This window comes from Marinobacter sp. 1-3A, assembly GCF_016597775.1.
Lineage (GTDB): Bacteria > Pseudomonadota > Gammaproteobacteria > Pseudomonadales > Oleiphilaceae > Marinobacter > Marinobacter xiaoshiensis.
Map to the genome: position 1 here is coordinate 1 of NZ_VCGZ01000015.1, position 44295 is coordinate 44295.

At 52.7% G+C, this 44295-nt stretch carries 40 protein-coding genes; 32 read left to right on the forward strand and 8 right to left on the reverse strand.

Annotated elements, in window-relative coordinates; genetic code table 11:
• Positions 1-428 (forward strand): IS30 family transposase (locus tag FE848_RS17445; protein WP_200205136.1); only part of this gene is annotated, 428 nt, incomplete at its 5' end.
• 240 nt (positions 429-668) lie between these two features.
• Here the strand turns inward: FE848_RS17445 and FE848_RS17450 are convergent.
• From FE848_RS17450 to FE848_RS17475, 6 genes are all read right to left on the reverse strand, one after another.
• Positions 669-869 carry a hypothetical protein gene (locus tag FE848_RS17450; protein WP_200205137.1) on the reverse strand — a complete coding sequence of 67 codons (201 nt, stop codon included), beginning with the start codon at positions 867-869 and terminating at the stop codon, positions 669-671.
• A gap of 20 nt (positions 870-889) precedes the next feature.
• Entirely contained in the window at positions 890-2542 is a 1653-nt protein-coding gene (locus tag FE848_RS17455; RefSeq protein ID WP_200205138.1) for an electron transfer flavoprotein-ubiquinone oxidoreductase, read from the reverse strand.
• A gap of 76 nt (positions 2543-2618) precedes the next feature.
• Positions 2619-3563, reverse strand: coding sequence for an electron transfer flavoprotein subunit alpha/FixB family protein (locus FE848_RS17460; RefSeq protein WP_200205139.1), 945 nt, complete (start codon positions 3561-3563; stop codon positions 2619-2621).
• A complete protein-coding gene (locus tag FE848_RS17465) occupies positions 3564-4313 on the reverse strand; it encodes an electron transfer flavoprotein subunit beta/FixA family protein (protein WP_200205140.1) in 750 nt (249 codons plus the stop codon).
• A 139-nt stretch (positions 4314-4452) separates the two neighbouring features.
• Positions 4453-5559, reverse strand: coding sequence for a DcaP family trimeric outer membrane transporter (locus FE848_RS17470; protein ID WP_200205141.1), 1107 nt, complete (start codon positions 5557-5559; stop codon positions 4453-4455).
• Between the two features lie 215 nt (positions 5560-5774).
• Positions 5775-6767, reverse strand: coding sequence for a LysR family transcriptional regulator (locus tag FE848_RS17475; RefSeq protein ID WP_200205142.1), 993 nt, complete (start codon positions 6765-6767; stop codon positions 5775-5777).
• A gap of 261 nt (positions 6768-7028) precedes the next feature.
• Here FE848_RS17475 and FE848_RS17480 point away from each other — a divergent pair, with 261 nt between their 5' ends.
• From FE848_RS17480 to FE848_RS17565, 18 genes are all read left to right on the forward strand, one after another.
• Positions 7029-8168, forward strand: coding sequence for an acyl-CoA dehydrogenase family protein (locus FE848_RS17480; RefSeq protein WP_200205143.1), 1140 nt, complete (start codon positions 7029-7031; stop codon positions 8166-8168).
• 62 nt (positions 8169-8230) lie between these two features.
• Entirely contained in the window at positions 8231-9676 is a 1446-nt protein-coding gene (locus tag FE848_RS17485) for a 3-oxoacyl-[acyl-carrier-protein] synthase III C-terminal domain-containing protein (protein WP_200205144.1), read from the forward strand.
• 29 nt (positions 9677-9705) lie between these two features.
• A complete protein-coding gene (locus FE848_RS17490; RefSeq protein ID WP_200205145.1) occupies positions 9706-10905 on the forward strand; it encodes an acetyl-CoA acetyltransferase in 1200 nt (399 codons plus the stop codon).
• A gap of 78 nt (positions 10906-10983) precedes the next feature.
• Positions 10984-12651, forward strand: coding sequence for an acyl-CoA dehydrogenase family protein (locus tag FE848_RS17495; protein WP_200205146.1), 1668 nt, complete (start codon positions 10984-10986; stop codon positions 12649-12651).
• A gap of 90 nt (positions 12652-12741) precedes the next feature.
• A complete protein-coding gene (locus FE848_RS17500) occupies positions 12742-13662 on the forward strand; it encodes an SDR family NAD(P)-dependent oxidoreductase (protein WP_200205147.1) in 921 nt (306 codons plus the stop codon).
• An 82-nt stretch (positions 13663-13744) separates the two neighbouring features.
• Complete coding sequence (locus FE848_RS17505; protein WP_200205148.1) at positions 13745-14602, forward strand: MaoC/PaaZ C-terminal domain-containing protein; 858 nt, start codon at positions 13745-13747, stop codon at positions 14600-14602.
• A gap of 63 nt (positions 14603-14665) precedes the next feature.
• Positions 14666-15886 (forward strand): CoA transferase, encoded by a 1221-nt coding sequence (locus FE848_RS17510; protein WP_200205149.1) that lies wholly within the window; start codon positions 14666-14668, stop codon positions 15884-15886.
• Between the two features lie 47 nt (positions 15887-15933).
• Positions 15934-17043: a CaiB/BaiF CoA transferase family protein gene (locus FE848_RS17515; RefSeq protein WP_200205150.1), complete on the forward strand. Its 1110-nt coding sequence runs from the start codon at positions 15934-15936 to the stop codon at positions 17041-17043.
• Between the two features lie 61 nt (positions 17044-17104).
• Complete coding sequence (locus FE848_RS17520) at positions 17105-17902, forward strand: enoyl-CoA hydratase/isomerase family protein (protein WP_200205151.1); 798 nt, start codon at positions 17105-17107, stop codon at positions 17900-17902.
• A gap of 45 nt (positions 17903-17947) precedes the next feature.
• Positions 17948-19501 carry an acyl-CoA synthetase gene (locus FE848_RS17525; RefSeq protein ID WP_200205152.1) on the forward strand — a complete coding sequence of 518 codons (1554 nt, stop codon included), beginning with the start codon at positions 17948-17950 and terminating at the stop codon, positions 19499-19501.
• A 145-nt stretch (positions 19502-19646) separates the two neighbouring features.
• Positions 19647-20705: a C4-dicarboxylate TRAP transporter substrate-binding protein gene (locus FE848_RS17530; protein ID WP_200205153.1), complete on the forward strand. Its 1059-nt coding sequence runs from the start codon at positions 19647-19649 to the stop codon at positions 20703-20705.
• Positions 20706-20783: 78 nt separating this feature from the next.
• Positions 20784-21218 carry a PaaI family thioesterase gene (locus FE848_RS17535; RefSeq protein WP_200205154.1) on the forward strand — a complete coding sequence of 145 codons (435 nt, stop codon included), beginning with the start codon at positions 20784-20786 and terminating at the stop codon, positions 21216-21218.
• A 165-nt stretch (positions 21219-21383) separates the two neighbouring features.
• Complete coding sequence (locus tag FE848_RS17540) at positions 21384-22460, forward strand: C4-dicarboxylate TRAP transporter substrate-binding protein (RefSeq protein ID WP_200205155.1); 1077 nt, start codon at positions 21384-21386, stop codon at positions 22458-22460.
• A gap of 117 nt (positions 22461-22577) precedes the next feature.
• On the forward strand, positions 22578-23168 hold the full coding sequence (locus FE848_RS17545) for a TRAP transporter small permease (RefSeq protein ID WP_200205156.1): 591 nt from the start codon (positions 22578-22580) through the stop codon (positions 23166-23168).
• Entirely contained in the window at positions 23168-24514 is a 1347-nt protein-coding gene (locus tag FE848_RS17550; protein ID WP_200205157.1) for a TRAP transporter large permease, read from the forward strand. The genes FE848_RS17545 and FE848_RS17550 overlap by 1 nt, the downstream gene beginning before the upstream one ends.
• Positions 24515-24711: 197 nt before the next feature.
• Positions 24712-25872 carry an acyl-CoA dehydrogenase family protein gene (locus FE848_RS17555; RefSeq protein WP_200205158.1) on the forward strand — a complete coding sequence of 387 codons (1161 nt, stop codon included), beginning with the start codon at positions 24712-24714 and terminating at the stop codon, positions 25870-25872.
• Between the two features lie 33 nt (positions 25873-25905).
• Positions 25906-26994, forward strand: a complete 1089-nt coding sequence (locus tag FE848_RS17560) for an acyl-CoA dehydrogenase (RefSeq protein WP_200205159.1) — start codon at positions 25906-25908, stop codon at positions 26992-26994.
• A 17-nt stretch (positions 26995-27011) separates the two neighbouring features.
• A complete protein-coding gene (locus FE848_RS17565) occupies positions 27012-27797 on the forward strand; it encodes an enoyl-CoA hydratase/isomerase family protein (RefSeq protein ID WP_200205160.1) in 786 nt (261 codons plus the stop codon).
• 20 nt (positions 27798-27817) lie between these two features.
• Here the strand turns inward: FE848_RS17565 and FE848_RS17570 are convergent, their stop codons facing one another.
• Complete coding sequence (locus FE848_RS17570) at positions 27818-28723, reverse strand: LysR substrate-binding domain-containing protein (RefSeq protein ID WP_200205161.1); 906 nt, start codon at positions 28721-28723, stop codon at positions 27818-27820.
• 160 nt (positions 28724-28883) lie between these two features.
• Between FE848_RS17570 and FE848_RS17575 the strand changes: the two genes are divergently transcribed.
• The 10 genes from FE848_RS17575 (at position 28884) to FE848_RS17620 (ending at position 41354) form a co-directional block, all read left to right on the forward strand.
• Positions 28884-29714, forward strand: coding sequence for a MaoC family dehydratase N-terminal domain-containing protein (locus FE848_RS17575; RefSeq protein WP_200205162.1), 831 nt, complete (start codon positions 28884-28886; stop codon positions 29712-29714).
• Positions 29715-29717: 3 nt separating this feature from the next.
• Entirely contained in the window at positions 29718-30881 is a 1164-nt protein-coding gene (locus tag FE848_RS17580) for an acyl-CoA dehydrogenase family protein (RefSeq protein ID WP_200205163.1), read from the forward strand.
• A gap of 30 nt (positions 30882-30911) precedes the next feature.
• Positions 30912-32105, forward strand: coding sequence for a CaiB/BaiF CoA transferase family protein (locus FE848_RS17585; RefSeq protein ID WP_200205164.1), 1194 nt, complete (start codon positions 30912-30914; stop codon positions 32103-32105).
• A 31-nt stretch (positions 32106-32136) separates the two neighbouring features.
• Positions 32137-32952, forward strand: coding sequence for an HpcH/HpaI aldolase/citrate lyase family protein (locus FE848_RS17590; protein WP_200205165.1), 816 nt, complete (start codon positions 32137-32139; stop codon positions 32950-32952).
• A gap of 63 nt (positions 32953-33015) precedes the next feature.
• Positions 33016-34128, forward strand: coding sequence for an HlyD family secretion protein (locus FE848_RS17595; RefSeq protein WP_200205166.1), 1113 nt, complete (start codon positions 33016-33018; stop codon positions 34126-34128).
• A complete protein-coding gene (locus tag FE848_RS17600) occupies positions 34115-35674 on the forward strand; it encodes a DHA2 family efflux MFS transporter permease subunit (protein ID WP_200205167.1) in 1560 nt (519 codons plus the stop codon). Before FE848_RS17595 ends, FE848_RS17600 begins: the two co-directional genes overlap by 14 nt.
• Before the next feature lie 131 nt (positions 35675-35805).
• Complete coding sequence (locus FE848_RS17605; RefSeq protein WP_200205168.1) at positions 35806-36930, forward strand: acyl-CoA dehydrogenase family protein; 1125 nt, start codon at positions 35806-35808, stop codon at positions 36928-36930.
• 57 nt (positions 36931-36987) lie between these two features.
• On the forward strand, positions 36988-38664 hold the full coding sequence (locus FE848_RS17610) for a long-chain fatty acid--CoA ligase (protein WP_200205169.1): 1677 nt from the start codon (positions 36988-36990) through the stop codon (positions 38662-38664).
• Positions 38657-39706 carry an MBL fold metallo-hydrolase gene (locus FE848_RS17615; protein WP_200205170.1) on the forward strand — a complete coding sequence of 350 codons (1050 nt, stop codon included), beginning with the start codon at positions 38657-38659 and terminating at the stop codon, positions 39704-39706. The genes FE848_RS17610 and FE848_RS17615 overlap by 8 nt, the downstream gene beginning before the upstream one ends.
• A 64-nt stretch (positions 39707-39770) precedes the next feature.
• A complete protein-coding gene (locus FE848_RS17620) occupies positions 39771-41354 on the forward strand; it encodes a class I adenylate-forming enzyme family protein (RefSeq protein WP_200205171.1) in 1584 nt (527 codons plus the stop codon).
• 81 nt (positions 41355-41435) lie between these two features.
• Here FE848_RS17620 and FE848_RS17625 read toward each other — a convergent pair whose 3' ends face one another.
• Entirely contained in the window at positions 41436-42215 is a 780-nt protein-coding gene (locus tag FE848_RS17625) for an enoyl-CoA hydratase-related protein (RefSeq protein WP_200205172.1), read from the reverse strand.
• A gap of 235 nt (positions 42216-42450) precedes the next feature.
• Between FE848_RS17625 and FE848_RS17630 the strand changes: the two genes are divergently transcribed.
• From FE848_RS17630 to FE848_RS17640, 3 genes are all read left to right on the forward strand, one after another.
• Positions 42451-42660, forward strand: a complete 210-nt coding sequence (locus FE848_RS17630) for a hypothetical protein (RefSeq protein WP_200205173.1) — start codon at positions 42451-42453, stop codon at positions 42658-42660.
• A gap of 14 nt (positions 42661-42674) precedes the next feature.
• On the forward strand, positions 42675-43517 hold the full coding sequence (dctP, locus tag FE848_RS17635; protein ID WP_200205174.1) for a TRAP transporter substrate-binding protein DctP: 843 nt from the start codon (positions 42675-42677) through the stop codon (positions 43515-43517).
• A 345-nt stretch (positions 43518-43862) separates the two neighbouring features.
• Positions 43863-44285 (forward strand): TIGR00366 family protein, encoded by a 423-nt coding sequence (locus FE848_RS17640; RefSeq protein ID WP_200205175.1) that lies wholly within the window; start codon positions 43863-43865, stop codon positions 44283-44285.
• Positions 44286-44295: the final 10 nt, after the last annotated feature.

A 44295-nucleotide genomic window follows, 5' to 3' on the forward strand; every position in this document is an offset into this window, starting at 1 on the left:
CTAAGAACTCGCATATTGCCACGCTGGTGGAGCGCCAGTCGCGATTCACAATGCTCGTACAGGTCAACGGAAAAGATACAGAGAGCGTTGTGTCCGCTCTCTGCAGAGAGGTTAACAAACTGCCTGCAGCTCTGAAAAAGACGTTAACCTGGGATCGAGGCGGCGAATTAGGTGGCCACAAAAAATTTACTGTAGCCACTGACGTTCAGGTCTACTTCTGTGACCCCCAGAGCCCTTGGCAGAGAGGCAGCAACGAGAATACCAACCGTTTGCTGCGCCAGTATTTCCCCAAGGGCACAGACTTATCAGGATGGACACAAGCGCAGCTGGATGAAATAGCCTTGCGATTGAATCAACGCCCACGGAAAACGTTGAGATACTTATCACCAGCTGAGAAACTAAACGAAATAGTTGCACTGACCGGTTGAACTCACCACCGCTCTCTTGATGTCGGACTCCCTGAGCAATTCTCGATAATCGAGCGACTTGAAGAGAGCCATGCGGTGCAGCATCTGTGTCAGGTGTTTGGGTCAGTAAAGAAACTGGTTTTGAGTCGATGACAGAGACGCCGATAGCCTGGGCTGGTTGCAAAAGAGCTTATGTGTTCAGGTGGAATGGGGTGGGTAATCCTGCTGCACCAGAGTACCTATGGCTGATACGTATACTCGTTATCCACAACCACACCCATGCCAGGCGGCGACTTTATTGAGCCGGTCATACTCATCTTCAGGCGTCAGACCCTCTTCGTAGGCTTGACGGAGAATGAGTGGATCGTCCGGAACGATCCACTCACAGGCCTCCTGATCTGCTAGGGTATGGAGCTTTTCAATCCATTGGTCGAAGCTGGCATCACCACTGTTTTCAGGCATATCGGGGCACTCTCTATAGATCACATATTCGGGTAGTTCGGACCACCACCGCCTTCCGGCGTTACCCAGGTGATGTTCTGGGCAGGGTCCTTGATGTCACAGGTCTTGCAGTGAACACAGTTCTGGGCGTTGATCTGGAACTTCTTGCCGCTGCCGTCTTCTGCTTCAACCACTTCGTACACGCCGGCCGGGCAGTAGCGCTGGGCGGGCTCGTCGAACTTGGGCAGGTTGTCCTTCAGCGGAATGTCCGGATCGGTCAGCTTCAGGTGAACCGGCTGGTCTTCCTCGTGGTTGGTGTTGGAGATAAACACCGAGGACAGGCGGTCGAACGTCAGCTTGTTATCCGGCTTCGGATAGGTGACCTTCTTGCACTCGGATGCCGGCTTCATGGTGGCGTAGTCCGGGGTAGTATCGCGGAACGTGATCGGCAGGCTGCCACGCAGAATGTTCTGCTCGAAGAAGGCAATGGCGCCGCCTACGATGTTACCGAACTTGTGCATGGCCGGGCCGAAGTTACGCTCGGCGTACAGCTCTTTGTACAACCAGCTGTCTTCAAAGCGCTTCTGGAAGCTGGTGATCTCTTCGCCAGACTTGCCTTCTTTCAGAGCTTCGAACACCGCTTCGGCGCCCAGCAGGCCAGACTTCATGGCAGTGTGAGAGCCCTTGATTTTGGAACTGTTCAGGGTGCCGGCATCGCAACCCAGCAGCAAGCCGCCCGGGAAGCTCATTTTCGGCAGAGCATTGTAGCCGCCCTTGGCGATGGCGCGGGCGCCGTAAGCAACACGTTTGCCGCCTTCCAGGTACTTCTTCACCTCAGGGTGGTGCTTCAGACGCTGGAATTCCTCAAACGGGCTCAGGTGCGGGTTGCTGTAGGACAGGTCGGTAATCAGGCCAACATAAACTTGGCCGTTTTCCAGGTGATACAAGAAAGAACCGCCGGTAGAGCCAGACTCATTCAGCGGCCAGCCAGTGGTATGAACCACCAGGCCCGGCTCGTGTTTGGCCGGGTCAATGTCCCACAGTTCTTTGATGCCGATGCCGTAGTGCTGAGGGTCTTTGCCTTCATCCAGCTTGAAATCGCTGATCAGGCGCTTGCCCAGATGGCCGCGGCAGCCTTCGGTGAACAGGGTGTACTTGGCGCGCAGCTCCATACCCGGCATGTAGCCGTCTTTCTGGGAGCCGTCACAGGCCACGCCCATGTCGCCGGTGATGATGCCTTTAACCTGGCCATCTTCAATGATGGTCTCAGAGGCGGCAAAGCCCGGGTAAACCTCTACGCCCAGCTGCTCTGCCTGCTCGGCCAGCCAGCGGCACAGGTTGCCAAGGCTGATGATGTAGTTGCCGTGGTTGTGCATGTTCTTGGGCACAAAGGCATTGGGAACCTTGGTAGCTTTTTCCTGGTTCTTGAGCAGGAAAATGTCGTCCCGGGTAACCGGCGTATTCAGGGGAGCGCCTTTTTCTTTCCAGTCCGGGAAGAGTTCATTCAGGGCAGTAGGCTCGAATACGGTACCTGCGAGGATATGCGCCCCGATTTCAGAACCTTTTTCTACTACACAGACAGTCAGTTCTTCGCCAGCTTCCTGCGCCAGTTGCATGACGCGGCAGGCTGCAGACAGGCCAGCAGGGCCGCCGCCGACGATCAGAACATCAAATTCCATCGATTCGCGTTCCACATCAGTCTCCTTATAAAAAAGCCCCCAACAAACGTTGGGGGCGAAAGGGGGAGGGCACACCCCTCCTGAGGGTCACTCAGCTACAAACTTTGGCCAGTTCTTGCTCAAATTCAGGAACTGCTTCAAACAGATCCGCTACCAGGCCGTAATCAGCAACCTGGAAGATCGGCGCTTCTTCGTCTTTGTTGATCGCAACGATCACCTTGGAGTCAGACATACCTGCCAGGTGCTGGATGGCACCGGAGATACCCACCGCAACGTAAAGCTGCGGAGCAACGATCTTACCGGTCTGACCAACCTGCATGTCGTTCGGTACGAAGCCGGCGTCAACTGCGGCACGGGATGCACCAACAGCGGCACCCATCAGATCAGCAACCTGCTCCAGCATCTTGAAGTTGTCGCCGTTCTGCATGCCACGACCACCGGAGATTACGATACCGGCAGAAGCCAGGTCCGGACGGTCAGACTTGGCCAGCTCTTCGCCTACGAAAGAAGACAGGCCGGCGTCTTTTACAACGTCCAGCTGCTCAACAGACGCACAACCGCCTTCCGCGGCAACCGGATCGAAACCGGTCGGGCGTACAGTGACTACCTTGATGGCGTCGCTGGCCTTAACGGTTGCGATGGCGTTACCGGCGTAGATCGGACGAACGAAGGTGTCGTCAGACTCAACACGGATAATGTCGGATACCTGGGCAACGTCCAGCAGCGCAGCAACGCGCGGCATGAAGTCTTTACCGGTGGTTCCGGCGGCCGCCAGGATGTGGCTGTAGCCCTTACCTACTTCAGCAACCAGCTCGCCCAGGTTCTCACCCAGGAAGTGACCGTAAGCGGCGTTGTCGGCAACCAGTACCTTGTTCACGCCTTCTGCCTTGGCAGCGGCTTCAGCGACGGCGCCTACGTTCTCACCGGCAACCAGCACGTCGATGTCGCCACCGATGGCCTTGGCAGCCGCTACAACGTTCAGAGTAGCCTGCTTCAGGCTGCTGTTGTCGTGTTCAGCAATTACCAGGATGCTCATTTAGATCACCTTCGCTTCGTTCTTCAGTTTATCCACCAGCTCAGCTACGTCTGCCACCTTGATACCAGCCTGGCGTGCAGCCGGGGCTTCGACCTTCAGGGTGGTCAGGCGCGGGGCGATTTCAACACCCAGATCGGCGGGGCTCATGGCGTCCAGCGGCTTCTTCTTGGCCTTCATGATGTTCGGCAGAGAAGCGTAACGCGGCTCGTTCAGACGCAGGTCAGTGGTAACAACCGCCGGCAGGTTCAGGGCAACTGTCATCAGACCGCCGTCTACTTCGCGTGTTACGTTAACCTTTTCACCGTCAACAACCACTTCGGAAGCGAAAGTGCCCTGGGCCATGCCAGTCAGAGCGGCCAGCATCTGGCCAGTCTGGTTGTTGTCGGAATCGATGGACTGTTTGCCCAGAATAACCAGCTTGGGCTCTTCTTTCTCGACAACCGCCTTCAGCAGCTTGGCCGCTTCCAGGGACTGTACTTCTTCGTCAGTCTCGATGTGGATACCACGGTCAGCACCCAGCGCCAGTGCAGTACGGATCTGCTCCTGGGAAGCCTTCGGGCCGATGGATACAACCACGATTTCACTGGCAACGCCCTTTTCCTTCAGACGAACCGCTTCTTCAACTGCGATTTCGCAGAACGGGTTCATTGCCATCTTGACGTTGGCGAGATCAACGCCGGTGTTGTCCGGCTTGACACGCACCTTTACGTTGTAGTCGATAACTCGTTTTACAGCGACCAGAACTTTCATCGGATCTCCATAACTGGTGAGAGGAAGCATTTCCTTTCAGGGGTGCCTGCACCAGAAACCCTGAAAGGAAATGCCTCTGCTGGAAAGTTGCCGGGCCCCGAGTCAAACGGGCCCCGGCAATAGGTTTACGATTAGACGATTAGAAGCTGTATTGTGCAGCGAACATGATGCGGTTCGCGTCGTCGTCGGTTCCGTCAACCCGCTTGGTATACCAGTTACTCAGTTCAACGCCCATCATGACGTTTTTAACTGGAGTCCACTGATAGTTAACCAGAATGTTGCGGTTGGTTTCAGATTCCGTGCCAACGGCGATGCCATCGGCTTCCGCATCGTCCCAGTCAACTTTGGTCATGCCGACAACGGCATTGATGCTACGGCCCTGATCCAGGTTGAAGCTCAGACCGAGACTACCGCCATAGCCAGAGATGTTTTCCAGATTGCCGTCGGTGTCGAGATAGGCGTCATCAGCGCCCGAACCATACAGATACTTGTTGGCGCCATCGGTGTAGTTTGCCGTGGCATGGAGATTGATGCCTTCACCCAGTCCCAGTCGAACGCCTGCAAAGCCGGCGTAGGCAATGGCAGAGTCATCGCCGACACCTGAATCGTGGGAGTTTTGCTTGGTAAGACCTGCTACAGAAAAGGCTCCGCCATCAAACTTTGACTCATATCGTGCAGTGAGTACCGGCGAGCTGTCTTTAGCTACCAGGCCGTTGGCAGTGTTGAAGTCGCCCTTCGGGTCCTCAATGGACATGGAGAGGTTGCCAGTTGTGTAACGGACCTGGGCCTGACGATGCTGAAGACCTGCAGTGCCTGCGGCACCACCGAAGTCCAAGGTGGACAAACGACCAACAAAGCTGGTGTAGTTGGACCAGGTTTGGCCGGCCAGTACTCCATTATATTCACCGTAGGCGTGACGCAGGCGGAACGTGCCCCCGTAGAAGTCGCCTTCAACGTTAATCTTGACCCCATCTTTGTTGCTCAGGCGAAGACCAACCCGGCTCTGGTATGCGCCGGCGTCAAAGTGACCTGTTGCGTCAGAACCTTTAATCTTGCTGAAAAAACCGTCTTGCGCGCTGCCGCCAATATTCTCGTCAATGTCATACGCCATGTTAAGGCGAGCGTAGCCGTAGAGGCTGGCATCTACGTCACCAGCGCTGAAGCTGATGGCGGAGGCCTGGGACGCAACCCCCATGGCAATAGCGGCAGTTACGCTTGTTGCAAGCTTTGTTTTATTGAAGCGCATAAAGATTTGTCTCCGGAATTCTTGTTGGAATAGTTGGCTGGCATTGCGATGCATTCGATTTCTCCAGTCCAGCATTTGGTGCCATCGTGAGGCAGTAATAAACCTATCAGTGGTGTGCGATTGCAACAATTATCTATATTAGATATGTGCTATACGGCCCCGGCATACCTTGCAGTAACAGAAATGCATCTTCCTTTCATCCGGAGATGGAAGGGTCAACTATTGCCGTCTATTTCCTTGGCTGTCTGAGAAATCTCCTTTGGATTGAACAGCAGCCTGCCGCTCCAGTGTCCCGCCTCAACTTGTTCGGCTACCTGTTGCATGACAATTTCCGCGAGTTTCGTGGTGGCTACAGATGCGGGCAGGTCTGTAGGCGTGACAATTGAAAGGGTTCGCTTGATTTCCGGGTCAACGATGGGTGTCGCAACAAGCTCTTTTCTCTGAACCATGTCGTGTACTGCCGCCGATGAAAGGATGGTGTAACCAAGGCCTCTCCGGACCATGTCGGTAAGCATGGGCCAGGCGCTGACCTCTAGGGCCAGGTTGATCGCTTTTTTCCGTTCTGCAGCTTCTTTTTCCATTGCCACCCGTAGTCCGTGTTTTTCTTCGGGCATAACCAGGGGGAGGTCGAGCACTTCGCTCAGGGTTATTTCAGATAGCTTCGAAACTCGTGTGTTCGCGGGGGAGATCAAGTAAAGGCGTTCTTCCAGGAGGGGTTTGTATCGCAAGTTTTTATGGTTACTGTGGTTGTAGGTGATCGCGATGTTCAGACGATGCTGCATGACCATCTGCTGCAGAGTGCCACTCATGGCCGATTTGACTGCCAGGTGTACCTGGGGAAAACGCTTTCGGTACTGCTCAATGATGGTGCCGGAAAAGCTGTGGGTAACTGTGGGAAGCAACCCGAGTGTTACTCGCCCAGTTACTTCGCCGGCAATGGCTGTGACGTCTGCTTGTGTTCTCTCCAGGCTTTGAAGAAGTAATCGCGCCCTCTCATATAAAAGTTCACCCGCCGCAGTTAACACAACGCCCCTGCCGTGGCGAACGAATACCTCAACGCTGAGAGCATCTTCCAGCATCCTGATTTGCCGGCTCAGTGCTGGCTGGGCGATAAACAATTTTTCTGACGCTCTGCTGAAGCTTCCGGTATCCGCAACGGTCAGGAAGGTGTTGAGTTGGCGCAAATCAATATTAAGGTTAAAGGACATGGTGCGGGCCTTCTTCAGCTGTGTGGTTCACTAGGTTCTCACTCTATACCAGTGGTGGGAAATTAGGCATAGGTTTAATGGTCGCGGTATGCCAAGAATAGATCAGTAGTATAAAAAGTATATAATTGTTGTAGTTTTTTTTAGCTGATAGGGTTGCTGGCAAGGTTTAAAAAGCCAAGTCAGGCCCCGTTGCTGCCTCTTTCGAAGCGGAAGGAAGCTGTCCGGTGTGCCAGGCCTGTATTCATTAAGAGGATAAAAACTATGCAAAATCGTTCCATCTATAGCAGCGACCATGAGCTGTTTCGCGAAAATGCCCGCCGCTTTTTTCGTGAAGAGCTCGAGCCCAATATTGAGCAGTGGGAGAAAGATGGCATAGTTCCCAAGGCGTTCTGGCGTAAGGCAGGTGAAAACGGCTTTCTTTGCTGTGGCGTTCCCGAAGAATACGGCGGGCCGGGTGCGGACTTCATGTACAACATGGTGCTGTCCGAAGAGACAGGTTACGCCATTGGTGGTGCCAGTGTTGGCTTCTCGGTAAGTGCAGATATCGTTGCTTACTACTTGCTTCATGCCGGAACGGAAGAGCAGAAGCAGAAATGGCTGCCGAAAATGGTTACCGGTGAGGTGATCGCTTCAATTGGTATGACTGAGCCTGGCGCCGGTAGTGACCTGAAAGCAATTCGCACATCGGCGGTTCGCGATGGCGATGAGTATGTAATTAATGGTCAGAAAACTTATATCACGAACGGTCAGAACTCAGACTTCGTGCTCCTTGCCTGTGTAACTGACCCCTCCAAGGGTGCCCGCGGTATCAGCATGATTATCGTTGAGGCCGATCGGGCCGGTTTCGAGCGTGGGCGTAACCTGGACAAAATTGGTCAGAAGGCCGCCGATACATCTGAGATGTTTTTCCAGGATGTGCGTGTTCCGGTATCTAACCTGGTAGGAAATGAAGGTGAAGGCTTCGCGATGATGATGCGTGAGCTTCCGCGCGAGCGAATCACCATCGCTTGTCGCGCCCAGGCAGAAGCTCAGCGTGCGTTTGATGTCACTAATGCATATGTTAAAGAGCGCAAAATGTTTGGCCAGGCGCTGGCCGACTTCCAGAACACTCAGTTCACCCTGGCAGACCTGAAAACGAACCTTGATGTGGGTTGGGCCTACCTGGACCAGTGTATCAAAAAGTGTAATGAGGGGGAGTTGACCCCGGAAGAAGGCGCCATGGCCAAGTTGTGGACCACCGAGAATGAAGGTGTTGTGGTTGATAAATGTCTTCAGTTGTTCGGTGGATATGGCTACATGACAGAGTACCCGATTGCGCGGATGTTCGTAGATGCGCGCGTGCGTCGCATTTACGGTGGCGCCTCCGAAATCATGAAGCTGGTTATTGCCCGCTCCCTCTAATCCTGTCGTCTCCGGCCAGCGTGGCTGGCCGGAAATGCACAACAAGTAAGGAAGGAAAATATATGTCTGGTATAACCGCGTACGGCGCCTATATTCCGAGAACCCGCTTGCAGAAGTCGGCAATTGCTGATGCAAATGACTGGTTTGATGCGGGCCTTCGAGGTCTGGCCAAAGGTGAGCGAAGCGTCTGCAACTGGGATGAAGACACGATCACAATGGCTGCTGAGGCTGGTCAGGACTGTTTCTCGCTGCTGGGCCGTGATTCTGTTGATGCGCTTTATCTGGCGTCAACGACTATGCCATTTCTCGATCGCCAGAACTCCGTGGTTGTGAGTCAGGCTTTGAATCTGGGCGACAAGCTTCGCACGATGGATGTGACCGCGTCCCAGAGGGCTGCGACGTCGGCGCTGATTTCTCTGTTCGAGTCAGGCAGTAGTGAGGGTAACTCTGTGCTGCTGGCCTCAGAACATCGTCGCAGTAAGTGTGGTTCTCGCGGCGAGATGTTGTGGGGAGATGGTGCGGCAGCAGTTGCGGTAGGTGCCGATAATGTAATTGCAGAGTACCTGGGTAGCGAGACCTACGTTACAGATTTCGTGGATCATTATCGCGGCGAAGATTCCACTATCGATTACGAATGGGAAGAGCGCTGGATTCGTGATGAAGGCTTCATGAAGAGCGTGCCGACTGCTGTTTCCAGATTGTTGGATAAGGCCGGGGTTCAGGCCTCGGAAGTGGCGCACTTCATTCTCGCCACAGATCAGGCCCGCACTCCAGCAGCTGTGGGGAAGAAAATTGGTGTGTCGGCTGAGGCTGTTATTGATAACCATATCGCCGACATGGGTGTTGCAGGGGCTGCCCATCCGGTTCTGCTGCTGACCAAGGTGCTAGAGAGTGCTGCGCCTGGTGACCTGATTCTGCTTACCGGGTTCGGGCAGGGCGCTGATGCGATTCTTTTGCGTGCCACAGAGCTTGTGACTTCCCGGCGTCCTGCAACTGGCTTCTCCGGTGCTTTGGCGCGTCGTAGGGAAGACTCGAACTACAACAAGTTTCTGAGCTTCAATAACCTTGTTGATCGGGATGTTGGTAAGCGTGGTGAGCTTGATAAGCAAAGCTATCTTGCTGCTATGTATCGCCAGAAAGATTTGTTGACCGGATTTGTGGGTGGCAAATGCCGTGACTGCGGCACCATCCAGATCCCGAAAGATAACTACTGCGTTAACCCCGAGTGTAATGCCCTGCACAGTCAGGATGATTATCCCATGGCTGCGCTCAAGGGGCATGTTAAAACCTGGACCGCTGACCGCTTAACATTTGACTGGAACCCACCGGCGTATTTCGGGTTGGTGGAGTTTGAAGGTGGCGGGCGCCTGATGATGGACTTCACCGAGGTTCAGCCGGGTGCGATTGAAACGGGCGTAGAGGTGTCCTTGCACTTCCGGATTCGCCAATTTGACCACCAGCGTGGCTTCCGGAAGTACTTCTGGAAAGCAACTCCGGCCCACCAATAATTCAGGCAGCTAACGATAGGGGAATAGCAATGGCTAGTGGAATTAAAGATAAAGTAGTAATCCTCGGAATGGGCTGCAGCAAGTTTGGTGAGCGCTGGGATGCGAGCCCTTCAGACCTGATGTCCGAAGCATTTGAAGAGTGTCTGGCAGACGCGGGTATTGACAAGAACCAGATTCAAATGGGCTGGTTCGGTGCAGGCATTGATGCCTATAACGTAGGCTCCAGTGCGATGCCACTGTCGGTTGCTCTGAGATTGCCGAATATTCCGGTAACCAAGGTCGAAAATATGTGTGCCACTGGCACAGAAGCCTTCCGTGGTGCTGTCTATGCAGTAGCTTCAGGAGCCTGCGATATCGCTCTGGCCCTGGGTGTGGAAAAGCTGAAAGATGTAGGCTATGGCGGCCTTCCCCAGCGTACTCGTGGCGTTGAAAACGATATGTTCTGGCCGAACCTGTCAGCCCCCGGTGCTTTTGCTCAGCTGGCCAGTGGCTACCGTGCCAAGCATGGTATCAGCAAGGAAGACCTCAAGCGTGCAATGGCTCATGTATCAGTAAAGAGCCACGCAAATGGAGCCAAGAATCCCAAGGCGCACTTGCAGCGCGAAATTACTGAAGAGCAGGCGATGAAGGCTCCGTACATTGCTGAGCCCATCGGCTTATTCGATTGCTGCGGTGTAAGTGACGGTGCCGCCTGCGCAATTGTCTGTACGCCTGAGATTGCCCGCGCCCTTGGCAAGGATGACATGATCTCAGTGAAGGCCCTGCAGCTTGCTGCATCTAACGGGGAAGAGGCCAGCTACAGCCAATGGGACGGCTCTTATCTGAAAACCACTCGCGTTGCTGCGCAGCGTGCCTATGATGAGGCCGGTATCAAGAAGCCACGTGAAGAGCTGAGCATGACAGAAGTTCACGACTGCTTCTCGATTACTGAGTTGGTGACCATGGAGGATCTTCAGTTGTCCGACGAAGGTCAGGCTGTTCGGGATATTCTGAACGGTGACTTTGATGCCGATGGTCGTATTCCCTGCCAGATCGATGGTGGCTTGAAGTGCTTTGGGCATCCGATCGGCGCCTCCGGTCTCCGGATGATCTATGAGAACTATCTGCAGTTCCAGGGTCGTGCGGGGGCTCGTCAGCTAAAAGATCCGCGCTTGGCTTTGAACCATAACCTTGGTGGGTTCCCACACCAGAATATTTGCAGTATCTCGATCATTGGTCGGTATGAATAACGGGTAGGAGCTTGCCTCCGGGGCGGCAAATATGCGGCCCCGGTTTTTCGCCACTCCCTTTGACTAGGTGGATTGACTATGAGTTTCAGTGACTGGGCTTCGGCTTTAGATCAAGCAGAAAGTGCCGTTCGGGCTCTGGACCCTTATGTTGGTCAAGGCCTTAGAAACCTTAAAGCGCACTGCACGGTAGACGGTCGCCTTGATGGCGAGCTGCTGGATCGCCACCAACTTAGTTGTTATGAGCTGGCATTCTGCGTGGCTGAGCTCGAGGCTTCCAGAGAAGTCTGTGAGTATGCGCGCTCTGCAGCGCAAACCGATGCCTTTGCCGCGAACAATGCATTGGCGTTTACGGCAGAAGCTGTGCAGTCGGTTATGCAACGCCTTTTGGCGCGATCTAAGGATCTTGGCCTGAATGCCGGGAATCTGTCCGGGCTCTATGCGGGTGCAGAGTTCCAGGCGTTTCTGGCCAGCTTTGGAAGCGCGGAATTTTTGGCTGGTATTGGAGAAACAGTAACGGCTCGCGGATCGTTACACCTTCCGTCATTGTTGTCTGAAGACAAGGAAATGGTTAGGGATATGTTTGCCCGGTTTGGCGCAGACGTCGTGGCCCCCCTTGCGGAGGAGATTCACCGTAAGGATACCGATATCCCGGATGAGATTCTGGCAAAAGCGTCAGAGCTCGGCTGCTTTGGAATCAGTATTCCGGAGAGGTTCGGTGGTTTGCAGCCTGATGACCACGATGACAGCTTGGGTATGATTGTGGTGACCGAGGAGTTATCGAAGGCTTCTTTGGGTGCTGCCGGTTCTTTGATTACTCGTCCGGAAATTGCGGCGAAGGCCCTGTTGCAGGGTGGTACGCCCGCACAGCAAGAGAAGTGGCTTCCGCAGATTGCTTCGGGTGAAAAGCTCTGTGCCATTTCCATTACCGAGCCAAACTACGGTTCAGATGTGGCATCACTTGGTCTGAAGGCGACTCCGGTGGAGGGTGGCTGGCTGCTCAACGGCAGCAAGACCTGGTGCACCTTTGGTGGTAAAGCGAGTGTTCTGATAACTATGGCTCGCAGTGAGCCTGACCAATCGCTAGGTCATAAAGGCCTGAGCCTATTTATCGTTGAAAAGCCTTCCGCTTCCGGGCATGAGTTTCGACACCAGCAGCCGGCTGGTGGCGTCATTTCAGGTAAGGCCATCGCTACTATCGGTTACCGGGGAATGCATTCCTTTGATGTATTTTTCGAGGACTACTTCGTGCCTTCTGACTGCTTGATTGGTGAAGAAGGCGGACGAGGCAAAGGGTTCTACTTCACCATGGCGGGGTTTGCCGGTGGACGTATTCAAACGGCGGCCCGGGCAACGGGCGTTATGCAAGCAGCGTTTGAAAAGGCTCTGAGTTATTCACGGGACCGTAAGGTGTTCGGGAGCCCTGTCGGTGACTATCAACTTACCAAGGTCAAGCTCGGCCGGATGATGGCAACGCTTACCGCCTCACGTCAGTTCAGCTATGCCGTGGCACGAATGATGGATAAGGGTGAAGGTCAGATGGAAGCGAGCCTGGTCAAACTCTTCAGTTGCCGGGCTGCGGAATGGGTAACCCGTGAGGCCATGCAGATTCACGGTGGAATGGGGTATGCGGAAGAAACCGCCGTCAGCCGTTATTTTGTGGACGCGCGGGTTCTGTCAATTTTTGAGGGCGCCGAAGAAACCCTGGCGCTGAAAGTAATTGCCCGAAATCTGGTGAGCCGCGCCTGAAGGGCGCCACTGGGTGCAATCAAGCGGTGATGCCAAGGCATCACGACCATGTTTACTGGTAAGACTACAACAAGTTTTAAGGAGATTATTGTGAGCGACAATAAACTGTTAGATGGAAAAGTCATCATCGTAACGGGTGCGGGCCGCGGTATTGGCCGTGCGACTGCTCTGATGCTGGCAGAGAATGGCGCGAAGGTCGTGGTAAACGATATCGGTGGCAGCGCTGATGGCTCCGGCAACGACGCCACCCCGGCGCAGGAAGTAGTAAATGAAATCAAGGCCGCTGGCGGTGACGCTGTTGCCAACTTTGACAGCGTAGTGTCTTGGGAAGGTGGCCAGAACATTGTTAAGGCCGCCATCGACACTTTCGGACGCCTCGACGGTGTGGTCAATAACGCGGGTAACCTGCGCGACGTGATCTTCCATAAAATGACCGAGGATGACTTTGATTCAGTCATCGCCGTTCATTTGAAGGGGTCATTCAATGTTAGCCGCGCTGCTGCCACCGTTTTCCGTGAGCAGGGTAGTGGTACCTTCGTCAACATGACCTCAACTTCAGGTCTGATTGGCAACTTTGGCCAGGCTAACTACGCTGCTGCGAAGATGGGTATTGTCGGCCTGTCCAAGTCGATGGCGCTGGATATGGCTCGTTACGGCGTCACGTCCAACTGCATCGCTCCGTTCGCCTGGAGCCGTCTGATCGGCAGCATCCCGACTGATACTGAAGAGCAGAAAGCTCGGGTGGCCAAGATTCAGCAAATGACTCCAGACAAGATTGCTACACTGGCTGTCTCTCTCTGTTCAGACAAGGCAAAGAATGTAACCGGCCAGATCTTCGGTGTTCGTAACAACGAGATCTTCCTGTTCAGCCAGCCGCGTCCGTTCCGTTCAGCCCACACGTCTGAAGGCTGGACTCCGGACACCGTTCTGGATCGGGTACTGCCTGCGTTTGAAGCTGATTTTTATCCGCTGAGCCGTTCTGCTGATGTATTCAGCTGGGATCCTTTCTAAAGACATTGCCAATGACTCAAAGGTGCGCCCGGATTAGTCCGGGCGTTCCTTAGCGGTGAAACAAGAACAAAGGAGAGCTCTGGTGGCGATCGACTATAACAAACTGATGAGTCGCAAGTTTGAGCGACTGGAACATACCTTCACGGAAAAAGATACCATTCTGTATGCCTTAGGCGTGGGTATGGGTATTGATCCGCTGGACGAGGAGTGTCTCAAGTTCGTCTATGAAGATGGATTAAAGGCTCTACCGAGCATGGCCAACGTGCTGGCCTATCCAGGATTCTGGGCGAAGGAGCCAGATACCGGGATTGACTGGGTCAAAATCCTCCATGCCGGTCAGGAAATGATTATGCATAAGCCTTTGCCGGCGTCAGGCACGGTTGAGGCTACCACTAAAATCAACGAGATAGTTGATAAGGGTGAGGGCAAAGGTGCTTTGATCCTGTCTGAGCGAACTGTCCGTGACGCCGCGACTGGTGAAGATCTGTGCACTTTGATCAGCACGACGATGGCCCGTGGTGATGGCGGCTTTGGCGGCCCTGCGGTCCCTTCACCCAAGCCGGATCCCATTCCTGAGCGGGCACCAGACATTACCTGCGATCTTCCGACCCTGCCAATGTCGGCGCTCATCTATCGCCTGTCAGGTGACTACAACCCGCTGCATGCGTCTCCCTCTGTCGCGACTGCCGCAGGGTTCAAAGCTCCGATTCTGCACGGCTTGTGCACATTTGGCGTGGCCACCCACGCTATTCTGAAAACTCTTTGTGACTACGATCCAGCGCGTTTCCACAGGATTCGACTCAGATTCTCCTCGCCAGTTTATCCAGGCGAAACTATCCGTACAGAGATCTGGCGTGAGGGAGGTGCTATTGCGTTTCGCTGTCGTGTGGTTGAGCGTGATGTTGTGGTGATCAACAACGGATATGCAGAAGTAAGTTGACGATAGGTCTTGGCCGCCTGGTTGGCGGCTTTTTTTCCCTGCTCTGATATTCAGGAACAACATATGCAGAACATACTTTCGGGCCTTCGCGTGGTGGAAGGCAGTGCGTTCGTTGCTGCGCCTTCAGGTGGCATGACCCTGGCACAACTTGGTGCCGACGTAATTCGCTTCGATCCGATCGGGGGCGGTATTGACTACCGCCGGTGGCCAGTCACCAAAGATCAGAAGAGCCTTTACTGGCATAGTCTGAACAAAGGCAAGCGTTCGATTGCTGTGGATTTCAAGCGGCCGGAAGGGCAAGAGTTACTGACGCGACTGATTGCAGCGCCGGGCGAGCAAGCTGGTATGTTTCTGACCAATTTCCCGGCTAAGGGTTGGTTGTCCTATGAGCGCCTCAAGCAGGAGCGAGAAGACCTTATCTACCTGAACCTGGTTGGCGACCGACACGGCCGTGGTGCATTGGATTACACCGTGAACTGCAAAGTCGGTTTCCCTTCTATGACCGGAGTTGGAAAAAGCGGCGATATTGCGCCATTGAATAACCCGATGCCCGCCTGGGATGTGATCACGGGACAACAGATCGCTCTCGGCCTGCTAGCTGCCGAACGCCATCGTTCTCGCACCGGTCAGGGACAATTGGTGCGCATTGCGTTGGCAGATGTCGCGCTGGCGACATTGGGAAATCTGGGCTATGTGGCCGAGGCCATGATCAACGGTACGGAGCGTGATGCCATCGGAAATAACATCTACGGAACCTATGGCCATGATTTTCAGTGCAAGGATGGCGAGCGATTGATGGTGGTTGGTGTTAGCCCGAACCAATGGCGTGCCCTGGTTCAGGTAACGGGTACCGAAAATGAAATACATGCGCTGCAAGAGCGACTAGGACTGGACTTCAGAAAAGAAGGCGATCGTTATCAGGGGCGGAATGGTATCACCGAAATATTCAAGCCCTGGTTTGCTGCCCGTAACTTTGCCGAGGTGACAGCGGAGCTCGATAAGGCAGGAGCTTGCTGGGGTAAGTATCAGACCGTGAAAGAAACTGTGGAACAAGATATCGATTGTTCAGTGGACAACCCCCTGTTTCAGATGGTTGACCAGCCAGGAATCGGTAAATACTTGATGCCGGATCACCCTTTGAGGTTTACGTCTGTGGAGCAGGAACCGGTCCGCCCCGCGCCTCGACTAGGTGAGCACACGGAAGAAATTCTGGCAGATACGCTGGGCTTATCCGGCTCTGAAATTGCCAGGCTTTTCGACGAAAAGATCGTAGCGAGTTCTTAAAAATAATAAAACGGTCGTCAGGTGGCGGCCTGCGGGAGGCAGTATACATGGGACCATTACACGGATTTCGTATCATCGAGTTGGCAGGTCTTGGCCCAGGTCCTTTCTGCGGCATGGTACTCGCGGATCTTGGCGCCGAGGTCATAAGCATTGAGCGCGCAGGATCCAACCATCCGGCTGCGGCTTTAGATTGCAGTCGTCGCGGGAAGCGGTCTGTCACCCTGAACCTGAAAACACCAGCCGGAGTCGCCGCCCTTCTGGATCTGGTTGAATCGGCAGACGCGTTGTTTGAAGGTTTTCGCCCCGGTGTGGCAGAGAAATTGGGAGTTGGGCCAGAGCCATGCCTGGCGCGCAACCCCCGGCTGGTATATGGGCGTATGACTGGCTGGGGGCAGTTTGGTCCCTTGTCCCACGCTGCTGGCCACGATATCAACTACATTTCATTGACTGGTGCACTACACGCTATCGGCCGGGCTGGAGAAAAGCCGGTGCCACCGTTAAATCTTGTCGGGGATTTTGGTGGCGGCGGGATGTTTCTGGCACTGGGTATCGTAGCAGCGCTCCTGGAAACTCAAAAGTCCGGTAAAGGTCAGGTGATTGATGCGGCCATGACAGATGGTTCAGCAATACTTATGGCAATGTTTCACAGCATGCATGCCATGGGTCTTCACAGTCTGGACCGCGGTACCAATAAGCTCGATGGTGGCGCGCACTTCTACGACACCTATGAAACCCTGGATGGCAAATACATATCCATCGGTTCAATAGAGCCCCAGTTTTATGCCCAATTACTTGAAGTCGCCGGATTGCAGGAAGACTTGTTCCAGGACCAGCTAAACAAAGCCAACTGGCCTGCGCTCAAAAAGGCAATTGCAGAAGTATTTGCTCAGAAAACCCGAGATGAGTGGTGTGATCTCATGGAGGGAACGGACATCTGCTTTGCGCCAGTGCTTGATTTTGAGGAAGCTGCAGGCCACCCGCACAACGTGGCCCGGGAAACTTATATTCGCGTTGGCGATATGATTCAGCCAGCGCCTGCTCCCCGTTTCAGCCGGACTGTCTCGGCGCGACCGTCTCCCGCCAAACCATATGGATCGGATACCGAAGCGGTATTTAGTGAGCTTGGCTATAACGCAGAACAGCTAGGCGCACTTTAATCCATCGTTTATCACAAGTTCAGGTGCTCGGTGCTCCGCCGGCGCCAAGAGGAGAATAATAATGAGTCACCTTCTTTATGAAGTCGAAAACGGTGTTGCTTACCTCACGATGAATCGACCGGAGGTTCGCAATGCATTGTCGCTGGAAATGCGTGAGCAGCTGCTCCGTACCTTTCAGGAACTGGAAACAGATGCCTCTGTGCGCTGTGTGGTGCTCAGAGGCCACGGCGAACACTTCATGGCAGGTGGAGACGTTAAGTCGTTCTTCGATTTCACCAAGCTGACGCCTGCTGAGCGACGAGTTACGTTCATTAATCGTATTCAGGCCAACCTGAATGGTTTGATTTCAACAATGCGGCGTTTGAATAAGCCGATTATTGCCTCTGTAAACGGAGCGGCGGCGGGCGCGGGTGTGAGCCTGGCGTTGAGTTGTGACTTGGTGGTTGCCTCCGATAACGCATTTTTTACCCTTGCTTATTCCCATATTGCCAGTATCCCGGATGGCGGTGCGACCTATTTCCTGCCACGACTGGTCGGAACGAAAAAGGCCATGGAAATTGCCTTGTTAGGCGACCGGTTCGGTGCCCAGGAAGCCAAGGACATTGGCATGATAAACCGGGTTGTGCCGGCGGATGAGCTTGAGGCGCAAACCCGTGCACTTGCTGAAAGGTTAGCGAAGGGGCCAACCAAGGCCTACGGCAATATCAAAAAACTGATTTCCTCCTCACTTGAACACTCTCTCGAATACCAGTTGCAGGCTGAAGCCGAAACATTCGGAGATACGGTGACGGCCGACGATTGGGTTGAAGGTGTTACCGCTTTTAACGAGAAGCGAAAGCCGGTGTTCTCAGGCCGTTGAATTCTGTTTGTTCCCGAGTTGAGTATAGTTTCAGGAGACAGTTAAGTGACTGACCCAATGATAGATAAGAAGACCTTCAAAGGTATTGTCTGTGGCGATCGGCATTTGAGCCACGAAGAGTTTCAGAAAGAGATTCGCAAGGCGGCGGCCGGTTTTAAGGCCTTGGGTGTTAAAGAAGGTGAGTGTATCGGGATATTCATGCGCAATGATATTCCCTTCCTCGTTGCTAACCATGCGGCCAACTTTATTGGTTCTTATGCAGTTCCAATCAACTGGCACCTTGCTGGTGAGGAGCTCAGCTACATTCTGAATGACTGCAACGCAAAGGTTCTGGTCATTCACGCAGACCTCTGGCGCTCAATTCACGACGCGATTCCGGACGGTGTGACCTGCCTTGTGGTCGAAACGCCTGACGATCTGCGGGAGTCATTCCGTCTTTCTCCGGAGGAATGCCAGATTCCGGATGGGCAGGTTAATTGGCACGCGTGGTTGGATTCTCATGAGCCCATTGAAGAGGGGGCTGTGGTAGGTCCATCCTCCATGCTGTATACCTCCGGGACGACAGGACATCCGAAGGGGGTTCGGCGCGCTCCACTGAGAGGTGACGATGCGGCAGCAATGAGAAACTTCCGGTCACGTGTCTACGGCTGTGCCCCTAATGCGCGTTGTATGGTGCCAGGGCCCTTGTACCACAGTGCGCCGAATGGCTATGCCATGCAGGCGTCAGCGATCAGTGATCTTTTGGTTATTGTGCCGAGGTTTGATGCGGAAGATACGCTGAGATTGATCGAAGACTACAAACTGACCGGTGCTATTATGGTTCCGATCATGTTTATCCGCATGCTCAAGTTGTCGGAGGAAGCTCGGCATAAGTATGATCTTTCGTCCCTGAAATTCATTATCCATGCTGCCGCTCCTTGCCCCGCCGACGTGAAGAAGGCAATGATTGAATGGTTCGGGCCAGTGATTAACGAGTTTTATGGTTCGACGGAATCTAATGCCATTACTGCCTTAAATTCCGAACAGGCCCTCGCCAAACCGGGAAGTGTCGGCAAAACCGTTGAGGAAGCAGATATCCGCATTCTGGACGAGAACGGCAACATCCTGCCACCGAACACCATTGGTGAAATCTATTCCCGGTTCCCACTGCTGGACTTCACCTATCATGGGAAGCCCGAAGCACGGGCCGAGATTGACCAGGATGGTTACATCACTTCTGGTGACATGGGCTATATGGACGAAGATGGTTATCTGTTTATAGCAGATCGTGCCAAGGATATGGTGATTTCCGGTGGTGTGAATATCTATCCGGCAGAAATCGAAGCTGTTCTCCATAACTATCCAGGCCTGAAAGATTGTGCGGTTTTCGGGATTCCCGATGAAGAGTTTGGCGAGTCCGTGATGGCAGTGCTTGAGGTTGAGCCTGGAAACAGCGTTGCTATTGGTGATGTTAAAAACTTTCTGCGCGAGCATCTGGCAGGCTTCAAGGTTCCTCGCTTTATCGAAATTGGTAAAGACTTGCCAAGAGAGGATTCCGGCAAAATTTTCAAGCGAAGGCTGCGTGATAAGTATTGGGAAAAGGCCGGCCGAAAGATCTGAGTTTAGTCTGTGTATTTCAAAAAAGGGTCCTGAGGGACCCTTTTTATATGTATGCCTGCACTGTATGGCGTATATCAATAAATTATAGAGGTTGTTGATAGTTCACAGTGTTAGTTTGATAAGTACAACAACAAAGGAGTAAGTCATGATGATAAATAAGCTGCTTACTGGCTTAGCAATTAGCCTTTTCTCTATCTCCCTCAGTGCTGAAACCACGTTACGATACTCCGAAACCGGGCCAAACCGAGGCACCCGGGCTCAGGCTATCGAATACTTCATGAAAAATGCGACTGAACTGAGCGGTGGCGAGCTGAAATTCGATATTCATTGGGGGGGCGCCCTGCTGGACTACAAGGCCGCAGCTAATGGATTGTCAGTTGGTACGGCAGATATTGGTTCCGTGCTCGCGGTCTACGAACCTACCAAACTGAAGGCTTTGGCGATTGGTGATATCCCTCACCAGTCTGCTGACCCCTGGGTGGGCATGCGGGCCATGTACGAGCTCATGAATACGAATGAGGACCTCGAGAGACTTTTACAGAAGGAAAATCTGGTTTATCTGACCAACTTTTCAAGCAGTGGTGTTCAGTTTGAATGTTCCGGATCCAACAAAATTGAATCTATCGACGATATTAAAGGGAAGAAAATCAGAGCAGTAGCTATTTACAGCAAGGTTTTGAACGATCTTGGTGCCGAAATTGCGAGTGTAACCGCAGGTGAAATCTATCAGGCGCTTGATACCGGGCTGGTGGATTGCAGTGCCAGCTATTTGTACACCGTGAGAGCGCTGAAAACCTTTGAGGTGATTGATCATCTGTCCCTTTCCGACTGGGGGCAGGTTTCTGGCTTTGCCATTGTCATGAATGGGGATAGCTGGTCATACCTGAGCGAGCCGGAGCAGGAGGCGCTGAAAGAGGCTGGCTCGAATATGATTGATTACTTTGCTCGCCTTCAGGTCGAAGAGATGAACGGTGTTGTTGATGGTCTCACGACTGGCGAAATTGGCAACCAGGTCCCGGTGACGAGGTGGTCACAGGATGAGCGCCAGAGGCTGATTGATGCTTCTGCCAGCTACACCGAGGATTGGATTCAATTGATGAATAAATCCGGTGTTGACGGTCAGAAAATATGGGATCAGTACATGGAAATCGTTGCCAGGTATGAGAAAGAGAAGGACGAGCTAGGTTATCCGTGGGAGCGTTAAGTTCGGCGGGTATGTGATTAACGTGGTTCCGCTGTCTGCAAAGGGGCAGCGGAACCACTGGAGCGAAGTGTGAGCTGTATGAGTCAGGAAAATATTGCGTTGGAAACGGCCAACATGAGTGGCTTTCGGGAGGTTTTGGGGTTTGCTATCGAGGAGTGGGGGCCGGGTTACGCGGTAATCACCGCGCCGGTGCAGCCCAGACACCTGAATCGAAATGGTCTGGTGCACGGAGGAGTATTTGCCTCTTTACTCGACAGTGCAGCAGGGCTCTGTGGGACATATTGCACGGTCCCGGGTAATGTCCGACGTTGCATAACCATTTCGATGAGCACTCAATTTGTAAATGCCGTTAAGGAAGGATTTTTACGGGTTGAATCCAGGATGGTAAGTCGGGGGCGCAAGATCTTCTTTGCTGACGTAAGCATTACCTGTGAGGGCAAAGTCATAGCTACAGGGCAGTTTTCGCTGAAGTACGTGTCAGGCGGTGAAGACGACGAAGGGGTAAGCCTGTAGGGAATGAGTAGCCCATACAATTACAGCATGGTGACCATAAAATATGGTGAGTTGTTGTTATTGGTTGGTGGTGTTAGTTTTTGTGCAGGTAAGAGCGTTTTCAGTAGATTATTTTCCTGGTTATATAGCCAGTGCCAAAAGGCATAAAAACAAGAGGTAAAGCAGATGGCCTTTAACAAATTTTTGAAGTCGGTCGTTGCCGGTTCGGTGATTTCACTTTCTACCATAGGGGTTGTCGCCGCTGAGACAACGTTCCGATACGGCGAAGCGTCCCCTAACCGCGGAGCCCGGGCGGAAGCGCTGCAGTATTTTGCCGACCAGTTGGAGTCAAGGTCAGGTGGCGACCTTAAACTCGATATCCATTGGGGTGGCGCGCTGCTGAAGTACAGTGCGATTCTTGGTGGGGTCCGCTCGGGTGCTGCTGATATGGGTAGTGTGCTTGCCGCCTACGCGCCGCAAGAGATGAGAGCGCTGAGTGTCGGTGATATACCGGTTCCGCAGTCTGATTCGTGGGTTGGCATGCGGGCAATGTATGAGCTGATGGCTACAAACCCAGAAATGCAGAGGGCGTTTGAAGACAATGGTGTTGTGTATGTGACCAACATGACGACGAGTCCTATGCAGTTTGAGTGCGCCGGAAATACTCGGCTTGAGTCTCTTGCTGACTTTAAAGGGAAGAAAGTTCGTGCGTCAGCCATCTACGCCAAGATTTTGAATGATGCCGGTGCAAATATGGTTAACTTTGTATTTTCAGAAGTTTATCAAGCACTGGACACCGGGCTGGTAGATTGCTCTGGTACTTACCTGTATGCCATGCGAGCCTTTAAGACCCCGGAAGTTGTAAGCAGTGTTGCTGTAATGGATTGGGGGCAGATTGCCGGTTTTGGCATGCTTATGAATAAGTGGAGTTGGGATGACCTTTCCAGTGAACAGCGCAGTTTGTTCCGGCAGATTGGTTCCGAAATGATCGATTACTATGCCCAGAAGTTGGTTGAGGAGCGCCGGGAGGTCTTGGCGGAATTGCCTACGGGTTCTTTGGGTAACAAGGTGGAGGTCATCAGCTGGTCTGAAGAGGCCCGGGCTGAGCTCTTCGCTGAGTCGGATAAATATGTCCAGGAATGGATTCGTGATATGGAAAAAGCTGGTTACAACGGCACCCAGATCTGGGACGACTATCAGGCACTTCTGAAAAAGTATCAAGGCGAGCTGGACGCAAAGGGTTATCCCTGGGCGCGTTCCTGATCCGCACCTGATGGGGCAGGCCGTATGGCCTGGCCCATCACTCCTCTGAGTAAAAACAACCACAATTTTCAAGGCTGAGCTGGTGTTGTGCTGCCAGGTCTTCGCTGGGAGGTGTGTATGGCGAATTTACAGAACCAAAGCTCTCAGGCTATGCCTTCGGCCACCATAAGAATGCTGGTGTGTTCCCGGGGCTTTCTGGCCGGGGTTGAAAAAGTCTTTCTTTACGTTGGTGCGATTTGTGTATTTGCGCTGGCGGTGTTGATTTCGAGTAGTGTATTCCTGCGCACGGTTTTTAACACGGGCATTCCTGATGAAATCGTCATTGTTGGCGAGTTTATGATTGGCGCACTGATTTTACCTCTGGCGTTTGTGGCTGCAGATCGAGGCTTTATTACGGTAGAAATTTTCACACAGGGGTTTGGGGTTAAAGTTCAGCAGGTGCTGAATGTGCTTACTTCAGTTTTCGGAGTTATTGCTGTCGCACCAATTACATATGCGGCATACCTGACGTTTTTTGATGTTGTTGATTCTGGCGCATACTTTTTCGGTTTGCTTGAATTGCCTAAGTGGCCGGGCAGAAGTCTGTTCTTCTTTGGTTATATTTTGTTTTTTATAAGGCTTATTGATCTTTCAATTTTTGATCTTCTGGTTGCGTTCGGAGTCGTGGATGCTCCGGTAGAAGAGTCTGACGAAGAGGGTGCTTACTAATGGAACCTACAGTTATTGGTGCTTGGGGATTTGGTACAGCCTTACTTCTTCTTTTTTTGCGTGTCCCTATAGCATTCGTGCTTGTGGGAGTGGCATCTGTCTGCTCCCTGATCACCTATGCATGGCGCCCGGGCAGTGACTTTATCTTTGAACGCGGTATGCGGCCGGCCCTTGCTTTGATTGAGTCTAACGCGTTCGATTTCATCCACTCATATTCGCTCAGTATGATACCGCTGTTTATTGCGGCAGGGCATATTGCTTATCACACCAGGATAACCACAGATATCTATGAGGCGGTTCGTGTCTGGCTGGCGAAGATGCCTGGTGGGCTAGCGGTGGCATCGTTGTTCGGGTGTGGTGGTTTTTCTGCCATTACTGGTTCAAGCCTGGCTTGTGCATCGTCTATGGGGCGGATCTGTGTGCCGGAGATGCTCCGATATGGGTACAACAAGCAGCTGGCAACATCTACTGTTGCAATGGGGGGCACCCTTGGTTCGCTTATCCCGCCGAGCGTTTTGTTTATTCTGTACGGTATGTTTACTGAGCAGTCGGTTAACAAACTTTTTCTGGCGGGGGTGTTGCCAGGGATTCTGACCATTGGCGGCTTCATTCTCGTTGTCATGGTGTGGGCAACGCTTAAGCCCGGGCATGCGCCGGCGCCAAAGGACATCGTGATCACAAATCGTGACCGTTTGAACGCTGCGGTCAAGGGTTGGCCTGCGTTGATGCTTATGTTCATCATCATTGGTGGCATTTACGGTGGCGTGTTTACAGCGACAGAAGCGGCAGCGGTTTGTTTCATCTTTGCGGTGGGCTTTGGGGTAATCTCAAGGCGGCTGACCTGGGCTGATTTCCTGAGTTCAATGAAGGAAACCACGTACCAGACAGCTTCTTTGTTCTTTATTGCTGTTGGTGCGAAGATTTTTGTTTCGTTTGTATCGTTGACCGGTGTAACCGGCGCTTTCGTAAGCTTTGTAAATGGGCTTGGTCTGGAAACCTGGCAGGTTCTGTTTTGCATTGTGTTGTTGTATATCGTGCTTGGGATGTTCCTGGACTCAATTGGCACTATGCTGCTGACGCTTCCGTTCGTTATTCCTGTGGTTGAGGGGATGGGGATGGATCTGATCTGGTTTGGTGTGGTTGTAGTTAAGCTTCTTGAAATCGGGCTGGTCACTCCGCCGTTGGGGATGAACGTCTTTGTCATAAATAGTGTTGTTGGCAAAGAAATTAAAGTGCATACGATTTTCTCAGGTGTGATGAAGTTCCTGACAGTGGACCTTATTGTTCTTGGTTTGATCGTTGCATTCCCAATCATTTCGTTGCTTATCCCCAACTCCATGGGGTAGATGGGTGAAAGGGCGGAACGGTGATGCTGAGTTTTTATAAGTCTTATCATTCTTTGGTATTTGTAACCCTACAATGATTGCTTGATATTAGTCATGCATTGTTGTTTCTTGAATCCCTTATTTGGGGAAGGGTTTTCTGGGTGCAGAAAGCCCTTTTTTTTTGCCATATTCATTTAAATCAACAGCGAGTATGTGTGATGGCTGGAATCCGATTTAATTTTCCTGCTCCTGAAATTGATCAAAGCATCAATGAACTCAGAAACGAGGTAAGGGCCTTTCTTCACGAAGAGATTCGCGGGGGAGGTTTTGTTCCGGTAGCAGACTGCTGGTGCGCGGGGGTCGATCGGAACTTCAGTCGTAAGCTCGGGCAGAAAGGCTGGATCGGTGTCACCTGGCCAAGGGAGTACGGTGGCCAGGAACTAAGTGCCCTCCACCGGTATGTGATCACCGAGGAATTGTTGGCAGTTGGTGCTCCTGTGCATGCGCACTGGATTGCGGACCGGCAGAGTGGGCCGCTGATCCTCGCGTCAGGTACCGAGGATATGAAACGGAATATTCTGCCGCGTATCGCAGCCGGGGAGTGCTTCGTCGCTTTGGGTTTGAGTGAGCCCGAGGCAGGGTCTGATCTGGCTTCCGTAAAAACCCGTGCTCGAAAGGTTGATGGCGGCTGGGAAATTACCGGTACCAAGCTGTGGTCGTCTGGCGCCCAACATTGTCAGTATATGACCGTTCTGGCGCGTACCTCGGACCCTGTCGAAGGAAGTCGGCATGAAGGGTTAACCCAGTTTCTGGTCCCCCTTGACTCCCGGGGTGTGACCATAAGCGGCATTCGGGATATGAGTGGTGTGGAGCACTTCAACGAAAGCCACTTCGAAAGTGTGTTTGTGGCAGATGATTCAGTGCTTGGCCAGGTGGGTGAGGGGTGGAAACAAATTACCAGCGAACTGGCCCTTGAGCGGTCAGGGCCAGAACGGTTTCTCAGCACATTTATAGCTGTGGAGCGGGTGCTTGAGCAAGCGTCCAGAGATCTGACAGATCGGGAGGCCACTGTGCTTGGAGGAATCGTTGCGCGGGTCAGGGCGTTGCGAGCGATGTCTCTTGGTGTTGCAGCGCTGTTAGAAGAGGGTAAGTCGCCGGACGTTGAAGCGGCGCTGGTAAAGGATTTGGGGACGCGCTTTGAGCAAGACGTTGTCGAAAGGTTGCGTGAGTTCGGGCCAATCCTCTGGAAGCGGGGGAGTGGTGACCTTCTTGATGACGTGATGGCAGACAGTTTGCTGCGCCAGCCATCGTTTACGTTGCGAGGGGGCACTAACGAAGTTCTCAAAGGTATCGTGGCTCGCGGTATCGGACTTCGATAAGCCGCATCTCACCGAAAAGACTAAGGATATGTTATGAACGAGACAGACCTTCTGATTCTTGATGCTGCCGAACGGCTGATGAGTGATTTCTGCACCACTGAGGCTGTCGCCCGACATGAAGCGGGTGTTGTATCTGCTGAGCTCGCTGAAGCAGTCATGGACTCCGGGCTTCCGATGGCGTGGGTGCCAGAGCACTTTGGGGGAGTCGGTGGGTCACTGACGCTTGGCTTTGACTTGATCCGCAAATCTGCGTCTTACGCCCTTCCTTTGCCTCTTGCAGAAACCCTCGTGGCAAATCTTCTGTTGGCAGTCAGTGGGCTTTCGGTCCCGGGTGGTTGGGCTGCCCTGGGCTACGATGGAGGTGCACTTCCTGTGTCTGAGCGCGGTGAGGTGGACGGCACTATAGAGATGGCTTCCGGGGCAAAGGAAGCCTCTGTGATTGTGGTTCCTGTGCTGGAAAAAGGGTATCTGCGAATAGCTTCTTTTGCGCCTTCAACTATTGATCTGGAGCATCGCCGGAACCTTGCCGGAGAGGTGCGGACCAGGGTGATTTTACGGTCGGCGATACCAAGCCAGTTGTCCGGGCGTATCAAGACTATCAGCGAGGATGGTGTTCGACAGTTCTGTGCACTGGTGCGCGCGGCACAGATTGCCGGTGCACTCGATAGAGTGAGCGTCCTGACAGCTGCATATGTAGCGGAGCGAAAGCAGTTCGGGAGAGCTCTTGGGAAGTTCCAGGCTATTCAGCATCGTATAGCAGATATCGCCGGGGAAACAGCTCTGGCAGGCGCCGCAGTACAGCAAGCTACAAGGATGCTTGGGGCTTGTGAGCATCCTCTGCTTGGTGATCACTCCACTGCGATATCTATCGCTACTGCCAAGGTTCTTGCTGGGGAGGCGGCCCGAAAAGTGCCCCAGGATGCGCATCAGGCCCATGGCGCGATGGGATTTAGTTATGAGTACCCATTACAACACTTTACCCGCCGGGTCTGGAATTGGCGGGAGGAGTTTGGGTCTGAGTTTTATTGGTCTGAGCGTATCGGTTTCATGATTAAAGACGAAGTTCAGGCTGGCCCGGAAAGTTCGGTATTTGGGCTGGCATGGGATTTCGCCACCCGATAAGAGATGGAGAGTGTGTTGTGACCGTTTATAAAGATCTGAATGTGCAGTGGTGTACTGAGCACGTGGTGCTGGTTGAGATATGTCGTCCTCCCACTAATTTTTTCGATGTGGAGCTGATAGAGCATCTGGCAGATGTTCTCGAAAACCTGGAGGCGAACGATCTTTGCCGCGCTGTTGTGTTGGCTGCTCAGGGGCGGGTGTTTTGCGCAGGCGCAGATTTTTCTGGTGGTGGATCGGACCTGTTCGATAACAATGCTGAGAGTAACGCATTAACCCTGTATCAGGCAGCGCTGCGACTATATCGTTTCAGAAAGCCTATTGTCGGGGCTATCCAGGGGCCTGCGATTGGTGGTGGGCTTGGCCTGGCACTCGTTCCCGATTTTAGGGTCGTTTGTAATGAAACTCGTTTTGCGGCGAATTTCGTTCAACTTGGGGTTCACCCTGGCTTCGGGATCAGTCTGGTTCTTCCGCGGTTGATTGGCCAGCAAAGCGCAAACCTGATGTTGCTGACCGGGCGCCGAATCAAGGGCGAAGAGGCGCTTCGGTTCGGTTTGGCCGATCTGCTGGTCGATGCGGGAGAGGTTCGTTCCGCTGCTATCGAGCTGGCCACCGAGATCGCCCTTTGCGCACCGCTTGCGGTTGAGTCAACCCGCTCTACCTTACGCCATGGCTTGGCGGACGAGTTGAAATCTCATCTTGAGCATGAGTTTGCAGAGCAGGTTCGTTTGGCTAACACGCGGGATCATTTAGAGGGAATGAAGGCGGTATCCGAACGACGAGCCGGCGTATTTCATCGAAGCTAGGTGTTTCTGGGTTGCCGGGCTTAATTGCCAGACTCCCCGGCAAGGCTCTGGAATTGTTCGATCAGGGCTTTGCCACACTTAGGCAGTGCGTCCAGCTCCCTGACAATCAGGCTGCGTTCCCGTTCGGCCCAGTCATCTGCAAGTTCAACAGTGTGGATATCCATGAAGGCAGCGTAACGATGTGCAATAGAGCGGGGCAGGATACTTATGCCTACACCTCTGCTGACCATGCGGCAGGCGGATTCAAAGCCGTAAACCTGGATGCGCATTTGAAGCTCAAGGCCGGCATCGTGGGCCTGACTTTTCAGAAACTGAAACAGGGTGCTGGTTTCATGTAGGCCGATATGTGGATGGCCGAGGCTCTCCCTGAACGTGATCGTTGTCTGCCTGGCAAGTTCGTGATCATGCGGTGTTACCAGCACCAGTCGGTCGACGCTGAAGGGAATGACCTGGAGCTTTTTTGCATCTTTTAAGGGGCCGGCGATAACGCCAAGGTCTGAGGAGCCGTCAAGCACGCCACGAATAATTTCATGGGTCATGCGCTCTTGTAGGTCAATGGTCACACCAGGGCGTTCAACCAGAAAGCGTGCCAATACATCGGGCATGAAATCGCTAACCGCGGTTGTGTTGGCAAAGATTCGTAAGTGGCCGGACTGGCCCTCGGCATACTGCGAAAACTCATCTCGGATGTAGTCGACCTGCCGCATGATAGCCCGGGCATGGATGAGCAGGTCGTGTCCGGCAGGTGTCAGTTCCACGCCCTGACTGTCACGGTAAAACAGCCGGGTTTCGAGCTGACCTTCAAGGGATTTGATGCGCATGCTCGCAGCAGCGGTTGAGAGGTTGGCCCGGCGAGCACCGCTGGTCAGGCTGCTCGCCTCCGCGACGTGGATGAACAGGTTCAGGTCGGGAATGTTGAAATGCATGGTCATCGAAGCCGGTTAGGTATTGGAGGAGCAGGTAGGTTAGCAAGATGTTCACGAAAACCAAAAGGACCCTTGCGGAAAAACAAATTCTAACACGCAGAGTATAACGGCATTATTAGGAAAATAGAGAATCCAGAATAAAGATTGATAGAGGTTTGATATGGCAAGTTCACCACAAGATTGGATTGGCAAGCGGGAAACACGCAGTGACAGGCTTGATCCAGCGCATGCAGAACGTATTGCCGCAACGCTCGACAGGACCGCGCCGGCAGAGGGAGACTCTCTGGCTCCCTTGTGGCATTGGGCATACTTTCAGATTCCGGTTCCACCTTCCGGAACGGGGCCGGATGGGCATATCGCCCCCGGTGGTTTTTTGCCCAAATCTGCGGGTGACACCCGCATGTGGGCAGGTGGCCGGGTAGAGTTTCACCAGCCCTTTAAAGTCGGGGTGGTGGCTGAGCGTAGTTCAGAAATTCTTGCCGTTCAGGAAAAAGTGGGCAGAGCCGGTAAATTGTTGTTTGTGACGGTAGGCCATGAATACCGACAGGCCGGTGAACTGTGTATTTCTGAAGAGCAGGATATTGTCTACAAGGCTCCGGCGCCCCCCCGCCTGTCTCTGGATAAGCCGATTAAAGATGCAGAGTGGAGCCAGGCTATTACGCCATCACCCCTGCTATTGTTCCGCTATTCCGCGGTCACGTTCAATGGCCATCGTATTCATTACGATCATCCGTATACCACCTCGGTGGAAGGATATCCGGATCTGGTGGTCCACGGTCCGCTGATTGCCACTTTGATGTTGCAGGCATTTCTGGAGGCCAATCCAGGCTTGCGTCCGAAAAAACTGTCCTATCGTGGTTTGCGCCCTCTGACAGTCAATAAAAGTTTTAACGTAGAAGGCCGAATGGATGGCGAAAGTCGCGCACTGCTTTGGGCCGCCAATGAGGATGGCCCTGCGCATGAGGCCGAAATTGAATTTGAGGAGAAATGAGAGATGACTAGCCCTTCTTTGGAAAAATATGAAGATATTCGTGAAGGTGTGCGTGGGTTGTGCGCTGAGTTTGATGCGGCCTATTGGCGCGGTGTTGATGAGCGCAAGGCGTTCCCGGAAGAATTTGTAGAAGCGATGACCAAGGCTGGCTGGCTGGCAGCGATGATTCCTGAGGAATATGGCGGATCCGGCCTTGGCGTTGCAGAGGCCTCGGTCATCCTGGAAGAGGTTAACCGCGCTGGTGGTAACTCCGGAACCGTGCACGGGCAGATGTACAACATGTTTACTCTGTTGCGTCATGGTAGCGAGGAGCAAAAGCAGAAGTACCTGCCACGAATCGCTGCAGGTGAGCTGCGTTTGCAGTCCATGGGTGTAACCGAACCAACGACCGGCACGGATACAACCAAGATCAAGACCACCGCCGTTAAACGGGGCGACAAATATGTCATCAATGGTCAGAAAGTGTGGATCTCCAGAATCCAGCATTCGGACCTGATGATTCTGCTTGCCCGGACAACGCCGCTGGAAGAAGTGACCCGTAAAGCTGAGGGCATGTCGATCTTTATTGTCGATCTGCACGAAGCTATTGGTAACGGCCTGACCGTTCAACCGATTGCCAATATGGTCAATCACGAAACCAACGAGCTGTTTTTTGACGACCTGGAAATTCCGGCGGAGAACCTGATCGGAGAAGAAGGCAAAGGCTTCCGTTATATCCTTGATGGCTTGAACGCAGAACGGGCCCTGATTGCCGCCGAGTGCATTGGCGATGGCCGCTGGTTTATCGAAAAGGCCAGAAACTACGCCAATAACCGGGAAGTGTTTGGTCGTCCTATCGGTAAAAATCAGGGGATTCAGTTCCCGATTGCCAAGGCGCACATAAACGTTGAGGCCGCAGACCTGATGCGCTGGAGAGCGTGTGAAGAATACGACAGCGGCCGCAACGCCGGCGCCAGTGCCAACATGGCTAAATATCTGGCGGCTGAGGCTTCCTGGGAGGCGGCTAACGCGTGCCTGCAGACCCATGGCGGATTTGGTTTTGCGAATGAGTACGACGTTGAACGGAAGTTCCGCGAAACCCGCCTGTATCAGGTTGCGCCTATCTCAACCAACCTGATCCTGTCTTACGTTGCGGAGCACTTGTTGGAGTTGCCTCGTTCATTCTGAGAATCTGCGGTTCGGGATGGTATTGTGGAGATGGAAAGTCGAAGACAGCTTCCTTTGGAGGGGGTGACCGTTGTAGCGCTTGAGCAGGCGGTTGCCGCTCCTTTATGTACCCGCCATCTGGCGGAGCAGGGAGCCAGGGTCATCAAGATCGAGCGGCCGGGCGAAGGCGACTTCGCCCGGGGCTACGACACCCGGGTTAAAGGCTTGTCTTCGCACTTTGTCTGGGCGAATCGGTCAAAGGAAAGCTTGACGCTTAATGTCAAGTCAGAGGCCGGGCAGCGGATCCTTCACCAGCTTCTATCGACAGCGGATGTGTTTGTTCAGAATCTGGCGCCGGGTGCGTGTACGCGTCTGGGGCTATCCTTCTCCACGCTTCATTCCAGATATCCGGGGCTGATTGTTTGTGACATCTCGGGTTATGGGCAGGGTGGCCCTTATCAGGATAAGAAGGCTTATGACCTTCTTATCCAGAGTGAGAGTGGGTTCTTGTCGGTCACCGGAAGCCCTGAAGAAGGCGGGATGGCCAAGGCGGGTTGCTCTGTCGCTGATATATCAGCGGGTATGTACGCATACTCATCAATTATGTCGGCACTTTTGCTGCGGGCTCGGACTGGCGAAGGATCTCACATAGATGTGTCGATGCTCGAATGTCTGGTCGAGTGGATGGGACACCCTCTCTATTACAGTTTTGAAGGGGCGCAGCCACCTCCCAGAGCCGGAGCTTCCCACGCAACAATCTACCCCTACGGCCCGTTTTCTATTGGTGATGGCGGCGTGGTGATGCTGGGTCTGCAGAATAACCGGGAGTGGAGGGTCTTTTGTGAGCAGGTCTTGCAAGATGGCAGTCTGGCGTCTGATCCCCTTTATGTGGATGTGCCTTTAAGGTCGGAACACCGGGTTGAGCTTTCGGCTCGGATAACCGACGCATTCCGCTCAATGTCGACGCAAGATGTGCTCAACCGCCTCGATGATGCCGGTATCGCCAATGCTTTGGTAAACAATATGGCAGATGTGTGGGCTCACCCACAACTTCAGGCCCGCGGCCGCTGGCAGGAAGTGCAAACACCTGCTGGTGTCATTCCATCATTGAAGGCACCTGGAATCTGGTTTGATGAGACCGTTTCCGCCGTTCCTGACTTGGGCGAGCACACGACAGCGATTCTCAGTGAATTGGGCTACAGCGAGAATCAAACGCATAACTTTATTAATCAGGGCGTCGTCTGACGCCCTATCCATTGTTAACAGGAGTCTGGCCATGACCGCCAACGACTTGACCACCATGCTTTTTGTTCCGGCAACGAAGCCTGAACGCATCCCTAAGGCAGTTGCTTCCGGTGCCGCTGCGGTGATCGTGGATCTTGAAGATGCTGTCCCAGCGGGAGCAAAGGAGGAGGCCCGGGCTGCTCTGGACCTTTTCCTGGCCACGAATCCGGAATCTGCGGTTTTCGTACGTGTGAATGCTCGTGGAACCGCGGAGTATTCTGCAGATATTGATCTGTGTCGCAGGCATACAAACGTTGCAGGAATCGTGTTGCCGAAAGCGGAGTCCGCCGCTGATATTGTTTCTGCTGCAGAGGTGGGAAAGCCAGTGATTCCTCTGATCGAAACGGCGTTGGGCATCAGGTCTGTGAATGAGATTGCGGCAGCCAGAGGGGTCGAAAGGCTCAGTTATGGGGGGCTTGACCTGAGCGATGACCTGGGCATTGAAGGGGGAACTGAAGGCGCCCAGGTAATTCTCGACCATTGCCGGTATCAATTGCTGATTGCTTCCCGAGTTGCGGGACTTCCGGCGCCGATTGAGACCGTGTTTCCGGTCTTTGATGACCCTGATGCGGTGACACAGCGTGCTCGCCGGGTTCGCAACATGGGCTTTGGCGGTATGTTGTGTATTCACCCGAAGCAGGTTGGACCTGTGCAGTCAGGATTTGCACCGACCCAGGAACAGGTGGCGTGGGCGGAACGCGTGATAACCGCTGCAGAATCAGCCGAAGGGGCGTTCAAGGTCGATGGTCAGATGGTTGATGCACCTGTAATCGCCATGGCGAGGAGCATCTTGGCGCGCGTCGCTTAAGCCTCGATGCTGCGCTAGCCGTACAACGTTTTAGTCCACAAGAATCACAAAAAGGACGAGACCATGCCCAATCCTGTGATGAGGATGTCGCACATTCAAGGCCGGGTGACAGCGAGGCTTTTGGTCACTCTGGTATCGGTTGTCGTGTTGTTGCTGCTTGTTGCCCAGTGGTTTTTTTACCGGGTTAGTCATGTGCACGTAGTGGATGCCCGAATCAAGAGCGACATGGTTGCCGTAGCATCCAGGTTGCCGGGGTGGCTGGAGCATGTCGCAGTTAATGAGGGCGATGAGGTCGCAAAGTCTCAATCGCTGGTTACCATTGACAGTGGAGAGCTCCGCCTGGAACTGGAAGTCCTGGTGAGTCGGCAGGCCACGTTGCGCGCGGAGCAGAATCGTCTTGACGCAGAATTGGCCTATGTTGCAGCTGTAGACCGGGCCGAACTGCTTCTGGCTGAGGAAGCCGTAGCGAGGGCTCAGATTGAACTTAATCAGGCTAACCTGGAGCTTAAAAAGGCTGCCGCTGACTTGAGGCGTTTGGAGGGAATGACTGCAAACGCAATGGTTTCAGCGCAGCAGCTCGCAGATGCGGTTTATCGGCGAGAGCAAGCAGATGTCAAAGTCAGTTTTGCGGGAAGCGAGCTCCGGTCAACAAAGGCAGCTTTGGAGAAGGCCCGAGCCTCTTTGGCGCGCAAGGATGTGCTTGCCGGACAAAAGGGTGTTGTCACTCAGGAAATTGCTGAGCTTGACGCAGAGGAGCAAAGGCTTCGCCTGAGACTTCAGGACCACAGTGTGCGCAGCCCGCTGTCTGGTCGGGTCACCAAGGTTTTTGTCGAACAGGGTGAGTTTGTGCAGGTGGGGCAGACGCTGATGCTAGCCTATTCGCCGGACTCTCTTTGGGTGGAGGCCAATGTCAAGGAGACGGTTATCCGGAAGGTTTCCTCGGGCCAGGCTGCGGTGATCACCGTAGATGCAATGCCGGAACATACGTTTCAGGGTGAGGTGATCAGGGTCGGCTATGCAACCACCAGCGAGTTTGCGCTGATTCCCAGCCCGAATCCCAGTGGTAATTTCACTAAAACCACCCAGCGTATACCTGTTCGCATTCGCTTTGATGCGCCTGACCAGCGGCTACGCCCGGGCATGATGGTCGAGGTTGGAATACGTGTCCGGGATTGATCAGCTGTTTGATCGCTACGGACCTGCCTACAAGTGGCTAAGCACTTTGACGGTCATGCTTGGTACGTTGTCGATGACGCTTGCAGCAACCATTGTCAATGTAGCCATTCCGGACGTCATGGGCAATTTTGGAATTGCCCAAACCAAGGCTCAGTGGCTTTCGACCGGATTTCTGGCGGCCATGGCGTCTTTTATGCTGTTGAGTTCGTGGGTGCTTGAATCCTTTGGGATGAAGGCTGCCTATATTGGTGCGATGGTCATTTTCATGCTTGCTGCGGCGATTGGCGGCATGAGCGTGCACGAAGATATGGTCATTGTTTCCCGGGTGGTGCAGGGGGCAATGGCGGGTATTATTCAGCCCTTGGCTATGACTGTTATTTTTCGCGTATTTCCGTCTGATCAACGGGGATTAGGTATGGGGGTTTATGGTCTGGGCGTCATTCTCGGACCCGCTGTCGGCCCTGCCTTGGGAGGCTTTCTTGTTGATCTGATGAGTTGGCGGGCAGTTTTTTTTCTGCCGCTACCAGCGTGTCTCGTTGGAATAGTTCTGGCGCTCTTTTTTGCGCCTGACCGTGAGTCAGACTCCGTACGTAGCCCCTTTGATTGGGCCGGCTTTCTCCTTTTGTGCACTGCTCTTTCTGCGTTGTTGTGGACACTGTCGAACGGCCAGCGTCTGGGCTGGAATTCGTTTTCAATTGCGGGGGGCGGCGCGCTCGCAATTGCGGCTGCGGTGATCTTTGTTGTTTGGGAGTGGCGAAGTGACAAAGCACTTCTGGCAGTGAGGATCTTTGCCAACCCCGGGTTTGCGGCAGGATCTTTGGTGGCCTTTTGTTACGGTGCCGGGCTGTTTGGTTCAACTTATCTGGTGCCTTTGTTTGTACAGGAAATTCAGGGTTTCACCGCGACAGCCTCAGGCCTTCTGCTGATGCCCGCGGGACTTGCGATGGGGTTCATTTTTCCCATTGCCGGCAAAATGAGTGATCTCTATCAGGCCCGTATCCTGATTGCTTTAGGTGTGATGCTCTTTGCATGGTCCTGCTGGGAACTGGCCAAGGTGGATGTGAGCACCTTGCCCTGGGTACTCGGCGGCTGGGTGTTGGTGGGGCGCTTGGGACTAGGGCTGGGAATGCCGTCTTTGAGTACCGGGTCGTTAAAGGTGCTTCCGGATCATTTACTGAGCCAGGGGGCCGGAGCAAACAACTTTGCCCGGCAGTTAGGGGGGGCTGTTGGGGTGAACGTACTGGCTGTCGTTCTGGAGTGGCGAAGTTCTTTTCACGCAGCAGCGATTGCCAGCACCCAGACATCAGGAAATGTTGTAACCAGTCAATGGCTCACGGCCATTGAAAACGGGTATCAGGCGGTTGGCCTCAGCCCGGAGCTGGTTGGGATGTTTGCTCGGTATCAGTTGGGGGAGTTGGTCTGGTTTCAGGGATATGAGAGTGGTTTCAGGGATAGCTTTCTGGTTCTGGCATTGATTTTTGGATTTGCACTGTTGCCGGCCTGGCTGATGAAAGGTGCAAGCAGTAGCCGTTACCAGAATTGCTAATGAAAACATTCATTATTGCCATTGGGGAAAGTCTGTTTGGCTTTTACTCTGGAGTTGAGTTCTTGAGCCAAGTGGCCTGAATAACAAATAAAGAGGACAAAATTTTGGACCAACAGTACAGATCTCCGTGGATGACTGAAGAGCTGGAAATTTTCCGTGATTCGGTACGCAAATTCCTGGAAAAGGAATTCGTGCCTAATCAGGACCGCTGGGGAAAACAGGGTTTTGTTGATCGAGAGGCCTGGTCCCGCGCCGGTGAAATGGGCCTGCTGTGTGCAAGTATTCCGGAGCAATATGGCGGCGGCGGCGGTGATTTTACCCATGAGGCCATCATCAACATCGAAATTACCCGGGCCTTGGTCAACTTTGGTATTGGTGTGCATAACGGCATTGTGTCGCATTATATCCTCGCCTATGGCAGTGAAGAGCAGAAGCAGAAATGGCTGCCACGCATGGCAACCGGTGAGTTGGTGGCTGCGATTGCCATGTCTGAGCCAGGGGTTGGTTCCGATCTTAAAAGTGTTCGGACCAAGGCGGCCCGAGATGGTAAGGACTATGTAATCAACGGTTCTAAAACGTTCATTACCAATGGCTACCACGCTAATCTGATCTGTGTTGTTGCCAAGACCAACCCTGAGCTGGGAGCCAAGGGCATATCGCTGATCATGGTTGAAACGGATGAGGTTGAGGGGTTCAGGCGGGGTAAGTTGCTGGAGAAAATCGGCCAGAAAGCTCAAGACACTGCAGAACTTTTTTTTGATGACGTTAGGGTGCCGGCGAGTAACTTACTTGGAGCAGAGGAAGGAAAAGGCTTCGTCCAGCTTATGCAACAGCTGCCGCAGGAGCGGATGATCATCGCTCTGGGTGCCCAGGCCAGTATGCACCGGGCTATTGAGTTTACCCGTGAGTATGTCCGTCAACGGGAAGTGTTCGGCCAGAGCCTCAGTGAAATGCAGAACACCCGCTTCAAACTTGCTGAATGTCAGACCGTTGCCACGATTGCGACCACGTTTGTTGATCAGTGCATGATGCAGCTGCTGGCCGGCGAGCTCGATACGACTACCGCAGCAATGGCAAAGTGGTGGACCACCCAAAAGAACTGCGAGGTAATTGATGAGTGTCTTCAGTTGCACGGTGGCTACGGTTATATCCTCGAGTATCCGATCGCGAAGATGTACGCCAATGCCAGGGTCAGCAAGATCTATGGCGGCTCTAACGAGATAATGAAAGAGCTGATAGCAAGAAAAATGTTCTGACTAAGAAGTCAGAATTTCGGAAATTGAGAAAATAGACGTTAACGCAGGAGAATAAATATGAGTGCTGCGACACATGGGTATTGGCCCAAAGGGTTCCCCAAAGAGCTCCATATCCCGAGGACAAGTCTTTACTATAACCTTGAGGTGGCCACCAGACGTTACCCTGACAAACCAGCAGTTGTGTTTTATGACACTGTGTTGACCTATTCTGAATTGTCGCAACAGGTCGAGTTGCTGGCAGGTTACCTGCAGAAAGTATGCGGGGTTAAGCCCGGGGACAGGGTGGCACTGTATTCGCAGAACTGCCCTCAGTTTGTGATCGGGTATTACGCTGTTTTACGCGCCCAAGGTGTGGTCGTGCCGGTGAACCCGATGAACCTTGGTGAGGAGCTGCGCTACTGTGTAACTGACAGTGGCGCAAGAGTGGCCCTCGCGGCGCAGGAATTGTTCAGTAACGCGGAGCCACTTTTGTTTGCCGGGGATCTGGATCATCTGATTGTCCACACCTATTCTGATTACATTGAGGAGGATACGGATCTTAACCTTCCGGCTGCGGTCCAGGAACCCCGGGTTCCACATTCCGGTGCTGGCATTGTGCTGTGGGCAGATGCACTGGCCGAGAGCCATAAGCCGGAGGTGTTTTCTGGTAACAGTGAAGATCTGGCTGTGATCGGTTATACGTCTGGAACCACTGGAAACCCAAAGGGGTGCGTTCACTCACACTTCACAGTGATGGCTTCGATTGAAAGTTCGAAGATCTGGCGCGGTGGTTCGTCGGCACAGACGGCTCTGGCGATAGCTCCCCTATTTCATTTCCTCGGCATGCAAGGCGGTATGAATTCGCCACTGCTGACTGGCGCCACCTCTGTGTTGATGCAGCGCTGGGACCGAGATGTTGCACTGACGCTGATTGAACGTTATGGGGTGAGTGTCTGGAGTGCGCCCCCTTCTATGATTGTGGATTTCTTTTCGAACCCCGCTTTGGCGGGTCGGGACATTTCAAGCCTGACTCGATTGATGGGTGGTGGTGCAGCAATGCCTGAAGCAATCTCCAAAAAGTTGAGGGATGAATTTGATATCTCCTACAACGAGGCTTATGGGCTGAGCGAGACAGCGGCCTTCATTTTGGGTAACCCGGTAGAGCGGGGCAAACGGCAATGTCTTGGCATTCCCAGCTTTAATGTGGACGCACGAATTGTCGATCCGTCTACGCTCAAGGAATTGCCTCAGGGCGAGACAGGTGAAATTGTTCTGCACGGTAACCAGGTTATGCTCAGCTACTGGAACAACCCTGAAGCTACGGAGAAGACTTTCTTAGAAATTGACGGCAAGCGATTTCTGCGCACGGGGGATCTGGGCTACATCGATGATGAAGGCTATTTCTTTATGGTTGACCGGCTCAAGCGCATGATCAATGCGTCTGGGTTCAAAGTATGGCCGGCGGAAGTTGAGAGTATTATGTATGGTCACCCGCATATACAGGAAGCTTGCGTGATTGGAGCCCCGGATCCGAAGCGTGGCGAGACTGCGCGGGCGCTGGTCGTTCTGAAAATGGACGCGCCTGAAAATATTTCAGAGGCCGATATAATTGCCTGGTGCAGGGAGAATATGGCTGTGTATAAGGTGCCCACCTCTGTGCAGATTGTAGACGCGCTACCCAAATCCGGTACCGGTAAGATCATGTGGAGAAAACTGCAGGACGAAGCGTTCGAGGAGAGCGCAGCTAATGTCTGAGGCAGCTGCGAAAGTGCAGGGTGTAAGGTACAGCCCGGGGCAGGCCGAAATGTTGGAGGTAGCGCCGAATGTATACTGGGCTCGCATTCCGCTGGCAGGGAAGCTGAATCACATAAATGTCTGGCTTCTACGCGATGCAGATGGGTTTACTCTGATAGATACTGGTATGAATACCCCGGAAGCCAGAGATGCTTGGCGAGCTCTCATGGCTGAAATGCCGGATGGGATGCGTATCAAGCGTGTTATTGTCACCCACCTGCACCCAGATCATGTCGGCTTGGCTGGCTGGTTGATGGAGAGTGGTGCTGAAGAGTTCTGGATGACCCGGACGGAGTATCATACCTGTCAGACAATGATCTCCCATGCGGAGGACGATCAAACGCCTGATGACTTTAGAGAATTTCAGATAGCGGCAGGGTGGTCGGATGATGCGATAGAAGGTTACCTGAACCATTACCCTAATTATGGCAAGCGCATCTATCGGTTGCCCCGAAGCTATAGGCGCCTTGAAGAAGGCCAGTGCCATCAATTTGGAGGCCATGAGTGGAAAGTGATCGTTGGAAGCGGCCACTCTCCAGAGCATGCATGTCTTTATTCAGAAAAGAGCGGCCTGTTCATTTCGGGGGATCAGGTGCTGCCCGGAATCTCATCTAACGTATCGGTGACTCCTTTAGAGCCCAATGCAAATCCAATGGAGGATTGGCTTGCCTCATTGCGAAAACTCAAAAACGAAGTGCCAGATGATGTGCTCGTCTTACCGGCCCATCAACGTTGTTTTGAAGGGTTGCATGCACGGATTGATAGCTTACTGCATAGCCAGGAAGAAGCTTTCAATCGTTTACGAGATGCGTTATCAGAAGGACCAAAGAGAGTTGTTGATCTGTTCGAGGTCATCTTCGGCCGCCATATAAATCACGATAACTTCATGATCTTTAATCTTGCGACAGGCGAAGCTCTGGCTTGTCTGAATTATCTTATCAGTGAGGGAGCAGTTGAGTTTTCGGTCGATTCTCGGGGCGCTCATTGGTATGGACTAAGGTAAGCATAATCCGGGTCAAAGCTGTGCTTGATGTTGCGTCAAAAAATAAGTTTTATCGGGAGTTATGATGTCTTCAGCAAAACTTGGTTGTGATTCAGGGCAAGCATCATCTATCGCCGTTCAGAATCTGCTGGAGAGGGCTGCCGAACTATGGCCGGACAGCCCTTCTGTAACATTTGAAGATCGAACCTTCTGCTGGCGAGAGACTTATCAGCGCTGTTGCAGCTTTGCAGACGTGTTAGCCGCGAAAGGAGTTGTTGCGGGGGATCGTATCGCCTATCTGGGTTTCAATTCGCATTGGTGTTTTGAGCTTTTTTTCGCTGCCCCCAAAGCAGGCGCTATCGCGTTACCTCTGAACTTCCGGCTCTCCATCTCTGAGATGATTGCCTGTATGGAAGATGCCCGGCCTGAGCTCTTGTTAGTAGACGAACATCACCTTGAGCAGGCTCATATGTTGCTGGATGCCTGTCCTTGGCTGAAGACCATCATCTATACTGGTAATGGTGCACCTCCGGCAAATATGGAAGGGTACGAAAATCTTTTGTCTCCACCTCATGCGCAGTGCCCCGTCGGCAGTAGTGGTGATGACACCCTTGTGATTTTTTATACCGGTGGTACGACGGGACGGTCAAAGGGAGTCATGCTCACTCATAATAACCAGTTCACGAACGCATTGGGGGGATTATCCTGGTATCGGATGACGGAACGGGAAACCCACTTGCTGGCGAGCCCTTTGTTCCATACCGCAGCAGGGTCCCGGGTGTTCACAGTAACTATGACTGGCACCCATTCTGTCATTTTGTCTCGGTTTGATGTGATGGCCGTCATGGATGCGGTGCAACGGTACCGCGTCAATACAATGCAGATCGTGCCCACCATGTTGCAGATGATGCTTGAACATCCTCAGTTTTCTGACTTTGAATTTTCCAGCCTTCGCCTGATTACTTATGGCGCGGCACCGATGCCGGTTGCTTTACTTGAGCGGGCCTTGAAGGAATTGCCCGGCGTTTCGTTTGCCCAGTCTTATGGTATGACAGAGGCATCGCCCGTGGTTTGCGTACTCGATGGTGATGACCACTCTCTCGCACCCGAAAGGTTGACACGTCTTGAGTCTGTGGGGCGCCCAGTATTCCATAACCATGTCCGAATTGTAGATTCGCAGCGAAAGGTTTTGCCTGTAGGGCAGGTGGGTGAGATTGCAGTAAAGGGCTCTAACGTGATGAAAGGGTATTGGCGGGCGCCTGAGCTCACAGAAGCTGTTTTGAGTGATGGTTGGTATTACACCGGGGATAGTGGTTACTTTGATGAAGGTGGATATCTTTTCCTGTCTGGCAGGATCAAAGACATGATTGTCAGCGGTGGAGAGAATGTGTATCCGATCGAGGTCGAGAATGTACTGTCACGATATCCGGGTGTAGTTGAGTGTGCAGTGATTGGTATTCCCCATGAAAAGTGGGGCGAGGCTGTCCATGCGGTTGTAAGGTTGGCAGAGCCCGGCAGTGCGACCGAGCAGGATATAAAGGACCATTGTCGTGAGCTTATTGCACATTACAAATGCCCTGTTGCAGTGACTTTTGTCGATGAGCCTTTGCCGATTTCGTCTGTTAACAAGATTCTGAAGTCGGCTGTCAGGAAAATGATTGTTGAGTGAGCTGGGTAAATTTGTGGAGGCGCGAGGTTAACGCCGCAGACTAGTCGAAGGCTGGACTGCGGCGTATGCTGTGCCCGTTGTTTATTGCCCAGTGTATTCAGGCCTTTGCTTGCTCTGATGTGCGCGTATTCCTTCAGCAAAGTCATCCGTGTTGAAGGCTATTTGCTGGCACTTCGCCTCAAAACTTAAGGCGCTATCCAGGTCCTCTACGTTAGCCTTTTCAATTTCGCGCTTAATCAGCCCCAGCGCCTTTGTTGGCCCCGAGGCCAGGTCCTTTGCGAGCGAGCAGGAAGTTTCCTCAAGCTTATCATTATCGACGATTTGATGAATAAGCCCCCATGCAAGCCCTTGCTGTGCTGTAAATTTACCTCCAGTGAGTGCTAGTGATGCGGTCCGTTTTGCACCTATGGCCCGGGTCAGAAACCATGAGCATCCACCATCCATCACTGCCCCTATACGGGCAAATGATAGGTGGAAAGTAGCATCCCTGTTAGCCACCATCAGGTCAGCTGCCAGGGCCAGGCTTACTCCAGCTCCGGCTGCAGGGCCGTTTACCGCGGCAATGACCGGTACTGGAAGCTGAGTGATCAGTCTTATGATCTGGTTTATTCCTGCTTCGACTTCATCCCCGATAGTGTCACGCCGCCCGAGGATTTTATCTGGCTGGACATCTGCTCCTGTACAAAACCCCCGACCGTTAGCCTGAATTAGAAGGGCCCTGCACGAGAGGCGTGTGGACTGTTGCTGCAGTAAATTCAGAAGCTCCTGGCGCATAGAGGGGCTGAGCGCGTTGAGTTTTTCGGGGCGATTCAGTGTAATAGTCAAAACGTCATTTTTTTCTTCACTCAGTAAGTCTGGCATTGGTTTCCTCTTTTAATGATGGTCATTTCCTGAATTCTCGAAGATAGTAGAGATATCTCTGCGTTTTTAGTATCAATCAATCCCTTGCTAGGGTTCCAGGTAGTCTATTTTTATATGGATTCTATCCAGCATAGGTATTTGTTGTATTTTCAAAGGGTACTAGTTTTGAATGGTGCAGAACAATATCTCTTCTGCTCTCAATAAAAGCAAAACAATATGATCTGGAGATTTGAGTATGGTGCATGAAATCAGGTGGTTTGTGATGGTTGTGTTATTAATATTTGGTGGCATTTCACAAGCCTCCGCAGCCGTCACACTGCGTTATGCTGAGGCTGGTCCAAATCGTGGAACTCGTGCTGAAGCTGTCCAGTTCTTTGCCGATGAAGTGGAAAGGCTTTCCTCTGGAAATCTAATAATTGATATCCATTGGGGGGCGCTCTTTTGAAATGGAGTGGCGTAATGGAGGGCGTCTCAGCAGGAAGTGCAGATCTGGGCAGCGTGTTGTCTTCCTATGAGCCACAGGAGCTAAGAGCCCTAGGAATCGGTGATATCCCCCTCGAATACTCCGACCCGTGGGTCGGCATGAGAGCGATGTTTGATTTGATGACTACAGACCAACAGCTCAAGCAATCACTTGGCAATCAGTCATTGGTATATCTCAGTAATTTCAGTACGTCTGGCGTTCAGTTTGAGTGTACTGCAGGTAACCAGATCCTTTCAGTAGAAGATATAAAGGGTAAACGTATCCGGGCTACTGGTACATACAGTAATGTGTTATCGGATCTTGGTGGTAGCATGGTAAGCATGACTTTTGGTGAGGTTTACCAAGGTCTTGATAGCGGGCTTCTGGATTGTCTCGGAAGTTATTTTTATACCATGAGAGCATACAAGACATACGAGGTCGTCGAGACCGTTACCCGTGTTGACTGGGGACAGTTACTTGGATTTGCGATAGTAATGAACCAGTACGTGTGGTCAGACCTCAACGAAGGTCAGCAGAAAATTATGCTTCAGGCAGGATCTAATATGATAGATCACTTTGCCAAACTAATAATTGAAGACGCCGGTGATGTTGAAAATAGTCTTAATAATGGTACTTTCGGAAAAGTTGTACCAGTTACTCGTATTTCCGAGGGTGAGCGTCAGAAAATACTCGATGCTACGCTAAAGTACCGTGATAGCTGGATTTCAGAAGCTAATGATATGGGGCTGTCCGGCGAGAAAATATGGGCCAACTATATTGATTTGCTGAAGAATTACCAAGATAAGCTGGAGGCCTCTGGTTACCCTTGGGAGAAATAAATTTCTAAGTTGCCAGCGCTGGCTTTGATGGCTCGTCAGGTAATACTGACGGGCCTCTCCTACCACGAGTAGTGCTCACCCGCCACTTTTCAGTTTTACCTCTTCGTTATACAAGCCAACGATAACCGTCTTTAGTCCGCTTGGTCGAAAATGGATTGGCGGCACCCGCGCCTATTGGTTTTCTTTTGTGTCTATGTCAGAAAGTTCTGTATTTTTAGTGCCTTAAGGGACCTTTCAAAAAAAGCGAATTCTAAAGCTGTCGATAAACAGCGAAGATGGGCGTGGGTAGTCCGTTGGCTGAGATGACCCTTCGGCGCACTTAATACAAAAAAAACAGGAGCGGAAATGAGAGCATTAGTTACCTTTTTTACTAACCTGGTGCACAGGTATATGCCTGATGCCTTTGTGATCGCAATAGCGCTTACGCTTCTCACGATCGGTCTTGCGGTGGTTGCGGAAGGGGTTTCGGTGGCGAAAGCGGTCACGCTGTGGGGCGATGGCTTCTGGTCGCTTCTATCATTTGCCATGCAGATGGCGATCATTCTGATTTCCGGGTATGTACTGGCTAAAACGCCATTGGTGGATCGCTTTCTGGATGCGATCACAAGCAAAGTCACTTCTCCTCGTAAGGCTATTGTTATCGCAACGCTGGCGGGTGCGGTGTTTTTCAAGATAGTTGACACTGTTTCTGTGTTTAAGCCGCGTCTTTTTCTACGGCGCATTTTTCCGGATTCAGTGTCGTTGGCCCAACGGGCTCGCAATTTCTGACCTGGCGACT

Coding starts and splice junctions, on each gene's coding strand:
- FE848_RS17490 (WP_200205145.1), top strand. CDS start 9,706: ATGGCTAGTGGAATTAAAGATAAAGTAGTAATCCTCGGAATGGGCTGC.
- FE848_RS17480 (WP_200205143.1), top strand. CDS start 7,029: ATGCAAAATCGTTCCATCTATAGCAGCGACCATGAGCTGTTTCGCGAA.
- FE848_RS17605 (WP_200205168.1), top strand. CDS start 35,806: ATGACTGAAGAGCTGGAAATTTTCCGTGATTCGGTACGCAAATTCCTG.
- FE848_RS17485 (WP_200205144.1), top strand. CDS start 8,231: ATGTCTGGTATAACCGCGTACGGCGCCTATATTCCGAGAACCCGCTTG.
- FE848_RS17570 (WP_200205161.1), bottom strand. CDS start 28,723: ATGCATTTCAACATTCCCGACCTGAACCTGTTCATCCACGTCGCGGAG.
- FE848_RS17465 (WP_200205140.1), bottom strand. CDS start 4,313: ATGAAAGTTCTGGTCGCTGTAAAACGAGTTATCGACTACAACGTAAAG.
- FE848_RS17470 (WP_200205141.1), bottom strand. CDS start 5,559: ATGCGCTTCAATAAAACAAAGCTTGCAACAAGCGTAACTGCCGCTATT.
- FE848_RS17575 (WP_200205162.1), top strand. CDS start 28,884: ATGGCAAGTTCACCACAAGATTGGATTGGCAAGCGGGAAACACGCAGT.
- FE848_RS17550 (WP_200205157.1), top strand. CDS start 23,168: ATGGAACCTACAGTTATTGGTGCTTGGGGATTTGGTACAGCCTTACTT.
- FE848_RS17475 (WP_200205142.1), bottom strand. CDS start 6,767: ATGTCCTTTAACCTTAATATTGATTTGCGCCAACTCAACACCTTCCTG.
- FE848_RS17460 (WP_200205139.1), bottom strand. CDS start 3,563: ATGAGCATCCTGGTAATTGCTGAACACGACAACAGCAGCCTGAAGCAG.
- FE848_RS17630 (WP_200205173.1), top strand. CDS start 42,451: ATGGTGCATGAAATCAGGTGGTTTGTGATGGTTGTGTTATTAATATTT.
- FE848_RS17535 (WP_200205154.1), top strand. CDS start 20,784: ATGAGTCAGGAAAATATTGCGTTGGAAACGGCCAACATGAGTGGCTTT.
- FE848_RS17495 (WP_200205146.1), top strand. CDS start 10,984: ATGAGTTTCAGTGACTGGGCTTCGGCTTTAGATCAAGCAGAAAGTGCC.
- FE848_RS17580 (WP_200205163.1), top strand. CDS start 29,718: ATGACTAGCCCTTCTTTGGAAAAATATGAAGATATTCGTGAAGGTGTG.
- FE848_RS17530 (WP_200205153.1), top strand. CDS start 19,647: ATGATGATAAATAAGCTGCTTACTGGCTTAGCAATTAGCCTTTTCTCT.
- FE848_RS17450 (WP_200205137.1), bottom strand. CDS start 869: ATGCCTGAAAACAGTGGTGATGCCAGCTTCGACCAATGGATTGAAAAG.
- FE848_RS17560 (WP_200205159.1), top strand. CDS start 25,906: ATGAACGAGACAGACCTTCTGATTCTTGATGCTGCCGAACGGCTGATG.
- FE848_RS17520 (WP_200205151.1), top strand. CDS start 17,105: ATGAGTCACCTTCTTTATGAAGTCGAAAACGGTGTTGCTTACCTCACG.
- FE848_RS17585 (WP_200205164.1), top strand. CDS start 30,912: ATGGAAAGTCGAAGACAGCTTCCTTTGGAGGGGGTGACCGTTGTAGCG.
- FE848_RS17555 (WP_200205158.1), top strand. CDS start 24,712: ATGGCTGGAATCCGATTTAATTTTCCTGCTCCTGAAATTGATCAAAGC.
- FE848_RS17590 (WP_200205165.1), top strand. CDS start 32,137: ATGACCGCCAACGACTTGACCACCATGCTTTTTGTTCCGGCAACGAAG.
- FE848_RS17545 (WP_200205156.1), top strand. CDS start 22,578: ATGGCGAATTTACAGAACCAAAGCTCTCAGGCTATGCCTTCGGCCACC.
- FE848_RS17515 (WP_200205150.1), top strand. CDS start 15,934: ATGGGACCATTACACGGATTTCGTATCATCGAGTTGGCAGGTCTTGGC.
- FE848_RS17610 (WP_200205169.1), top strand. CDS start 36,988: ATGAGTGCTGCGACACATGGGTATTGGCCCAAAGGGTTCCCCAAAGAG.
- FE848_RS17640 (WP_200205175.1), top strand. CDS start 43,863: ATGAGAGCATTAGTTACCTTTTTTACTAACCTGGTGCACAGGTATATG.
- FE848_RS17595 (WP_200205166.1), top strand. CDS start 33,016: ATGCCCAATCCTGTGATGAGGATGTCGCACATTCAAGGCCGGGTGACA.
- FE848_RS17615 (WP_200205170.1), top strand. CDS start 38,657: ATGTCTGAGGCAGCTGCGAAAGTGCAGGGTGTAAGGTACAGCCCGGGG.
- FE848_RS17625 (WP_200205172.1), bottom strand. CDS start 42,215: ATGCCAGACTTACTGAGTGAAGAAAAAAATGACGTTTTGACTATTACA.
- FE848_RS17620 (WP_200205171.1), top strand. CDS start 39,771: ATGTCTTCAGCAAAACTTGGTTGTGATTCAGGGCAAGCATCATCTATC.
- FE848_RS17510 (WP_200205149.1), top strand. CDS start 14,666: ATGCAGAACATACTTTCGGGCCTTCGCGTGGTGGAAGGCAGTGCGTTC.
- FE848_RS17540 (WP_200205155.1), top strand. CDS start 21,384: ATGGCCTTTAACAAATTTTTGAAGTCGGTCGTTGCCGGTTCGGTGATT.
- dctP (WP_200205174.1), top strand. CDS start 42,675: ATGGAGGGCGTCTCAGCAGGAAGTGCAGATCTGGGCAGCGTGTTGTCT.